The organism is Vreelandella neptunia (genome assembly GCF_022489065.1).
Lineage (GTDB): Bacteria > Pseudomonadota > Gammaproteobacteria > Pseudomonadales > Halomonadaceae > Vreelandella > Vreelandella neptunia_A.
The window spans coordinates 1-46,451 of record NZ_JAKVTW010000025.1; the positions used below are offsets into that span (position 1 = coordinate 1).

Genomic DNA, 46,451 nt, shown 5'->3' on the forward strand with positions numbered 1-46,451 from the left:
ATCTATTTCTCGCCCCGACCATTTCCTATTTATGGGACTGGCTCGATATCGATGATGAAGACAATATTGTCACTTACCAGTCACTTCCTGTACGCGGGGCATCTCTCTATTATCACTCGGTCAGTACCGTGCAAAAAAATCTCGAAGCCGCACGCTTTAATAAACCTGTCCTGATGACGATGAGTCAACATGATAGCGTCCTTGACCCCAACGCGACGCTCACTGCCTTTCAAAACCGCTTTCCCAACTTACAATCGCGCTTCATCTGGTATGGCGATCCACCACAGCACCGTGAAGATCCCCGCGTCACCGTCCTTACCAGCCACCTTCCCGATCGGCGAATCAGCAACTTTTCCCACATGAATGTGCTGTTTGCGCCCGAGAATACCTATTACGGTCAAGCGGGTAGCTACCTCATGCTGGAAAACGGCCAGGACGGTCTCTCCCCTCCCGATGACCAAGGCACTCTGTGGTTCGGCGCATGGGGCCAGAGCGAAGCAGAAAAATACCACGCCCGTCTGACTTGGAACCCCTATTTTCTCGAACTTCTCGCCAATATCCGCGCAGTTACAGACGGCTAACCAGCGAAAACATCTGACTGATTAAGAATAAAAAGGGTAACGACATGCTTGTCACTAAGCCTTCACAGCTAAAGTTCTTTTTACTAGCGCTCTGCGTGGAAGGGAAAACATTATTCACAGACATTTGGCTGCCGGAAGCGCCTGGCAATCTAAGTTATTTACAGTACTTTGCTTTACGCATAACAATTTCTTTAATTGCTTTTTTGGCCTTACTTATAATGACAATTAATAATGAATCAGTTGAAATTATTATTGCCATCTTCAACGTTGAAGCTAGCACTCTAGCCTTTCTCTTTTCAAAAATTAAAACCAAAGGCACTACAGCTTGGCTGATAAGTTCTATTGAGGATGAGGTAATAGAATCCACCAATACCATAGGGTTGGCAGGTGTGGGGACTCTTGTAGTTATACATTTTTTGGCCTGATCCATTCCTTAAATGTCATGTTGAAGGTCGGATGACGAACTGACCATTAACAATTGACGGTGTAAAGTGATCGTTTTACACTGGCCACATGGATACCAAAACAAAGCTTATTTCGTCAGCAGAACACCTTTTCGACCGGCACGGCTTTACCGCCACCGGTATGGACAAGCTAACCCAGGCCGCTGGCATGTCAAGCCGCACGCTTTACAAACATGCTGGCAGCAAAACGGCGCTGATAAGCGATGTGCTCGCAGAACGGCACCGGCGCTTCCAGCGCTCCATCGAAGTAGACACTGTTGCGGCACTGTTTGATGCGCTGGAAGCGTGGGTGCGGGTCGAAGGCTGCCGCGGGTGCCTTTTCCTGCGCGCGCAGGGTGAAACCGGCGGCGATACGCCGGAAATTGCCGACGCTGTGCGGACACATAAGGCGGCTCTCTATGAAAAAATTCAGGAAATCGTCAGCCTAGAGACCGGTGGCCGTCATCCGGAACTAGCCGAACAGGTTCTGGTTCTTTTCGAGGGCGCAACGGCGACGGCTATCTACCGTGGTGTGGACGCCATCGTGTCGGCACGCGCTGCGGCATTAACCCTTATCCATCAGGCTCGCGCATGAGCCCCAGCCTTTATTTGGGCGCCACCGGCTTTGGCCTAATCGCCGTCTGCTACGGCTTTGCTCGCTTCGCCTTTGGGCTATTCCTGCCCCAGATAGACGCTGACCTTTCCCTATCATCTACCCTCAATGGTTTGATATCCGGCGGCGCTTTTCTGGGCTATTGCGTGGCCATCGTGCTATCGGCGTATCTAACCGAACGCATCGGCGCCCGCGCCGTTGCTGTAGCGGCGGCCCTTGTCGCGGCGGTAGGCATGGTGGGCATCGCAGTGGCGCCTTCTCCCCTGTTGCTCGCTATGGCGGTCATGCTGGCAGGGTCAAGTACCGGTCTTGCATCCCCACCCATGGCCGCAGCGGTAGCCGTCATCGTCCGGCCTGATCGACAAGGCGCCACTAACACAATCATCAATGCCGGCACGGGTGCGGGCGTGGTGCTGTCAGGGCCAGTGGCATTATTGATGGGCGGCCAATGGCGGTTGGCCTTTGCCACCTTTGCCGCATGCGCTTTTTTAATGGCGATAGCAGCCGCCCTCTGTGTCCCAAGCAGTACCAAAAGCAGAACCCAAAGCACATCGAAAAGTGCGCACAATTTTCCACCGCTCACGAGTACGCTCAGGCGTCTTATCATTGCTTCTTTTCTAATGGGCGCCTCGAGTACGGCTCTTTGGTCGTTTGGCAGCCAGCTTGTTTCGCTACGTCTTGGCTGGAGCAGCACGGGCGCCGGACTTCTTTGGATCGCAATAGGGGCCGCAGGCATTGCTGGAGTATTTGCGGGATCTTTGATAACAAGGTTTGGGGTTGACCGCATGCATTGGATATTCCTGGGAGCACTAGCGGCAGGCATTGCCTTGGTTGGATTCGAGAGCACCACACCAGTATTGACATTAAGCGGGGGTATTCTCTTTGGTGTTGCCTATATCATGCTCACCGGTGTCTATCTGGTGTGGGGAGTCTCTGCCCTGCCCGACCGGCCAGCAACGGGTCTGATGATTGGCTTTTTAACCATCGCTATCGGCCAGACCGTAGGTGCGCCAATATTCGGGCTGCTGATGGATCAGTTGAGCATTGATTACGCCGTGATCATCTTCGCGTGCCTCGCGTTTACAGCCGGATTGGCGAAAGCGGGAAACGCGCAGCGCGATCCTTGCTATAACCGCCAGGCGCGGTTAGCCGTCAGTAGAAATAGCGAAAGATGACAGAAAATTTAAGCGTCGATTGAAAAACCTAAAGACTGACTGGTGGGCCTAGCACTGCCAGACCCACCCGCATTACTGGCGATATCAAAACACGCCAGTTTCGTTTACCGATTTATGACAGGTATATCGGACAGGGAAAAGTTCCTTACACCACTGTCTAGCCCTGCAGCTGTCGACGCAGGATAAGTAATTCTGTTGTCTTCACCCGCGCCTTTCTCTGCGAGCGCTACACCTGAAATAAGCACTAATCCAATGATTAATGCCACCCTAAACAATTTCATGATTTACTCCTTATGCTTAGCGAGTTGTTTAACTTTTTAGGCTTAAAGTTACCCATGGCACCGAAGCCATGGCTGACGACATCTCGAGTTTTCTATCTGTCATTTAATCACCTCTTCTACAACAGCCCGATTGGCAATATCCCTCATCAACCTCTACATAATGAGATCAAAATGGCAGAGGCGGAATGCAGAATTCTGGCTATTTATTGCCTAATCCGGTCAATAAATTTAGTTTCAAATAGCTATCAATATTGAAGGAAAACGATAGAAGACCTTCTCTCTCAAGTCTCTTTGGGCAATACCCCGACCATCAACTATACTCCGCCCTAACGAACATGATGTCGTTGTCTGGGATGCTTGGCCGCATGGGTCGTGCCAGCCTCAGTAAATCAATCAGCTCGATCAGCATAAGGAGTTTGCCGTGACAGCCACTGTCGAACGCACTGTTCGAAGCGGAATTCATCCGCTTCATGCAGTACTGCTTGCAGGGACTATTCCTCTCTTTCTGGGTGCCGCGTTAAGCGATTACCTCTACTCAACTAGCTACCATATCCAGTGGAGCACATTCGCTTCCTGGCTAATTGCGGGTGGCCTTGTGTTTACCGGCTTTGCGCTATTAGCGGCGATTATTGGCCTGTTTCGTGCCGCTGGGCGCCGTGGCCGCTCTCTGTTCTACCTTTTTCTGCTGCTTGTTACCTGGGTGGTTGGCTTTATCAATGAGCTGGTTCATGCCCGTGATGCTTGGGCGATGATGCCCACTGGCTTTGTTCTTTCGATAGTCGTTACCGTACTGGCTTGCGCGGCCACCTGGATCGGTTTTTCTCTTCGCAGCGCAGGAGGTAAGCCATGAAGGTTTCCTGCATTCGTTACATTTCCCCCCTTGCAGTGCTACTAATCGCAAGTAGCGCCAGCGCTCAGCAGTATGGTGCGACCCCAGCACTGCCAGAACCACAGCGCGGACTGTTGCCAAACATGGCCGTGCCTGAGAAAGCAGAATGGGGCAACCAGCAGCCCATCGTGCCCGAAGGTTATACGATCACGGCTATCGCTAATGACCTAAAAGTTCCCCGTCAGACCTTGGTACTACCGAATGGGGACATTCTTGTGGCCGAGGGTAAAGGCGGCGGTAACGCACCGAAATCGCGTCCCAAGGATTTCATTGCTGGGTTGATTCAGGCACAGGGCACGACCTCGGTCGAAAGCGGTAACCGCTTGACCTTGCTGCGCGATGAAAATGGCGATGGCAACTACGAACAGTCGGTCTTTGCTGAAGATCTCAATGCGCCTTATGGGCTTGCTCTAGTGGATGACAACCTCTATGTCGCTAATCAAGATGCCTTGGTTCGTTTCGATTATGAGGAAGGGCAAACCGAGGCCAATGGGCCGCCAGAGCTAGTAACGCTACTGCCATCTGCCATCAACCACCACTGGACCAAATCACTTACCGCGAGCACGAACGGGCGTTTTCTGTATGTCGGCATTGGCTCCAATAGCAATATCACCGAACGCGGTATGGAGGCAGAAGTTGATCGCGCCGAAATTTGGGAGATCAACGCGCGAACGGGTGCCCATCGAGCCTATGCTACCGGCGTGCGTAATCCCACGGCACTGACTATTCAGCCAGAGACCAATCAGCTTTGGGCAGTGGCGAACGAGCGCGATGAACTCGGCCCAGACCTGGTTCCCGACTACCTCACCTCTATTCAGGAAGGCGGCTTCTATGGCTGGCCGTATAGTTATTGGGGGCAGAATGTAGATACACGCGTTCAACCACAGGATCCCCAAAAAGTGGAATCTGCGATTGCGCCTGATTACAGCCTGGGCTCGCATGTGGCGCCGCTTGGCGTAGCTTTCTCAATCCCCGAAATGGGTGATGAGTTCGCTGAGGGTGTGTTTATCGGCGAACACGGTAGTTGGAACCGCGCCGACCCCGTTGGCTATAAGGTCGTGTTTGTGCCCTTCAGCAACGGAGAACCCGATGGCGATCCCATTGACTTCGTTTCCGGGTTTCTGACGGAAGATGGTCAAACCCGCGGTCGTCCGGTCGGCGTCACCATCGACCCCGAAGGCGCTCTTATCATCGCTGATGATCTGACGAACGCCGTATGGCGTGTCACCTATGACGGTGACGAATAAGACGCTTAAATTAATAGCGTGAAGAAGGCGGCAGCCGCTTAGGCTGCCGCCTTTTCCGTTTGCTATAAAAAGGACCTTATATGATCCAGTCACTTGAAGAGCTTGAGGCCATTAAACAATCGTGCCGCTCGATGGTTACGAAGAGCTCGGGCCTTTCCGCGGGCACCGCCATCATTCCCATCCCAGGCGTGAACATTGGGTCGGATGTCGCCATATTGCTGCGGTTAATTCCCAAGATTAACGAAAAATTTGGCTTATCGCCTGAACAGATCGAGAGTCTGGATGCAGAGACCCGGCTATTTGTAATGAGCTCTATCTCAACGACCGGCAGCAAGATGGCTGGCAAATATATCACCCGTAAATTGATCACGGTGATGTTAAAAAAGATGGCTGGCAGGATCTCGGCCAAAAGTGCGTCGACATATGTGCCCTTCCTGGGTAGCGCTATTGCGGGCGGCATCAGCTTTGCCACCATGAAGTACATGGGCAACAGCCATATCGACGACTGTTACGAGATAGTCCTGGCAACGCTGGAAAACGAGCAACTGGAGCCCTTGGCCTTGATAGCGCCAGCCCCAGAACCGGTGCCGCCCCTAACAGCCGATATTTCCAGCAAAGCTGAATAACGATCTTTCTAATGGGGCTCCGCTGTTAGGCGATGATATGCTCTAGCTGATTGATTAACGATGACATCAGGAGAACTGAATGCCCGCTTATGTCGTACTGACCCGCGAACACACCCACGATGCCCAGGAGATGGAGCGCTACGGCGAGAAGGCGAAAGCCGCTCGTGAAGGCCACGACCCGCAGCCGCTCGCCTTCTACGGTGATTTTGAAGTGCTGGAAGGCAGCGCTATGGAAGGAGCCGTGATTCTGCGCTTCCCCGATATGGCCGCTGCACGCGCCTGGTATGAAAGCCCCGCCTACCAGGAAGCTCGCAAGCACCGCTTCCAGGGTGCCGACTACCGCGTCTTTATCGTTGACGGTGTTCAAGAAGCGTAAAGCGCAAAAACCCCCGCCTTTAAAAGCGGGGGTTTGCGTTAGCTGCCTAGATGGCCCAATACATCGGCTAGTCTCCCCGACCAGTACCGCCTAGAAATGGGCGATAGGGCATCACCAGCGATAGCTTACTTTAGCGCTGATTTCGCGCCCCGGATTATAGTAGTCGGCCGTGCCGGAACCGACCACGTGCTGCTCGTCGAGTAAGTTGCTGACGTTGACGGCCAGATAGGCGTCTTGGGTGAGCTGGTAGCTGAAAGCCGCATCGAAGAGCGTTGCTGCATCGCTTTTGGACGTATTGGCGGTATCAAAGTAGTAAGAACCGACATAGCGGGCGCCAAGGCCAACACTCATATCCTGACTTGGCAAGGTATAGTAGCCCCACAACGACGCCGTATGTTTGGGTGCCGCGGTAAACTCGTTACCTTCTCTGGCGGCGTTACTGTCGCGCACCACCTCCGACTCCATATACGAGTAGCCACCGGCCAAGCTCAGGTTGTCGGTCAGCTCGGCCTTGGCCTCAAGATCAAGGCCTCGTACACGGGACTCACCTACGGTTTCCCGTGCGATAACACCATTGTCCTGTACCACCGAGATCGTCACATCATCCCTGGTCAGGTCATAGATGGCTGCCGAGAACAGTGCATTCGTTCCAAAGGGGGCGTATTTCGCGCCAATTTCGTACTGTTCACCCCGTTCAGGCTTAACGCCAATCGTGGGCGGTGCAACCGACTCCACCATGCTGATATAGGTGGAAATTTCGTCGGTAACGCGATAGGTCAGCGCCCCGCGAACGGAGGTTTCCGAGTAGTCGTCAGACTCGGTGACGCCAGCCATGTTGGTGCTGGAGATATCCAGAGCGTCGTTGCGCACGCCCGCGGTCACGATGAATCGATCATAGAAGGACAAGTTCTGGGTCAGGAAGACCGACTCGGTGGTGAAGTCCTGCTTGTTACTGCTGTAAACATTCAAGCTACTTGGGGCGCCGCTAAAGACGGGGTTCGCCAGATCGATTGGCTGGGCATCACCGTAGATGGAGCTGTCTTCGGTTGAGGCATCGCGGTACTCGACACCCACCAACGTGCTGCTATCAACCTGATCAAAGCGGGCGTCGTATTGCAGGATAGCGTTGCCGATCAGCTCCTGAGCTTCGTTGTCGGTACCAAAGTAATCGCGATCCACCACGCTACCAACTCGCGCCGCAGAGTCAGTGATATAGACGTAACCGAAGTCGTCGGTCAGGTCGCTGTAACGCAGGTTACCGCGCAATGTCAGCCCATTATTGAAATCATGAGTGAGCTGCCCGGTCAGGCTGGTACGCTCGACATCGTGATAATTAAAGCTAGGCTCACCAAAAAACTCGCTGCGATCATACTCCCGGTCAAGCGGATAACCACCGCTGTTAGGGGTGTCGTCACGCTTCAAGTAATCGAAGATAACGCTCGCTGACGTGGCATCCGTTGGCTCCCAGGTCAGACCGCCCATCAAGAAACCGTTATTGTCTTTGGAGTGATCGTATTCGCGGTCGCTGTCTCTAATGGTGCCGGTGAAACGGTAGGCCACTGTCTCGTCAGCGTTCAGCGTGTCACCCACATCAATACCGGCCTCTTTTGCGTCAAATGAGCCGTAGGAGAGATAGCCCTCGCCAAACCGTTCAAAGCGTGGCCGTTTGCTGACAAAGTTAACCGAACCACCCGGATCTGCCGGACCAAACAGGGTGGAGTTGGCGCCACGCAACACCTCGACACGCTCGTAGGCGTAGGGTTCTTCACGAACACCGCGCATTGAGCCTAACGTCAGCCCATCACGGTAGGTCGTTGCCTGGAACCCGCGAATTTTAAAGTAGTCGTTACGGTCATCGGTGCCGTAGTAATCGGTGAGGACACCGGGTGTATATTGCAGCACTTCTTCAGTGGTAGAGGCGTTGCGCTGCTCGATCTCTTTCTCAGTAATGACCGACACGGAGGCGGGGGTATCGAGAATACTGGTGGCAACCTTACCACCCACCCACAGCTCCTGGGCAACGATCGAGTTGGCATCATCATCAGCGTAGGCTTGGGCGTTGACGATAATGGGAGCAAGCCGATAGCCCTCACTATTGTCACTGCCATCGCCGGTTTCCTGTGCGTTCCCAATCATGGGAATGGTGACCAGCGTCGTGCCGCACAGAATGGCAGTCGTGGTCTGCTGCCACCGTAAACGGCTAGTGTTACGCCGGACGGTGCCTTTGCTATCAGTCATGTTGAAGATCCCTTGAAATGATTAAACCGGCCTTGCTCGCCTTATGGTTTTCTTTTTGAAAAGCCGGGAGAGTATCCGAAGCTAGCATCACCGAGTCAATAGTGCTAATGTCAATCATAATCATTTACTTTAAAAATAGCGACCACACTGGCAACACGCCCTACGTTATCTGAGCCACTTGCCAAGCCCACTGACACCGCGAACTTACCTCTTGGTGATCGCGCTATTTCAAAGCGTTATTTCAAATACAAAAGCTTTCGGAGGAAGCGATGGCATCGCTCCATCAATGTCTGGCCGCCTATATGGCGCTTTTTACTGCGTGCAGCCTTGGCGCTGCGCCCGTTGGCGCGCAGCAATATCCCCTTGAAATCGAACATGCGCTGGGTACCACCGTGCTGCCAGAAAAACCCGAGCGGGTAGCGACCGTGGCCTGGGCCAATCACGAAGTGTCACTGGCGCTTGGCGTGGTACCGGTCGGCTTTGCCGCTGCCAACTTTGGGGATGACAACGGCAACGGCCTGCTGCCCTGGGTGGAAGCCCGACTTGACGAGCTGGGTAGCGCGCCCCCGCCCCTATTCGACGAAGGCGATGGAATTGATTTTGAAGCCGTGGCTGCCAGCCAGCCCGATGTGATTCTGGCGGCCTACTCGGGGCTGAGCCCGGCGGACTACACCACCCTGAGCCAGATTGCCCCGGTGGTGGCCTTCCCCCAAGGCCCCTGGGCAACCGACTGGCGCGATATGATCCAACTGAACAGCCAAGGCATGGGCATGGCCGAGGAAGGCCAGGCACTCATCGAGCAGCTTGAGGCAGACATTGCCGATACCGCCGCCAGCCATCCGAACCTTGCGGGCAAATCCGCCATGTTCGTAACCCACCTAGACCCCTCCAACCTGGGGCGCATTTCGTTTTACACCGACAACGACGCGCGGGTGCGGTTTTTTCACGACCTCGGGTTAGTCTCGCCTGAAGTCGTTAAACAGAACTCCACCCCCGGCAAATTCGCTGGCGAAATAAGCGCGGAACTGATCGATGAACTCAACGACGTGGATATTCTCGTCACTTACGGCGGTCAGCCGCTGATCGAACAGCTCAACTCGCACCCGCTTACCTCCCGCCTGCCGGTGGTAGAAAACGGCGCCATTGTCTTGCTCGGCAATACGCCGCTGGGTACAGCTGCCAACCCTACCCCCATGTCGATTTCATGGTTACTGGACGATTATGCAGACCTGCTCTCAGAAGCCGCACGCAAGTCACAACAGTAGCGTCCCGGCGTCTGGCTCAAGCGTTAATCGCGCTGTCGCTCTTCGCATCAAATGCAACGCTGCCCAGCGGTTGTCCGGTGGCGCAGCGCTGCTTATCCTGCTCGGCCTTGCCGCCATGCTCTCTGTCGCGTTTGGTGCCCGAGAGGTGGGCTGGTCAGAAATCGTCGCCGCACTGAGCGGCCAGGTAGAAACCATTGGCGATGCCGCCGTGGCCAGCCGCCTGCCGCGCACGTTGCTTGCCATGCTGGCTGGGGCCGCCCTAGGAGTTTCTGGTGGAGTCATGCAGGGCCTGACCCGCAACCCGCTGGCCGACCCCGGCCTGCTGGGCATCAACGCCGGGGCGGCGCTAGCGGTGGTGATTGGCATTGCCTGGTTCGGTATCGATGAAACGACCAGCTACCTCTGGACAGCCATTGCTGGCGCCGGTATCGCAGCCTGTGCGGTTTATGCCATTGCCAGCCTCGGCCACGGCGGCGCCACGCCGCTCAGGCTGGCCCTGGCAGGGGCGGCCATTACCGCCGCGCTTAGCTCGCTGACGACCGCCGTGGTGTTACCGCGTGGCGATATCGGAGGGCTGGTGCAATCTTGGTTAGTCGGCGGCGTGGGCGGCGCGACCTACGAGCAACTTCTGCCCATACTGCCCTTTCTGATCACAGGATTTGTGATCACCCTGCTCGCCGCGCGCAAGCTCAATATGCTGGCACTGGGCGATGACACCGCTACCGGGCTGGGTGAAAAGGTAGCGGTAGCTCGAGCCATGTCAGCCATCGGTGCGGTGCTGCTGTGCGGGTCGATCACCGCCGTTTGTGGCCCGATCGGTTTTGTAGGACTGGTGGTGCCCCACGCCTGCCGCCTGCTAGCAGGTGGCGATTACCGCTGGCTGCTGCCCTTCTCTGCTCTGGGTGGTGCCGTACTCCTGACGTTTGCAGACGTGGCCGGGCGGCTGGTGGCCCACCCATCGGAGCTGGACGTGGGTATTGTGACCGCCTTTATCGGCGCGCCGGTATTTATCTGGATTGTGCGCAACCGCAAGGTAGGCTCGCTATGAGCCAGCCGCCCCTCAACGCCATCAGCCACATCCGGTACATTCGCCGGACGAACGCCAGGCACCGCACACGCATCATGGCGGTGCTTGCTGCCTGCCTTTTAGCAGGCGTGTTATTAACCCTGATGCTGGGGCAGTCCTTCACGCCGCTAACCTCGGTGCTACGCATACTGGGCGGTGCGGAAGTGCCGGGAGCTGGATTCACCGTGCGCGAGCTGCGCCTGCCCAGGGCCGCCATTTCCGTCCTGGTAGGCGCCTGTTTTGGCCTGGGCGGCATCGCCTTTCAGACCATGCTGCGCAACCCGCTAGCAAGCCCGGACATCATTGGCATCAGCACCGGCGCCAGCACCGGTGCCGTGTTTGCCATCGTAGTGCTTTCGCTGAGCGGCCCGGCGGTGTCGATGGTCGCGATTGCTGCCGGGCTGGGTGTGTCGCTGTTGATCTACACGCTCTCCTGGCGCCAGGGCGTGACCGGCGGTCGGTTGATTCTGATTGGCATTGGCCTGGCCGCGATGCTGCAAAGCGTGACCGCCTACCTTCTGATGCGCGCCCCCAGTTGGACGCTACAAGAAGCCCTGCGCTGGCTCACCGGTAGCGTCAACGGCGCGCAGCTGGATCAAGCGCTGCCGCTATTAGTTGCCCTACTCCTGTTCGGCGGACTATTGCTGAGCCGCCAACGCGATCTAGACACCCTGCGCATGGGTGACGACCTTGCCGCCGGGCTGGGGGTTCGCCTGGCGGTGACGCGGGTAATCGTGATCATCACCGCGGTGGCACTGGTGTCATTTGCCACCGCCGTTTCCGGCCCGGTGGCCTTTGTGGCGTTCCTTTCCGGCCCCATTGCGGCGCGCTTGGTGGGCCACAACGGCTCACTGCTGCTGCCCGCCGCGCTGGTAGGTGCTCTGCTGGTGCTATTAGGCGATTATGCGGGCCAGTTTCTACTGCCCGCCCGCTACCCGGTCGGCATTGTGACCGGCGTACTGGGCGCGCCCTATCTTCTCTATTTGATACTTCGCGACAATAAAACTCGAGGCTCCCTATGAGCGCTTGCTCACTACTCGCCCAAGGTCTGGTGGCAGGCTATGGGGAACGCACCATTCTCAATGAGGTGAATCTCAACGTACTGGCTGGCCACACGACCGCGATCGTGGGCGCCAATGCCTGTGGGAAATCGACGCTTTTGCGCGTGCTTTCCCGGTTATTAACGCCCACCCAGGGCAGCGTATTGCTGGAGGGTAACGCCATCCATCAACTGCCCACCCGCCGCTTGGCGCAGCAACTTGGGTTTCTGCCGCAATCACCCATCGCCCCGGAGGGCATTAGCGTACTCGAACTGGTCAGCCGGGGCCGCCACCCGCACCAGGGGCTTTTCAAACGCTGGAGCACTGCCGATGAGAACGCCGTTGCCGACGCCCTGGCCGCCACCCATATGAGCGAGCTGGCCGAGCGCCACGTCGATGAACTTTCCGGCGGTCAGCGCCAGCGGGTGTGGATCGCCATGGCACTGGCCCAGCAAACCAAGGTGCTGCTGCTGGACGAACCCACCACCTTTCTGGACATCAACCACCAGGTCGACGTGCTCGACCTTCTCACCGACCTCAACCAGCAGCGTGGCACCACCATCGTCATGGTGCTCCACGAACTCAACCTAGCTGCCCGCTATGCTGACCAACTGGTCGCCATGGCCAACGGAAAGGTTTACGCGGTAGGCCCACCAGAGAAGATTCTGACCGAGCAGATGGTGCGCGACGTGTTTGGCCTGGAGAGCCGGGTCATCGAAGACCCCGTTACCGGCAAGCCGATGATGATCCCGCTAGGGCGGCACGGGGTAAGTAAGCAGCATCAAGTTTCGGCTGCAGAGATAGCGGTACAGATGTGAAGTCGCCTGAGGCGTAAACTTTATGAAACGTGGTTATCGCTTTTAAAGCGGCCGTTTAGGCTCATCCCAAGGATTAATGACATCGACGTTGGCCGCCTCAAACGGCGCCATATCGCGGGATGCGACTTTATAGCCCTGTGATACCGCAATCGCTGCAATGTAGCCATCGGGCACAGGAAAGCCTCGTCCGGCGGTTCTTGCCATCACTGCCAACTCGGCATACTGCCGAGCGGCATCCGCGTCAAAGGGTAGTATCCGACCTTTGAAAAGCTGCATAAGGCCATCCAAGGCCTCACTTAGCATGTCCTTGCGCTTGCCGCTGGGTAGCGCCGCAATACCAAATAACAATTCTGCCAATGTGACACTAGACAGGTATAGCGTTTCGGCCGACTGCTCATTGAGCCAAGCTCTAACGGCTTGATCTGGGTCGGGTTTCATTGCCTCTGAAACGACATTAGTATCCAGAACAATCATTCAAAACTCATCGGTTCGGCCGGTGTTTTCTTACGTTCTTGCTCAAGAACCGCAATATCTTCGTTGGTCAATTCAACCTTGCGACCCAGATCCGCCAGAGCATCGCCCATTTTGAGGCGCGTTTCTGGACGTATGACCTCTTCTAAAATGGCACGCACTTCAGCTTCAGCGCTGCGGTGATGCTGCTTGGCTCGTGCTTTAAGGGCGTTGTGTACTTCATCGGGTATGCTTCTAATGGTCATCATGCCCATAGGTGGCTACCTCCTAATGAATAGAATAAATACTGACAATGATTGCATTCAATATAGATAATTGCATTCAAAAAGCAAGCATAATTCAGGTAAAACCAATCTGTTATTTAAAAAATTAAGGCGAGTCCCAACGCGGTAATCCTTAATAACCCTGCTAGGCTAAAACGTATATTCACCGCATTAACTGCTTATTTCAGTTGAAGGAGACCATTGTGAAGGATTCACAGCCCGAGTTACTGCATTTGGACAGCGATGAAATGACCGGCTACCCCAACTCGCCACTGCCGGTGCTGATTTACCGTCAGGTTCTCGACACCAGCAATGCAGAAGAACGAGCTGATTCATTCGAAGCAATGTTCAAACGCCACGGCTGGCCGCCGGCGTGGCGCTACCACCTGTATGACTTTGATCACTTCCACTCTACCGCCCACGAGGCACTAGGCATCTTCCGCGGTCAAGCTCGGGCACGGCTGGGCGGCCCTCACGGCCAAGAAACAGTGCTTAAAGCAGGTGATGTGCTGGTACTACCCGCGGGGGTTGGGCATGCCAGCGTAGAAGCAGATGATGATTTCTGCATGGTCGGCGCCTATCCACCAGGCCAAGAGCCGGAAATAGAGCGCGGCGACCCCGCACAGCTGGCAGCAGCACAATCGCGAGTCGCGACCGTGGCATTACCTGAAAACGCCCCGGTAGGCGGGCCACTAGCAGCGCTGTGGGAGTAAGGTTCTTAGCAGGCGGAGGGATCTGCCTACTGGAAGAGGTAGTGATTCGGCGCTGGGCTTAGCCCAACAATCTCTTGCTGCAGCGTCATCTCCAAGCGCCAGCACAACACTAATCAGCTCACTTTATGAGCCGAATATGGTTTATATTCGGCTCATAAGCCAGTTAGCCTTCACCCTTATCTTCCATGCAGTTTATGCATGACTCCAGGAACGAGCGTAATCGCTAATCACACGAGCAACCGCTTCGCCTTCTGTTGAAACCAAGCCTTGATTGGTCAGGGTTCGACTGAGCAAACTCACCGCCTGCTCAAACTCTATGCCACGCTCGGTTAGGCGTCGCTGGTTGAGGGTATAGCCTTGCACCAAATGGTCTTTTAATACTTGAGTTGCCCACTTACGAAATTGCACACCACGCTGAGATTTCACTCGATAGCCGACTGAAATAATCACATCTAAATTGTAATACTCAACCTGATAGATCTTACCGTCAGCGGCAGTTGTTGCATTTTTTGCAACAACTGGCTCCCTTTCAAGCTCACCTTCAAGAAAGATGTTGCGAATGTGGCGAGATATCACAGACTTATCCCGACCGTATAGATTAGTCATCTGATCTAAACTCAGCCAAACGGTCTCTTGTTCCAGCGTTACCTCTAGATGTGATTGCCCATCTTCGCTAGTGAATATCTGTATTTGCTGATCATTCATGAGTGTTGCCTCCCAGGTTTACATACAGCGCCTTGCATCTCCAAAACAAGCATCTTCAAAACAAGCACCTCCCAAGCAAGCAGTGCTCAATCCAGCAGTACTCATCTTTCCATACTAAAAGAGAGGCTCAAGCGCGCCCGCAATCAGAGGTTAAGTAAACCTTATCATAAAAACTGTTTATTCATACAGCAAAGTATTGACATGGTTCTGCCAAGTGAATCAGCCAAGCAAAAGTGGGCGCTTTAAAGCACAAAAATCATCACCACCAGCACCACTATCAGCAGTAGCATGTACACCCTGGCATGAATACGATCATGGAGGGCAACGACAGAGAATTGGCCATGGCATAAGCGAGACAGCTTAGAGGCGACAAGTGCACAAAAGCCCTGCTAGGCTGAAACGCGTCGACATCAGTAATGCATCAGAGAGCGAATACATTCAAAGCCATATTTAAGCGCCAAGGCTGGCCGCCAGCGGGGGTGGGCAAGCCTGCATAAAAGCAGACAATGACTTCTGCATGAATGAGGCAAGGCTTACACACGATCTATTCAGCTCCAGGTTATTAGAAAGCCATCGTCATTGAGCAAAACAAGGAAGAGATAGCTATGGCCCAAGAACCGGAACAAACACGCAAAGCACTCTATAAACAAGCCCAGCAACAAGAGATAGCGGGACGCTCTTCAATGAGTAAAGCTGAGCTCGTGGCCGCACTTGAGCGCAATGCTTCAAAGAGTGCGCACCCAGTCGTGGGAACGCGTGTTGACACCTTTCGCCAGTTGGCCGATTCAGTGGCGACGGGAAAGTTTGTAGTGCGGCCGCGAATATTGACCGGTTTTGAAAGGCGCCAGCACGTACGTCAAACCCTGCGTGAGGATCACGAGACACGTATCGCATCGCAAGCCGAAGACGCTAACATCAAGTTCGATAAGCTATCAGGTTCACTGTATTCATTCTTTCGCGGTACTGCGTTGCTGTTCTATCGCGACATGGCTGGTGACGATGCCTGGATGCCCACTGTGTTGGCGCTGGGAGACGTGCACCCCGAGAATTTTGGCGTCATGCCCAACGCCAACAACGTACCGATCTTTTCGGTCAATGATTTCGACGAAGCCTATTACGCCCCCTTCACCTGGGATATCAAGCGTGGGGCGGTCGGCTTTATGATTGCGGCGGCCAATGAAGGCGAGCTCAAGCGCAAGCATCAGATCAACATCGTACGCCACTTCGTGCAGGGCTATATCGAAAGTATGCAGCGTCTGGCGCGTGAAGGCACCGAGCAGGATGAAGAGATGCGTTATGACAGCGCACCCAAGCTCATTCGCAAGCTGTTCAAAAAAGCCCATGAAGAACGCGCCAAATGGCTGATGGATGACTATCTCGACAAGACCAAGAGCGGCTTTCGCTCGACCGAGGAACTGGTGCCGATTACATCGGAGCGCGATAAATTCCAAAAAATCACCAATCGCCTGGTCAAGAAGAACGCTATTGAGGTACCAGAGCGCGCCAACGGTATGCGAGTGAAAGATGTGGCGATACGACGTGGCCAAGGCACCGCTTCGCTGGGTCTTGACCGCTATTACGTGCTGATCGAAGGCCCCGAGGGCGATGGCACGGACGACCTGATCATCGAATACAAGCAGGCACGCCGTTCGGCTTTGTCTGGCCTGGTACCGCCCTCAGCCTACGAGATGGATACTCGCGCCGAGCGAATTAGCCATGCCCAGGCTGTGCACTTAGTACGCGGCGACGTGTTCTACGGCCATGTCGAGTTTGACGGCCTGAGTTATATGTCCCGCGAGCGTGCCCCGTTTCGAGACGATATCGATCTAGACGACCTTTCCAAGAGCGACTGGAAGGATTACGCCCGCATCTGCGGTAGCGTTCTTGCAGGGGTTCACGCGCTCTCTGACGAATCCGGCAAGATCGATTACGACATCGAACCGGCGATCATGAACGCCATCGGGCCACCGGAACTGTTTGCCGAAGACATCGTGGAATTTGCCACGGAAGCAGCCGACCGCGTGTGCCGCGACCATGCGTTATTCCGTGAAGACCATGCCCGGGGAGCGTTCAAACAGCTGGATATCGTGCATCGTTGACATGACCAAACAATCCGACGTACACCGAACGGGCAGCCACTAGTTTTACCCCAGGCCACCGCTGACAAGGTATTTAAGCCATTGCGCTAGCCAGTACCTACAGGGGCTCATTTTCTGCCCATTACCAGTCACTCGTTGAGTGTGCTCAAAGCACAGCAAAAAGTGGAGAATTCCGTGAGATCAATGATACGAACCTCTGAGAAAGTCATGACCAGCAGATCATCAGGCTAAATCATACGAATACCAATATTTTCGCACCCATTCGAAAGGACGGGAAAAACCGTTACACTCTTACCCTTACTCACATAAATCCAACATTTAATGATTAATAGGCTAAAATAGGCTTTTTAACACAAAATATTGGAATTAAATCCTATTGAACATAGTTAGAAATAATTCCATAATTTTGTGCGTTATGCTTCCTAAACGGTGATTACCCCTATTATGCTGGATTTAAGCCTCAGCAAACCCGGCGAGATCGTCAAACGGCTCTGCGAGCGCCTGCGGAAGGAACGGCTGGCACAGCGGATGACCCAATCGGAGGTGGCTGGCCGCGCCGGTATCGGGACCAATACCGTTTCTAACCTGGAAGCCGGTCGTAATGTCGGCTTCGAGAATCTGGTTCGCGTGGCCATGGTGCTCGGCCGCGCCAAGGAGCTCGATGCGCTGTTTTTGCCCAGACTGGAGAGCATCGACGATATTCGCCGCTATGAAGAGAGTACCCAACGCAAGCGAATCAGGAAGCCCCGCGATGCTTGAGCAGGTTAACGTGTTTTTTGAGGGCTGGGGCGAACGCTGGCTATGGGGCTCGCTGGTATCCACGACCGCTCTCTCCGGCCGCCCTCGCATTCTGTTCGAATACAGCGATGAAGCTAAACAACGCGGCCTGGAGCTTTCGGCTTACACCCTGCCGCTAGACGGCCCCAAGCTGCGCCAGGATTTTCCGCTCCACCAGCTAGGCCTGCCGGGGCCGGTATATGACGCCTTACCCGATGGCTGGGGCATGCTGTTAATGGACCGGCTATTCAGGCGTCGAGGCCTTAACACGGCACGTATCGGACCACTGGAACGGCTGGCCTATATTGGCGGCAACGCCATGGGCGCAATGTCCTTTGAGCCTGTCGCGCCCGAGGGGCTGGCCTCGCAAGAGCATCTCTCGCTCGATCAACTGGCTGCCGATATACAGGACGTATTCCAGGGGCACGATGGAGAGTTTCTGCAGCGGTTGCTGCAGGTGGGCGGCTCGCCGCAAGGGGCCAGGCCCAAGGCTCTCATCTATCGCGATGCGCGCACCGGCAGCTTCACGACAGCCACTGCGCTAGGGCTTGAGGCGTGGCTGGTCAAGTTCCCAGCCAAAGACGAACACCCAGAGGTGTGCGCGATCGAAGCGGTTTACGCCGAATGCCTGCGGCGGTGCGGTATTCCCACCCCCGACACAGAGTATTTTACCCTTCCCAATGGGCAAGCGGCCTTTGCCAGCCAGCGCTTTGATCGCCAGAACGGCTTGCGCGTGCCCATGCAGAGCCTTGCCGTCTTCACCGGAGCCGACTATCAATCACCTGGGGCGTTGGACTACGTCAACTTCCTGCGGGCCACTCAGCTGTGTACTAACGATGTACGTGAAATGGCCTTCGCTTTCGAGCGTGCCGTCTTCAACATTGCTTTCAACAACAGGGATGATCACCCCAAGAACTTCGCCTATCTGATGTCATCGACGGGCCAGTGGCAACTGGCACCGGCGTATGACGTGACATTCTGCGAAGGCCCGGGCGGCTATCACCAGATGGATGTGATGGGCGAAGCCCTCGCAATTGACCGCGCCGCACTGTTACAGCTTGCCGAGGAAGCCGAAGTCTCGGCGCAGGATGCCCTTCCTATCATCGACACCATCAGCGAGGTGGCCAGCCAGTTTTCCGCTATCGCCAATAGTCTATTACCGCAGTCCATCCGTGGTGAGACGCTGCGCATGATTCAATATCGTATCGATGAGAACCTGGCGCTATTGCGCTAGCTTCATACGATCGTCAAAAGCAACCGTTAAGCAATGCCCCTCCCATTGATTGCCTGAAAAATACCTATTCGGCTCACACAACCTGCCGAATTTATGCACTTTCATATTTTCTCACTGGACACGCTATGCATAACCTCTGGATTCCCGTCGTCGCCATTTTAGCCGTTGCAGGCCTGATATTCGGCAGCCAAGCCTACTCCGAGGCCCAGCGTGATGCCCACATCGCCGCGATCATATCGGAACGCCTCGATAGTCAGGCACCAGCCGATATCTCCCACTTGAAGCGAGTCAACAAAGGCTATGGGGGGTGCGGCGACTATGCCCTTTCACGCGCCGAGTCCGGTCGCTTCTACTACAATAGCGCCACCAAGCGCCTAGCGTTGGGCACCGATGCCCCGCTGTACCACGACAACTGCGAGGGCGTCTCTGACTAACCTCTTGGAAACTATAGTTCTCAACAGGCAGCCCTAGCCCACCACCACGGAGTAACGAGTGCTGCGCCCGCCGCCGGGAAGCTTGTAAAGACAGCCTTTTTCCAGCAGCTCGGCCAAATCCCGCGTGGCGGTGGCTTTACTCACTTTGGCCAACGATTGGTACTTACGCGCATTGATGCCCTGCTCAAATTCCTCTCCTGCGGTATCCAATAAGTGGTTCAGCACCCTGATTTGCCGTTCATTCAGCACGGTGGTGGCATGGCGTTGCCAGAAGGTGGTTTTCATTAGCACGCAGTCGATTCTTAACAGCGCCTGCTCAAGCGCCTCTTTCAGTGTGTCCAGAAACCACAACAACCACGGCGTAATATCGAGGCGGCCTTTCTGAGCGCTTTCGAGGTGATCGTAGTAAGCGTGGCGGCGCGCCATAATGGCCGCGCTCAAGGAATAGAACCGGACGGATTGCCGCTCTGCTTGAGCCAGCGCGCGGTCTGTCACCGCGCGAGTGACACGCCCATTGCCATCATCAAAGGGGTGTAAGGTAATCAACCATAGATGGGTTATACCAGCGCGAACCAGCGCATCAAGCCCCTGCGGCGGATGGTTGAACCAAGTAATAAATGCATCCAGCTCAGCCTCCAACTGCCCACGGGGCGGGGCTTCAAAATGCACAACGGGCCGATCAAGCCGCCCCGACACCACTTGCATGGGGTGATCGCCACACAGCTCGCCTACACGTACATTGCCAAGCACGCCGGGGCCTTTCACAAAAAGCATGGATTGCCAGAGGCACAGCTGTTCGCGAGAAAGCGGCTCGTCCAACTGGTGCGTGGATTGCAGCAACAGCTCAACCAGCGCTTCAGATTCGGGTGTTGTTCTGGCGGAGATACCGGCCTGCTCTAAACCCAACTGGCGAGCAACGGAAGACCTCACTGAGCCAACGTCCAGGCGCTCGCCTTCGATTTCGCTGGTGCGAATAGCATTCTGGATCAGTGCATCCATTTCCCCATCCAGATCGGCCTGGCCGTAGGCAGCTTCGGTTTTACCCAACACTCGGCCCTGCAGTAACCGCACGGCATCCAAAGTAGGCCGAAGAACGGATTCTTCCCACTCAAAATGCGGCCAGTTGTGCTGTTCCCAGATATACATGCGCCGATTGCCCCGCTTATTCAGATCATATTATGAGCCGATTATGGTTTATATTTGGCTCATAGGCTAGTGAGGGGATTCTTAGAATAAAAGGAGTGGGGTCAGTAGCGTAAACATCTAAATTGAGCGCACCGGCGGTTTTTGATTCCGCCTTAGTCAATATTGAAAACCGGGGTAAGCTACAGGCGTCTCTTGAACGCATAGATAGGAAAGTATTATCTCGACCGCATGGCCACGCCGCTCGATAAGCCACCCTGGGTCAGCCAGATCCTGCTCAAAGATGATCGATAGCGTGTCGAGTTGATTGATGTGAATGATGGATAGCGAAAGAATCGAAATGTATAGCTGGGTGGGATCAACAGCAGTGCGGAACAATCCAGCTTCCTCCCCTCGCTTTAGGGTATCCCGAATCATGCCTACTAGCGGTGTCGTTTGCTGAACGACCTTGCTCGATTTGCGCAGCATGCGCCCACCCAGCAGGTTTTCATTGCGTACCAAGCTGGTGAACTCGGGATGCTCAGCCATATGATCGAAGGTGAACTCTACTAGCGCGCGCATACCTGCAACGGGCTCGAGATAGCTTAGATTGAGTGCCTGCTCCTTGACGCGTAACTCCTCATAAACACGTTCAAGAACAGCCAGGTAAAGACCCTCCTTGTCATCGAAGTAGTGATACACCATGCGAACATTACAGTCAGCCGTACGCACGATACGCTCCATACGAGCGCCATCGTAGCCGCGCTCGGAAAACTCTTGAGTCGCCGCTTGAAGCAGGCGCTCGCGCGTTTCATGAGCATTGCGGCGGATTTTAACCCGGGTACGGGCACTCTGTTTCACGTCGAGCGTATCGCTTTTTGTCATGTACACATCCTTGTTTCTATAGGTGCTAGAGCCCTAACGCGATGCCATCGCTGCGAGGATCATGAGCCGCGTAAAAGCCTTTGGTCGGGTCGATAACGACCGCGCCAGGGTGGCCAGCCAGGGCACTTTGTGCGGGTAGCGGACTCATCTGATGACCACGCCGGGTCAATTCAGCAAAAACGGCCTCTCCCGCATCCTGCTCCAGCTTTAAGGTGTCACGGCCATCAGAAAAGGTTCGTCCCAGTAGAAAACGCGGCGCTTTCAGCGCACTGAGCGGATCCATGCCATAGTCTAACAAGCGCGTTATCACGGCAGCGAGGGTTTGCGGCTGTCCATCAGCGCCTTGCGTACCGTAAAGTAAACGCGGCTTGCCACCGACACGATACATCCCCGGGTTAAGGGTATGGAAAGGGCGCTTTCCGGGGGCAAGTACATTTGGATGAGCAGGATCAAGACTGAACGCGGCACCACGGTTATGCCACAAAATCCCCGTATCACCGACACTGACACCACTTCCCCAATCGTAATAAATCGTCTGCAGCATGGAGACGGCATTCCCGAAACGATCAGCGGCCGCCAGATACACCGTATCACCATGCTGGTAAGCGAAGGGCCAATCCAATGCTTTCCCCGCCTCCACTTTTGCCGCTTCAGCATCAAGATGGGCAGGCGATAGCAACCTTTCACAAGGTACCGAGGCGAAGTCAGGATCAGCCAGGTAGCTATTACGATCCAGAAAAGCGCGTTTCACCGCTTCCACCAGCAGATGGTAATAATCGGCGCTGCCCTCTTCGATCATGGAGAGGTCAAAACGCTCCAAGATACCCATTATCTCCAGTGTCGTCATGCCTTGGGTTGGGGGGCGATGGGCCAACAATTCGCCACCACGGTAAGGCACAGACAGCGGCTTTTCTATTCGTGCTCGGGTAGCTGCCAGATCAGCGCCTGTGAGTGGAGAACCAGCCGCTGCCAGCCCAGCGGCGATTTTCGCCCCCAACTGCCCTTCATAAAAATCACGGTAGCCGTGGGTCGCGATGGACTGCAGTGAAGCGGCCAGCTGTGGCTGGTACAGCATTTCTCCCTCATGGGGAATCTTACCGCCTGACATAAAGTGCTCTCGCACGCCGGGCATCATCGTCAGGTCATCGCAACGAAAATCCAGCCAAAAGCGCTGCGATGGCGTCACCGGGAAGCCTTCTTTCGCTAACTGTATCGCTGGCTCTAACAGCGCTGCCCAGCCCATCTGGCCACCACAGTTCTGGCGAGAAATCTCATGCGCCTGCCCCCAGGTATCGACCGTGGCAGCCGTCGTTAACATGGAACCAGGCCCTCTCGCAGGCAATTGGCCAGACAGTTCCAACTTAGCCTGTGGCGCCTGGCCAATGCCTGACAGGGTTTGCACACCACCGTTTGCATCCGCGATGATCATGAAGGCATCGCCGCCAAGACCGGTGAAGTGCGGGCAAGTCACTGCCAGACAAGCCCCCATGGTGATGGCAGCTTCAACCGCATTTCCACCTTTACTAAGTACCTCAAGACCCGCTTCTGTTGCCAGAGTATGTGGGCTGGTTACAACCCCCTCATGGGAATGCGCCAGCGCTGATGAAGTTATACTAGAAGCCATTGCTACCATCCTTATTCTGGCTGTTTAGCCGCCATACACCATATTGGGTAGCCACATACTGATCGCGGGAATATAGGTCAGCAGTATCAAGGCAAACAGCGCAATGCCAATAAAGGGCAAAGCACCACGAACTGCCTGGACGTAATCGACGCCGCTGATAGTGCCCGCCACAAATAGGTTGAGGCCAAATGGTGGCGTAAACATGCCAATCGCCCCATTCACGGTCAGCACTGCCCCCAAATGGACAGGATCAATACCAACGCGGATGCCCACCGTGTAAAACAGGGGGGCGAGAATCACCATAATGGAAGAGGCATCGAGGAACATGCCGGCAATCAGTACCGTCACATTGATCAGCAGGAAGATATGGTACGGGTTGTCGGATAACGACAGGATAGCGTTGGCCAACATCGCGGCTAACCCATTACTGGTAAGAAACCACGCCAGCACCGAGGCAGCAGCGAGAATAATCATTACCTGGGCCGTTGTGGTCGCCGCTTCAATCATGCTTTGAAATAACTCTGCAAAGCTCTTCTCACGATAAATCAGGGCTGAGACCAACAGCGCATATATCACGGATACAGCGGCAGCTTCAGTGGGCGTAAAGATACCCAGGTAAATCCCACCCAAAACGACGAGAGGAACCCCTAGCCCCCACGAAGCATCTTTGAATCCCAGCAGCACTTCACTCCAGCTAGGCGGTTTCATGGGGGTGACACCGTCCTTTTTGGCGCGGTACCAACAGTAAGGCAACAAACAGGCAGCGTATAATAAACCGGCTCCCACGCCCGCCATGAACAGCGCACCCACTGACACCCCAGTGACAGCCGCGTAGACGATCATCACAACCGAAGGGGGAATGATGATGCCCAATGAACCGGCAGACACCAGCACGCCAATCGAAAATTGACCGGAATATCCCTCCTTGCGCATGGCCGGATAGAGTAATGAGCCCACCGACACAACGGTGGCCGGGCTCGATCCGGAAATAGCACCAAAAAACATACTCGCTGATACTGCAGTCATCCCCATACCACCGGTAAAACGCCCCACCAACAAGTTGGCCAAGCGGATGATACGCTGCGATAACCCACCCGCACTCATCAAACTACCAGTGAGAATAAAGAAGGGAATGGCCATCAATGGAAACTTATCCAATCCGGCAAACAAGCGCTCAGCCACGATGGTCAACGGAATATGGCTAAAGCTCCCCATTGCCACCGCGACAGAACCTGCCAACGCAATAAAGATGGGCGTTCCCACTAACATCAACACAGCCAATAGAACCAGGAATGTTATAACCATGTTGTTATCCAATTTGATCAAGGTGGGCAGAGGCTTGCTCTCGACCAAGCAACGTCCGGAAGAAATGCTGGGTAAAGCGAATGCCCATCAAGAGAGCGCCCACAGGAATAGCCAACTGAACGATCCACATAGGCGCTTGAAGAGCAGAACTCACCTGCCCGAACCGATGGGTTTGCTCAGTTAACTGGATACCGTAAAACACCAGGAAGAGGCAGAAAGCGATGGAAACCGCATGAACTAGCAACTCTATCCATTTCGCCATAAGGGGAGGACTAAACCTGAGTAGGATGTCGATCCCAATATGAATCCCTTGCCTTGCAGCAACGCTCGCGCCAAGCAGCACCATCCATACAATTTGGTAACGGACCAACTCCTCAGCCCATGAAAAACCATCGTTGAACACGTAGCGTGCAATGACGTTGGCGAAAAGAATGAAAGAGGCGGACAAAATCAGCAGGCCAATCAAAACCTCCTCGGCACGCGATATTAGGCGATCAAGTTTGCGCATAGCGAACTCCACCAGCGATGAAAACAATGGGGAAGAAAGGGCTATCGGAATCACCGATCAGCCCTTTAATGGGTTACGCGCTACTATTCGGCATCAGCAATAGCTTGCTGGAATTCCGCCATTAGATCTGCGCCAATTTCATTGGCAAACGCATCGTGCACCGATGCGGTCGACTCTCTGAAAGCCGTCAGTTGGGCATCATCCAGAGTACTAACGTTGGTGCCACTGGCTTCGATAGTGGCAATGTAACCTTCTTCACGGCGGGCGGTTTCTTCACGCTGGAATGCGGTGGTTTCACGTGCAGCGTCCGACAATAGCGCCTGGTTTTCAGGGCTTAAGCTATCGAACCAACGCTGGCTAAACAGAAATGCATAGGCTAGATAAGCGTGGTTGCTGATAATCACATCCGACTGCACTTCATAAAATTTCATTTGTGTAATCGATACCAGCGGATTTTCCTGGCAGTCGACAATGCGTTGTTGCAGCGCGTTGTAAGTTTCGCCGAAGGCAATCGGCACCGGATTAGCGCCCATCGCTTTAAACTGTTCCATGATAATAGGGCTTTGCATCACGCGTACCTTTTGGCCTGCGAAATCTTCAGGGCCATTAACGGGTTGGTCACAGGTAAATTGCTTGAAACCACTTTCCCAAAAAGTAACGCCCTTCAAACCCACCTGTTCCACAGTCGCCAATAGATCATCACCGGCCTGCCCATCAAGAACGGTGTGGGCGATATCGGGAGAAGGGAACAAGAAAGGCAGATCGACGATCTGCATGGCAGGAACGAAGCCCGATAGCTTGGCGGTCGGAATAATCGCTGCTTCCACAGCCCCCATCTGCAACTGCTGGGTGACTTCGACATCATCACCCAGGGTGTTGTTGGGGAAAATTTCTACTGAAATCTCACCGCCACTACGCTCAGCCACCATGTCCCTGAAGCGCTCAGCGGCTAGGTGCTGTGCACTATCTTCAGGTAAATCATGATGGAACTTGATATTAATGTTGGCACTTGCCATGCCGGTGTGTGCCAATGCGCTCAACGCAACGCTACAAGCCAGCGCCTTCAACGTAATGTTCTTGAATTGCTTTTTCATGGTGTGATCCTTGCCATTGCGCCCATTCAGAAAACACTCTTCATGGAGCGAGTTAAGTAACTATTTACTTACTTAAAGAAAAAGCAATTATCATGCCACCTTGAAACATGAGAGATTCCGCGGGTTGTTGAACGTATCTATGCATAAATTCGCACCAACTTTGTGCTTAAGGGCTCAATATGGTGCGAATTTATTCGGGGCCTGATGCCACCCATCAAACCAGCGTCGAACACCTAAGCGACTATGATGTACCGTTCGTTCAGCACGGTGTGGCATGGCAAAGACACCGTTGTGAGCGCCTAGCCTGAATCGCTTTGAAGTCATCGTTCTCTTAGTCAATTCTCATGAATGAGCATTTAAAGGCCCACAAAAACCCTCATGGGCCTTAAATTACTCAAATGAACGGGACGGCGATGAAGCAGGTGCACAGTTGCTCGGCTAAAAAGACGGCCAGTTGCGCTGTTCCCAGATATACATGAACCGATTGCCCCATCTATTCGGATCATTTTATGAGCCGATTAAGGTTTATATTCGGCTCATGGATATTCCGAGGGCTCGTTAGGAGTCTTGCCTTGGTGCGAATACATCTTCCTTGGTGACATGCGGGAGAATACGCACAAGCAATGCGACCTGTGCTTCATAGGTTTCACGCGCCATCGTTGGTCTCCGCCCTTACAAACGCTTCAGGTACCATAATCCGATAGCGCGGATGTATCTTGCCCCCTTTTACCAGCGCGCGATCGCCACTTCCAAGATTGAATTCTGTTGGATCGAGGCGCTTGCGCCAGGGGTGGTCGTGGCGATCTGCAAAGACAAAGAACAGACGCTTTACCTTGATCTTCTTACAACTCTGCAGTAGCGCTGACACTAGTTTTGGGCGCAGCGTTGTCAGGCTCTCAAATAGCATATCGAGGTTGTGAAAACTTTCATGATCGGGCAGCTCGTTCATAGCTTCCATAATCGCCCTTTCGGGTGCCGACATTTTAAGCGTCCAGTCCCATGGCAGCGTGCCTTCGCCGTTGATGTTGTTCTTGGCCAATCCAAGCGATGGGTCAGCGAATAGCGAGGTGCTACGGGTTTCGACTGTTGCGTTGAGTGGCAGTTTGCTAAGCCAATTGGGGGTGGCCTCGCCATATACCCAGACAGGCGCATTGCTGCCCAGACGCAGATAGTGATCGTAGCCTTGTTGGGCAAGTGCCGTTGTACCGCCGACATGGATGTCATAGCGCATAATATGCTGCATGGAGAGCAAGCAGGTTTTCCAATCGATGGAGGCCGACGTTGTTGCGTTCGGCGCGGGGCGTCGGAAGACGCCGCGGTTAACGCGCTCCAGCCAGCCGTTATCGACGTATTTGCGAGCAAGGAAACGGCTGACACCGTGGCGTTCAAGCCATGCGGTGTCGACCATGGTCCCTGAAGGGATGGCTTCAAGCACTCCTCTTTAGTATTTCTTCTTTATGTGTACTCATGGTTCACAAATTATCTATTTTTTAAAGAGCCACAGAAAGGCGATTTACCAGCTTACTATCCGCGCCTGCTTGTAAACGAGATACAAACGAGACGGCAGCAAGACAAAACCAAAAGTGCCACCTACTTTGAATTCAGGAGGTATGAATTTTCTGGAGATTGGCAATGGCTCAACTAACAGGTGGCTGTCTCTGCGGTAAGATCAGAATCGTGGCTAATGGCGAGCCGCTTCGGGTAGGTATTTGCCACTGTATGGATTGTCGCAAGCATCATGGGGCGCTTTTCTATGCGGCTGCTGATTATCCCAAGCAAGCTGTCATTATCGAAGGCAAACCGCACAGTTATGAGGGGCGTTACTTCTGTTCGACATGCGGTTCGTCGGTTTTTTCGGTAAGCGAGGAAGAAATCGAAATACACCTTGGTGCCCTTGATGCTCCGAATCAACTGAAACCGACGTATGAGCTTTGGAACATTCGCCGCGAACACTGGCTGCCGCCTTTCCCTGCCATGGAGCGATATGACCGGGACCGGGAAGCTTGAGCAGATTACGAGCTGTTTTCTCAATACCCAGCTTTTCGCCTTCCTGACGTTCTTGCTGAGCCCAGTTTTCCAAATTTTCTGCCAACATGTCTTTATCCTCCACCAAACTGTTGAGCTGATGGACCGTCGAGCGACACCACGATCACCCGACAAAACGACTACTGGCCTAGGCGTGCCACGCTTGAACCGGGCGCTTGGCCGTGTTTCAACCTTCCCGGTGTCTGCCCAGTCGACCGCTTGAAAGCGCGACTAAAGGCGGCCTGAGAGCCGTAGCCCAGGCGCCAGGCGATCTGATCAATGGATAGCTGCCGCTCGGCAATCCATCGCGTGGCCAAGCGCATACGCAGTTGGGTGACATAGCCGAGCGGCGAGATACCCAGTGAGCTGCGGAAGCGTTCGGCGAACACCGAGCGCGAGCTGCCCGCCTCTGCTGCCATGGTGGCCACTGTCCAGTCACGTCCGGGCTCGCGGTGGACGGCGGCGATGACTTTGCCCAGACGCGGATCGCGCAGCGCCTCGACCCAGCCACCGATATCACCGCAGCCACACTCAACCCAGCCTCGCACGATGCTGGCGGCTACCACATCCGCCAACCGGGAGAGAATGCCAGCAGAACCGGCCCGTTTGAGACTCGCTTCGCGCGCCATCGCTTCCAGCATCGGCAACACCTCCGGATAGCGCGACAGCAGCGTCCCCACATGCATGACGTCAGGCATCATCGAGACCAGCGGTTGCATACCACCGAGATCGAACTGCATGCAGCCGCTGAATAGACGCACTGATGGAGCGCCATCAGCAATGTCCGGGCACTCGTTGACGCAACTGAAGTTATCACACACCGGCAGTGAGTCGATCTGTTCGATGTCGCGACTCATCACACCGGGCGAAGAAAGCAGGCAGTGCTCGCCGCCGCGAGGCAGAAGTATGGCATCGCCGGTCTCCAGAATCTGCTCCTCACCGCCGAGCCGCAGGATGACGGCCCCCCGGGCAATAAAGTGAAATTGCGCACAGTTGGCGTCAGCATCGAAACGAATGCCAAAGGGCGGCGCTACCTGAACATGCCGATAGCTCAACCCGGACAAGCGCATGCCAAGCATCAATTCGTTGATCCATTCGCTGGAGCTGATCTCAGAGCCGACAGTGGCGAAACTTTCGGACGTTTTATCAAACATACCGTACTCATAGTGATAGAGGGTCTTGAGGTAATACTTTAACCTACGCGTCATCCCAAGTCTTAATCGGAAGTATCGAAATGACGGCATACGAATCTCAACACTCGACACACGAGTCGCAGACCCCATCGCGCTGGATCGCCGTGTTTTCGCTAACAATGGGCGTGTTCAGCCTAGTGATGGCTGAATTTCTGCCGGCCAGCCTGCTGACGCCGATGGCAGATTCGCTGATGATCAGCGCAGGGCAGGCCGGACAGGCTGTCACGGTCACCGCGGTGGTGGCGCTGCTTGCCGGCTTACTGGTGACCTCCGTCACACAGCGACTCGACCGTCGCCACGTGCTGCTGGCGTTCTCCGTGCTGATGATCGCCGCTAACCTGATCGTCGCATTCGCGCCGCATCTAGCCTGGTTGCTGGTCGGGCGGGTACTACTCGGGGTAGCGCTGGGCGGGTTCTGGGCGCTATCTGTCGCCACAGTCATGCGGCTGGTGTCGGAACATGACGTGCCGCGCGCGCTGTCGTTGCTGTTCGCTGGCGTGCCCATTGCCACCATCAGCGCCGCAGCGTTGGGCAGCTATCTCGGCGACATGATCGGCTGGCGCAATGTTTTTCTGCTGACGACGGCACTCTCGGTGCTGACGCTGGTGCTGCAGTACTTCACTCTGCCGCGGATGGCACCCGGACGCCCGACGCCGCTCGGCACGCTGGTGAGCGTCATCAAGCGGCCGGGCATGGCGGCCGGCATCGTCGCCCTTCTGCTTGTGTTCTGCGGCCATTTCGCCTTCTTTACCTATGTACGGCCGTTTCTCGAAGGCATATCCCGGATGGGTATCAACGAGCTCTCCTCGACCCTGCTGGCGTTCGGAGTCGCTAACTTCGTAGGCACGCTGGCCGCGGGTTACCTGCTGGAGCGTAGCCTGCGCCTGACGCTGCTGCTGATGCCGCTGATCATGGGGGTGCTGGGCTGGTTGCTGGCCACACTGGGCGGTTTCTCGATGGGCACCGATATCGTCATGGTGGCGCTGTGGGGCTTAGCCTTCGGCGCCGTGCCAGTCGCCTGGTCGACCTGGATCACCCGTGTCGTGCCGGACGAAGCCGAAAGCGGCGGTGGTCTCATCGTCGCTTCGATACAACTGGCAATCGCCCTGGGGGCCGCCATCGGTGGCGTGATGTTCGATATCAGCGGCGTGCTGGGCGTGTTTGCAACCGCCGGCACGCTGTTGCTGGCCGCTGCCGCCCTGGTGCTCGTCGGCGTGAGAACGCGGCCTACTGTCTCTACCGATGGCGATGCCGTCGCGGAGGCCTGTCAGTAAAGAAGGGAAACTCTCGCCAGCCGTGAAAAACAGCCACGGTCGATGGCCACCTCGAGCGCCATCAAGCAGGAGAGGGCAGTCACTTGGACTGCCCTTTCGTTTTATGTGTGAAGCGGGCATACGGAAATGAAAGCAAGGATCAGCGCTTACCTTCAATACAATACGCAGTTCAGCCACTTCATCTAGCGCCTAGCCTGCCGTTTCAGCAGTCTGCTCATCACCCAACACCTCACGCAGCCAACCCAATAACGCTTCGCTGCCTGCGCGTTGAGGTGCGCCTTGGCGTGTGTATAGAGCGATGGCATCGTGCTGGGGCAAGCTCTCGGCCACCGGGCGGATCAGTTCGCCACTTTCAATTAAGCGTTGCGTCGTGCGCTGCCATCCCAAGGCGATACCGTGCCCCGCGACAGCCGCTTGCAGTAGCAGCGGATAACTATCGAAAACAGCACTCTCCGCTGCTGAGAGTTCAAAGTGCCCCATGGCACGCAACCAGTCATCCCACTCCAACCAATCCGCCGGGTCAGCATGGTGGTGCAGTAGCCGCTGGTTCAGCAACGCGTTGAGACTCAACGGCGTAGTGACCCCTTTCAGGTACGCTGGGCTGCAGACCGGAAATATCTCGTCCTCGGCGGTAAACACCAATCGATGGCTCCCGCTAGGTCGTCCGTTGGTTTGCAGTGCAATGTCGAAGTTGCCACTAAATTCGGTAATCGGCTTTGTCGACGTCGCCAGCTGAATCTCAATGTCAGGATAGCGACGATTGAAGTCAGCCAGCTTTGGCATCAGCCAATAGAACGCTTCACATAACTGGCAGAACAACAAGACGCGCTTATCATTTGGGTCGCCGCGCAGCGCCTGAGCCCCCGTAGCAATACTTTCCAGCGCCTGGGAGACCGTACGGCCAAACTCACGCCCTTCACGGGTAAGAAACACACGGCGATGACGGCGCTCGAAAAGCATCACGCCAAGGTCTTCCTCCAGCGCACGGATCTGCCGGCTGATCGCCGCCTGGGTCAGGTGGAGCTCATCCGCCGCACGCGAAAAGCTTTCGAGCCTGGCGGCTGCCTCAAAGGGGCGCAGCGAAGCCAGCGGTGGAAGAGACTTGATGAAGTTATCCATAATCTGAGCTCATGCATGGTGACGCAGAAGTCGTTTGAAGCACTGCTAAAGGCAGCGGCATTCTAGAGCGGAATTCATACTCGGAATGCTGCAATGAAGGCCACCGCTGAACCACAAGATAATATCCTACAGGGCATAAGCCTTATCGTGGGGGCTGTCTTTCTCCTGGCGTTGACCGACGCTCTGGTTAAGTATCTAAGTGCCAGTATGTCGCTATGGCAACTCTATGTCATCGCCTCAACACTATCGCTGCCGATACTGTTTGGATTGATCATTGGCCATCCAGGCCCTCGCCCCAGGGTAAAATCACGCCGCTGGGTGGCGATAAGAAGCCTGCTTCTGTTGCTGATGTGGATCGCCTACTACGCAGCACTGCCGCTGATTCCGCTCTCAGTGGCAGCGGTCGCCATTTACACCACACCGCTGTTTATTGCCGTGCTGGCTGCTTTTGGTGCAGGCGAGCATCTTTCACGCCAGGCCTGGCTGGGCATCCTCTGCGGTTTCCTGGGCGTGGTGGTAGTGTTGCGCCCTGGCGGCGACACCTTCACACCTGCCACACTTCTACCCGTGCTTGCCGCCCTCTTTTATGCGCTAGCCATGCTGGTCACTCGCCACCACTGCCAACGGGAGCACCCCTTACTTCTCACCCTGGGATTAAATCTAGCCTTCCTGGCAGCAGGCACTCTCTTCAGTGTGCTGGTAGCAATCAACAGCACAGAAACACTCGCTGAACGCGCGCCATTCCTGTTCGCCGGTTGGCAACCGCTAGACGCCAAAGCGTTATTGATCGTGGGCGCCTACGCCCTACTGCTGATCATTGTGAATACCGGGGTGGCAAGGGCTTATCAAATTGCCCCTTCGGCGTTGATCGGCACCTTTGATTACGCCTACCTCATCTTTGCCAGCCTTTGGGGCTACCTGCTATTCAGCGAAGTGCCCGATGCCATGACTTGGCTGGGTATGGGCATGATCTTAATGGCAGGAGTGATGGTGTTACGGCAACGGCGGGGCTAATCGATATTTCGCAGTACAAAGAAAAGGAAACGCGAGCATCCCTTCTGGCTCGCCGCCCCCTTCCATCATGCTATCGAGCGGGCTACCTAATCTGGCGATGGGCCTCTTTCCAGGAAGGTTGAAAGCGCAATGTAGCTGCGAACAGACCTGACCCCTTCAAGGCTCTGAATCTCCATCAGGAAGTCTTCGAGAGATTCGGTGTTAGCCGCGCGTACTTTAATAAGCACACAGCCATCTCCTGCCACGGTGTGCAGCTCTTCTACTTCGGGTCTGTCGGCAAAAGTCAGTAGTTTGCGCGTGGCGCTGTAGCTGCTGGTATCCACTAACAGAAAAGTCAGCAGCGTTCGGCCAAGCTTGCAGCCGTCGAGAATGGCGACGGTGCCCTTGATGACCCCATCACGCTTAAGTCTTTTTACGCGGTCATGCACAGCGGGGGCGGAGAGGTGCACGATTTTGCTGAGTTCAGCGTAGCTACGCGACGCATCTTCAGCGAGTGCGCCTAATATTTTTCGGTCAATTGAATCAAGTTCAGCCGGATGATGCTTTATCTGCCGAATAGCATCTGTTTCTTTATCTGACGGCACCATTATCGTTTTACCTCCGAATATTATTTTCAATAAAATAAATATAACCGAACCACATTCGATTGAAAATATCATATACGGAGACACTATTATGCCATTAGCACTTTTCGCGTTAGCGATTGGCGCATTCGGTATCGGAATGACGGAATTCGTCGTCGCTGGCATCCTTCCCCAGATCGCCAGGGATTTCGGCGTCGATATACCCACGTCAGGTTTAATGGCCACCACCTACGCATTAGGCGTGTTCGTAGGTGCGCCCATCCTGACGATTCTAGGTGCCAAGGTGCCACGTAAAACGATGCTTATTAGCCTCGCTCTCATCTTCACGCTAGGTAACGTGATTACGGCAGTGGCGCCGACGCTCCCCATCGCGCTGGCGGGCCGTATTTTAACGGCGTTCAACCACGGCACTTTCTTCGGTATTGGCTCCATTATCGCCGCCTCGCTGGTCGCGAAAGAGCGTCAAGCAAGTGCCATCGCCTTCATGTTTTCTGGGCTAACGATGGCCAACCTGTTCGGCGTACCTGCTGGCACCTGGCTCGCGCAAGCCTACAACTGGCGGCTAGTGTTCTGGTTAATCGCCGGGATCGGTCTTATCACCGTCATCAGCGTCGCGCTGCTAGTGCCCCAGATCAAAGCGGGCAAGGCCATCGCCTTGAAGAGCGAACTACGTGCTTTCGCAGACCCACAGGTGCTGCTCGCCATGGGCATTACCGTCTTCGGCCCTGCCGCCTTCTTTACCCCTATTACCTACATCGCCCCGATGATGGTCGAAGAGGCAGGGTTTTCCGACACTGGTGTGGCAAAACTGATGGTTCTGTTCGGGCTGGGTCTGGCGGTTGGTAACTGGATAGGCGGACGCTTTGCTGACCGTTCACTTTTCGGAACGCTGTTTGTGACCCTTGCCGCGCAGGCGGCGGTACTTTTCGTCTTCTGGCTGGGCGTTGGGAACAGCGTTGTGGCCTCGGCCTCTGTCTTCCTCATGGCCGCCTTTGGCTTTGCCACCGTCTCCCCGATCCAGAAACTGGTGATGGACCGCGCCAGCCAAGCAGGAGCGCCCACCATGGCAGCGTCGGTGAACATCGGTATGTTCAACCTAGGTAATGCTATCGGCGCATGGGTGGGTGGCGCGACGATTGCCGCCGGTTACGGCTTGGCCTCTCCTAATTGGGCGGGCGCCATCCTTTCGCTGATCGCTTTAGGCTTGGCCGTTATTGCCTGGGCGAGCGCCGGTAAGCAATATTCAGCGGCGCTGGCAGAGTAAGGTCACGGGAACTACCTTCACCCTATCTCACAAAAATGCCCGCCTTGATGGCGGGCATTTAGATGCCTGATACCTACTTCGCGGCGCGCACCTACTCGGCATGCACCTTCTTAATGGGAATGAGGTGCAGCGCCCCCACCACTACCGAGCCCACCAAAAAGCCAATCACAGCAGAACACAGCGTATTGAAGCTCCAGCCCAGCGTGCCGCCCAAGGCACCGGTTGCCTCGCTAATGCCTAGCTCAATATGGTGAACCCACTCATAGGGCGCGTTGAACCAACCCGTGCCATCGGCACCCAGATTGACCATCAGGATATGCCCACCCACCCAGAGCATGGCGACGGTACCCACGACCGAGATAGTCGCTAGCACCTTGGGCATGGCCGTCACCAGCCCACGGCCCAGGGTCTGCATGCCCGTACTATCCCGCTGGGCGAGCTTCAGGCCGATATCATCCATCCTGATCAACAGCGCGACCACGCCATACACCAGAATAGTGATGACAAACGCGACCACCACCAGGCTCGCCAGCTGTGACCAGAACCCTTGATGGGAGACCGTGGCCAGCGCGATCACCATAATTTCAGCCGATAGAATCAGGTCGGTTCGAACAGCGCCACTCACGATCTTTTTCTCGGCTTCCGGCCCCTTCTCTACCGCAGGCTTGTCGTCTTCATGCTTGCCGGAAAGCTTGTGCCAGACTTTCTCCGCGCCTTCAAAAGCCAGGTAGGTACCGCCCACCATAAGGATGATCGGCAATAGCGCGGGCAAAAAGTGGTTCAGCAGCAGCGCCACCGGCAGGATAAAAATCAGCTTGTTGCGGATCGACCCCAGCGCGATCTGCTTCACAAGCGACAGTTCACGTTCCGCTGCCACACCCTGCAAATATTGCGGCGTCACCGCCGTATCATCCACCACCACCCCGGCCGCCTTCGCCGTCGCGCGCCCAGCGGCGGCACTCACATCGTCCAGTGACGCTGCGGACAACTTCGCCAATGCGGCAATGTCATCCAGTAATCCGATTAAGCCGCCTATGGCCATGGGTGATTCCTCCGTGAATAACAGTTGCAGATAGTAAAGCACATAGCGGCTGGGGCGAGTCGCCTCTTTTGCCCAAAAGCAGCTCTAACAATGCCTCGCCAATGTTATTACCCTCAAAGCATGGGAGTCATTACGCTATCCAGTATCGGTAGAAGGTTTAATTTACTCTCATTTTGATCACTCACAGTGACTAAAATGCATTCTTTACAAACCTCCGCCGTCCATAAAATGCGCCCGAATGGTCTTATGCTATTTGTGTCTGATACGCTAATGGGGGCAAAGGCATATTTCTGAAGAGCGAACAGATGGGTTCAAAAAAGTCAGACTACTAAGCCGCAACAACTTTCCTTTCTCGTTGTTGCGGCTGCCTGCTTAAACCACTTCCTTAAATGTAGGCCGCCGCCAAATAATCTTATTTGAACGGAGACTTTATCGTGCCTATTAAAAATCCTCGGCTGTGGACTTACAGCCTGCCGATAGCACTGATGCTACTGGGTCCCTTCAATATTCTAGCGTCACTCGGTATGGATATTTACCTTTCGATAGTGCCCACGATGCCGGAAATTCTCGGAACGACACCCAAAGTGGTGCAGCTAACACTTACCCTTTACATGATTATGCTTGGCGTAAGTCAGTTTATCTTCGGCCACTTTCAGACCGTTTTGGTCGGCACCCGATACTGATTGGCGGGGTATTAGTATTCGCTGTAACTTCCTTGGCACTCGCGATGACCACGTCAGCTTGGCTTTTCTTTTTGCTAAGGTTGCTACAGCTCCTAAGGTAGCCAGTATGTTTCAAACAACTTCCAGCATTTACTGAAGCGACATGCTTATCCATGCTTATCTAAGCAACGTGAGTTACAGATGAAATTGCTAGGACAATACATCATCGGACAGTTTCTTCCATACCTACAGACGAATTTGGTTCAAAAATGAAGTTTTTTTTAAAACGCGAACTGAAGCGTAGTAAGCCACTTTTGGGCACATCGTATGTCTTAAAATAGTTTTCGGCTGCACCCTCGTGTGGCTATATGATTCCAGTGGAATAAGTATAGGCGCCACCAGAGCTTGCTTAAACGCATGAACGGAAGACTATTCTATTGCTCGTTGAGGGCATCTTCACTGGCCAGATCAGCTATGTAAAACTTGCAATACTATCTAAATAATTATTTAATTTCATATAATAATACTCATATTTTATGATCTCTATAGGGCCGCTCACCATCGAATTTCTCTCTGAAAAAGAAAATAAAAATATAACAATTCCTTATACTCAAGCACAACATGATTTCTCGGAATCAATCTTTGAATGTTACCAAAATTAAACCTGTAAAGGCTTGGTATTGCTGTATTTTTTTACTATCAAAAATTTGCTCTTAGTCGCGCAGATTTACGATCTCGCAATCGAGATAGAGTGTTTACAATCATGCCACCCTGGTGACAGTGAGTGCAAACGGCAGCTAAAATAAGATATACCAAACTGTAGCAGGAGCTTCGTAGCTGTTGCACTAGACAAAGCCAGACTGATGCAAACATGACAATGACTTTCAGGGAGAGCAAGATGGCTACAATTACTCGCATAGAAGAATACTGCGATGACCTGCGCGCCATACTCCATGATCTACACGCGCATCCCGAAATTGGATTTGAAGAGCAACGGACTTCCTCTATCGTTGCTCAACTGCTTAAGCAGTATGGTGTTGATGAAATCCACACCGGGATGGCCACCACCGGGGTGGTTGGCTTAATTCATGGGCGACTTGGCCAGGGTAAGCGAATAGGGCTGCGTGCCGACATGGATGCATTACCCATGGAGGAAGAAAGCGGGTTGCCATACAGCTCCGTGAATCCAGGACGCTTCCACGGTTGTGGCCACGACGGGCATACTACCATGTTGCTGGGCACCGCCCGCTACCTTGCCGAAACCCGCAACTTTGCTGGCACTGTTGTACTAATTTTTCAACCAGCGGAAGAGGGACTGGGAGGCGCTCGCAGAATGATTGCCGAAGGGCTTTTTGAGCGTTTTCCTTGCGATGAAATCTATGGGCTTCACAATTCTTCTCAGCATGGCCCCGGAGAAGTGGCGCTTTGTGCAGGTCCTGCGATGGCGGGTGCCGACTTTTTTGATATTACCGTGACCGGGCGAGGAAGCCACGGAGCGATGCCACACTATTCCCGGGACCCTGTGGTAGTGAGTGGAGCATTGATCCAAGCGCTGCAGAGTGTGGTTAGCCGTAATATCAATCCCTACGACCCAGTAGTACTCTCGATCACCCAGGTGCACTCTGGTTCGGCCTATAACGTTATCCCCCAGACAGCCACCCTTGCAGGCACCGTAAGGACCTTTTCTGACAGTGTTCGTGAGCAAACCCGTGAGCGTATGCGCACGCTGGTCGCTGGTATTGCGGCAAGCTATGAAGTTGATATCGATATAGAGATTCGCGATGTATTCAGTGTGCTGGAGAACGCCCCCATGCAGACGGAGCTACTCGCCGATGCTGCCCGGGAAATCGTCGGTGAGGCCAATGTAAGCACTGATAACAAGCCACTGATGGGCAGCGAGGATTTCGCGGATATGCTCAAGGTAGTGCCAGGGGCCTACTGCTGGGTGGGCCATAGCGGCAACATACCAGTGCATAATCCAGCGTTCATACTTGGCGACGATATTTTACCGATTGGTGCCAGTCTATTCTCAAGATTAATTGAACGTCGCCTCTGCTGCGAGCGCTGAAAAATAAAATATATAGTTATATTTTATCGAATAGCCCCATAATTTAGTTGAGTAACGCCACACTTTAAAGTCAGTTTATAGGTGTAAAGAAGTTTGAGATGAATAAGTTTTCAAGCAAAAAAAACATCATTGTTTTCTTGGGCGAAGGCAGGGTATTCCTACCCATCAAAGAGCTATTCCCAAAGCATGGCTTATTCTCAATTAGTTATTACTCTAGCACAGTAAACTTGGTGCAAAGGTCGCTAAAAGCAAAATGGCGACTTCTACCTCAAAACAAACACTAATGTCTTTAAAAAAACAATATTAGCAAAAAATCAATATGTAAATAAAAGCTTCTATTACAAAGATTAAACGAGCCGTCAATAAACTTGAATATAGACAAAGCCGCTTGAATGCTCTCTGACTAGCATTTTCTTATAGTGATATTAAAAATAATTAATTTAATAATTTTCTAGAATACTGAACTGATTGGCTAAACGAAGGGAGAAATGGTCTTATTTAGAGATTCAAATATCTTTATTTCGCTTTATCATAGTTTTCATGGTCAATCATGTTTGATAGCGTTTTGATTATATAATACATTTAACTTATTTGACTAAATGGTAATAACGATTATTCCTGCCACCACAAGAAAAGTGCATATAATTTTTTGAAAACCCAGACGCTCCCTTAAGATGATAGCGCCTAGAATCATACTTATCACGACACTAGATTCACGCAAAGCAGAAACCAATGAAACTTCACTTCTTGCCAAAGCCCAAATAATCAGACCATGTGCTAATGACATGACGAAGCCACTTGACATGCAAATTTTCCAATTTTCCACTGTAAATGAAAGCATTCGTGCGGCCCCCACCAGAAGACCCACTACAAACATTAATGCGCCTTCAAGAATGAATACCCAAAGGATATACGTGACAGCCTGCTCTCCCAACTTGGCACCCTCTGAATCAAGTAGAGTGAAGCATGCAACAAACAACGCCGTAAGCAGCGCATATCCTACTGCACGATAGTTTGTGGGAATTCCACGCAAGAAGGTAAGTCCGATGATACCGGCACATATCGTTAGCACAGCACAGACCTGTTGAGCTGAAATATTCGAATTTAAAAAAACAAGTGATAGTGGTAAAACAAATAAGGGTATTGCTCCTCGTGCAATAGGGTAAACCTGACTCATATCACCATAGCGATATCCAGCAGACAAAAAAATACGATAGCCAACATGAAGTGGCACTGAGAAAGCCAAGAACCACCATGCTCGCGGTTCCAGCGGGGGTACGAATGGCAGTGCTACTAAACATATTAAGCCAGAAGTCGCAGCCATGAGGGTCAACGATCTAAATTGATCACTACCTTTCTTTACGAGTAAATTCCAGCTCGAGTGTAAGAATGCCGCGCAAAGCACCACAATGAAGGTTAATGTATCCATATCATAAAATCAGCCGTTCTGCGCGATGCTTCATACATACTTCCCTATACTCTTTAATTATCGATTGTTCCAAACGACCTGTGGCTGATCGCCACTCCAAGTGCCATTGAACGCCCAAGGCAAATTGATCGTGATAGTTATACGAGATCGCTTCGACCACCCCATCATTCGATCGGGCTTCAACATTGACTCCTACCCCTAAAGTTGATATAGCCTGGCCATGAAGTGAATTGACCTCAATGCTCCGGCTGTCTCCATCAATAGGCTCCATCAACTTCGAAATGAATCCATACGGTTCTATATGAATAAAGTGACTCGGTTCATACCTCTTGCTCCACACTTTACCTTTGTCAGACCTATGATCAATTACCCCCTTTTCCTTATGAACTTCCTGATAAAGGTCTCCGCCAAGCGCAACATTTAGTTCTTGCATACCACGGCAAAGGCCTAGGATAGGAACACGTTGCTCTACTAAAAGACGGATTAATGGTAAAACCGTCAAATCTCGAGCATGATCTGTAAGGCCTTTTATTTCAACGGGCCTAAAGACATCACCTTGAAGCCGATGACCAACATTCGATGGGGATCCGGGTAAAAGGAGACCATCAATAGAGTTGGCAATGGCATGATGAAATTTATCGCTAGGCGCCTCTAAAGCCGGTATTAGGAGTGGAACTCCCGACATCTCAAACTGTACAAAATCAACGTACTTACTAAATACCGTTTGGTGGATAAGAGGCGGGTAGTCGCCAAAAGCTATGGGCCTTGCGCAACTAGCTATCCCAATAACCGGAGCATTGGAAGTCATTTAAACCACTCTCGTATTGATAATCCATTGATGCTGTACGCTTTCTTACGGTAGATAACTTCCATATCAGAATATTCGCCAGCCTCTTCTTTAACATGCGCATCAAGCAAACGTAATGCAGCCTCTCCCGATGGATACTCCTCCTGTGATTCGATGAGGGGCACCCCAGCGCGGAAAAGATCATCACAGAAATCAAATGTATGGAGAATGAACTCTTTCAGTTCGTTTTCCGTTAAGAAACTACCAGTTAAAAGCAAAGACTCGAACCGACTTAGTATTGTTTTTTCCACTTTGAGCTTACGAGCGTATGGAATAATCCATTTGCGGTGATAATTTGTGTTCCCACATAGGTGGCAATACGCATGAAACTGCGTGACCATGTTCTCCCGAGCTAAATCTGCACATCTAATTAGTTCGTTATTTTCCCATGCACCAAGGATATCCAATAACACTGAAAAATCTGAAGCCTTCCAACGATACATCAGGTACAAAAAGCGTGCGATACCTATACGTTCACGTAACTCATCGAGATACTCAGTGTTTTGTATGTCAGCACAATTAAACATTCTATGAAGAAAAGCCATTTCCCGGACAGGTAATGTCTTTGTCAGCAAAATTAGAGACCGTGTAGCGTATGAAAATATTTCTTCAACCGTTGACACTAACTGCTCAACTTCCGCGAATGTCCGATACTCAATATCAATTTTTATTTGAGTTCCTGGGATGACCGTATGTATTAGAAATACATCTTGAGCTGGGAGCTCGCCATCAACAAGCGTTCGATCTCGACTAAGTATCCGATAATGGTTCTGAGGGCGGATCATAGATGCAGTCAACGTTTCTCGAACCAACACGTGGACATCGACGTCTGAATGCCTATTGCCTAGACCTTCAATGAGAGAGCCGCCAACAAAGGCAGCATCGCCTTCAGTCAGGTAAGCATTATCAAGAATGAATTGCACAGGAAGCTTTACACTTCCATCCAACAGATGAAGACTGTCCAATTCTGTTAAGCGCATCATTCTGCTCCTTCCCAAAGTACTTTTACTTCGTCTACGGCTTTAGCATCAAGAATTGGTTTCACACCAGGTCGGTCATGCTCAATTAGCTCTGCAGCAACCGTCAGAAAATCCCAGTCGTCGCATTTGTGTTGACGTAGCCCAAAAGACTGCGAAAGCTCATGCAACGACCAAGTTTTAATAGAGCGTTTTTCCCAAAGCTTGGCAAAATAGGGCCTAGACAAAACAAGCCTCTCAATAACTTCTTCGGGGCTGACACTATGGCATAAACAGTTTTTTTCGATACGCAGCGCTTCCGCTTGCGCTGAATCAGATCTCTCGTGACTAATTAATCTGTCTACGATAGTCTCCTGTTGGATATCGTCATACAATATACCTAGCTCTCTAATAATATCGGCGGGTTCATCTGGTGTGTGGACGAAGCCAAGCATTCGATTATGCATTCCGATTTCGCTTCGTAATTGATCCGGTCGACGCCGACTCTCATGAGCTGATCCCTTCTGCGCCCACATCCGCACCGAAGCAGGAATAGTGGAGGACATTGTATCCTTCAGGAGCAGCAAGAGTGATGGAGCCAAGGAGTTGCCGAAAGTAGTCAAGGCAACTCGGTCATAAGTTGCAGCATTCCACTGAAAACGCCAGATGTGATGACCTGCATTTCTACCAATGGGAGCAGGCATAGCGTGTACAACCGACATGCCCAACCTATTTAGGTAGTTGATAATCTTTACTGTGAGCCGTCGTGCTAAACCTTCTGGCTTAATTATTAGAAAGGTGTATCGATAGAAGTCCTCTCCACGGATACCGCTATTCATCAAGCTTTGCCATATGTTATCGGCGACAAATTCCCCACTATACAGCTCAGCTTTCCGACTCTGTTTGGTAAGCAATACCCACGGGGGAGTCGTACTTAGATATCGCGCTTCTTCTCGCACGTTTATTGATGAACGGTTCATGTGCCCCCCTGCAGGTTAGCCCCGAGTGTATTTTGCAACCGCTCATCCAACGGATCGTAATAAAAGAGCATCGTGTGAGGTGCCATCTCGGAATAGTGAGAGAGAATTCGCCGATGTCTGCTCAACCTGTGGCTTTCAGCGCGCCTAATTGCCTTTAGTGTTTCGAGCGTCTCATCAATATCATCGTTTATTAGGTAATAGTCATGATCTCCAACATATCCCAAGTCTTGAAGTGCCATCTTTACCTTGATCTCACGGTCAATACCTCTCTCTGTTCCTCGATTGCTCAGTCGCTCCAGCAAATGCCGTAAGGACGGCGGAATTATGAAGATACCAATAGTTCGATCTGGAAATTTCCTCTTGAAATTGATATACAATTGAGGAGTGTAATCAAGGACGACATCACAGCCCTTTTCGATCGCGTCGTATAGTGGTTGAATAGGTGTTCCATAATACTTATTTGGCGACGGATTAACCCATTGTGCGAATGCACCCTCCTCCACTAACTCGCGAAACCGTTTAAATGTAACAAACTCATACAAACCAGTTTCGTCAATCTGTGCAGTTGGCCGAGGTTTTCGAGTTGTAATGTTCGGAATGTATTCAATTTCTGGCGATTGTCGACGCCATTTCTGTATTAAAGTTGTTTTACCTGTTCCTCCGGGGCCAGATAGTGCAATGAAAAGGCTTGGCTTAGGAGATCTAAGATTTGTATCCAGCATATCATTATTTAAGCGTAACTGATCCATCATCACTACCTCCTATTTTTATAATAAAATTCTTTGTCTTAACCGCAATTGCTGAAGCAATAAGCCCATAGTGTTCGAATATTTGCTGTGGACTTCCTATTACTGAAAATTCGTTTGGGATGTTAATAGGCAACACCGGAGTCGACTTAATGTTACACAGCACTTCAGCTACCGCACTAAACAAACCTCCTGTTCGTTGATGGTCCTCAACAACCACAACAATTTTCGTCCTATTAGCTGACTGGACTATAGCGGCCTCGTCCAGCGGGGAGATAGATGCCATATTTAGAATGTGAGCCTCAACTCCACTCTCGGCCAAAATTTCTGCAGCTTGGATAACTTCATGGAGTAAGGGGCCGTAACTTATCAATGTCACATCCTCCCCATCACGCAACGTAGAGGCCTTCCCTGGTTCAAAACCTCCTGTCTGCGGCAAGTGAGGCACAGTAATTCTATTTATTCTTAAAAACGTAGGACCATGAAGATCATGAGCAAACTCTAATGCCCGCTCAGTTTCTAGACTGTCGCCAGGGGCATAAATCGACAGCCCTGGCAAAGTTCTCATTAGCGCTAGATCTTCAGTAGAGTGATGAGTAGGGCCTAATGCACCATAGGCGATGCCTGCACTGAAGGCACAAAGTTTTACGTTCGCTTGTGAGTAAGCGATATCAATTTTAATTTGCTCGAACGCTCTAGCGGTCAAAAAGCATGAAGCAGCGCAAACGAATGGTATATAGCCACCGTTGGCTAAACCCGCAGCTACTCCAACCATGTTTTGCTCTGCAATACCTAGATCGAAAACCCTCTCGGGGAATGTATTTAGAAAGGCCAGAGAATCGCTTGAGGAGAGGCAATCATTCAACACGAGCACTATGCGGTCATCTTTATGAGCAAGCTCTACCAGCTTTGAAGAGAAAGCATGCCGGCAATCGAAAAGTTCCGTCATTGCTTATCCCCTAATTCTGCCAACGCCAACTCGTACTCATGCATATTCGGTACCTTATGATGCCATGCTGGATTATTCTCCATGAAAGAGACACCTTTGCCTTTAGTAGTGTCTGCCACAAGGCAAGTGGGCCTGCCTTCGATATGAGGAAAATGCGTAAGCGCTTGAGTTATAGCGCGGATATCATGCCCATCTACAGGTCGCACCTCCCATCCAAAGGCGAGCCACTTTTCCTCCAGGGCTCCTAGTGTATTAACTTCTTCGATAAATCTCCCTTGTTGCAGATTGTTCCGGTCGACAATGACGGCAAGGTTATCTAGCTGCTGCGCTGAAGCATACATGGCTGCTTCCCAGTTGCTCCCTTCCTGTAGTTCTCCATCGCCAACAAGGACAAATACTCGCCGATTCGAGCGAGTAAGCTTTGCCGCTAAAGCGCAACCCACTGCGAATGGCATACCATGACCAAGAGCTCCTGTTGATGTTTCAATCCCACTAAGCCTTTTATTTGAAGGGTGGCCTGCGAGGGCACTATCGTAACTATTGAACGTATCAAGATCATAAGATGAATCGCCAAAACACTCTCGAAGCGTCGCGTATAGAGCCAAAGCGGCATGCCCTTTGCTTAGAATGAAACGATCACGATCTGGATGCGTTAGATCACCGCCTGGAAAATTGAGTATGTTTGAGTACAAGGTCACTAATATATCTAGACACGAGAAATCTGGCCCAAGATGCCCCATACCAGAGTTGAATGTCACTCTTAAGCATTCAAGTCGAAGTTTTCTCGATACATCATTGAGTTCATCATAATTCGACTTCATATCTCGGCCTCACCCATGACAGGACTTGTACGCCCTGGAAAACCATTTAAGACTAACAATCTTCCACAACAAAAATAGTTTAGAAAAATCATTCGTACATATGAAAACCTTCATGAATACTAATATCTTTTTGATTTAATTATAAAATCTTAATTAGTTTTTTATTCACATCCAAAAGCTACTCTCTCTGCATTTAATTTCATTACTGAATCTAGCCATAAAAAGCTTGCATTGAGTACCTGGCCTTTGGAACAGGTACTATTCCGGCTTCCTTATGAAAGACCTATCCCCCCAGGCCGCAAAACTCCTCATGTGCAATGATTATGGAACAATTTTACTGTAGAGTGATTTCTACGCACATAGAAAGCTAACTTACTCTTAAATTTGGCTTTATTGCTTGAAAACTTTACTTAAAATAATCGAATGACAAGATCCACCTTTTATTGGTTATTGAGGGAGCAATTTAGTTAAAAAATTAAATGTAATCGCATGTCAACTGTACAATCAGACAGGTGCGGTGTCGTGCAACTAGTCTTACTATTTGAAGAAAATATTCAGAGGAGTAGGTAATGCTTTTTTCTGTTAACAACAAAAAAAATTATTACGGGATCACTGTTCTAATTTCTAACTATGACGAACTCTCAGACTGCATACTTAACAATATTTATCGTTCAAGGAAGGAAATTTTCATTGACAGAAAAAAATGGGCCGTTGCAAGCTATCTAGGAGGAGATTTAGAAAGCGATGAATATGATGATTCCGAAGCGTATTATATTTATACTTTACATCAGAACAGTATTACAGGTTGTGTGAGGCTTCGGCCATCCACATCTCCAACTCTTTTAACCGGCCCTTTAAAAAATTTAAAAAAAGAAAATATTGAAGAAGTAAAATCCGAAAAAACATGGGAGGCATCGCGTTTTTTTATTACTCCAAACAGTACTCTGCGGGAAACCAAGGGAAGTGCTGATACAAGAACATATATTTTGTTTATTAGCATGATCGAATTCGGCATAGCTATTGGAATTTTGAAATATGAAGTTGTCGTTGATTCGATGATGATGCGCATTCTTAGAATGTGTGGCTGGCCTCTTTACATTCTTAATTCAGATTCAGGCTCTCTTGGTGAGAAAATTTATTATGGAACTCTTTCATGCAGCTCCCAATCTCTTAACAATATTATTTTGACTAAAAAAAACAAAGAGCTATAAATAAAACTGTTTTTTCTGTCAAATCAGATTCATACGCAACGCCTTTATTATTGCCTGCGTAATATTAATTGCATTCATTTTTTTAATAATATTTTGAGCATGGAACTTAACAGTTCTTTCAGTTATATCTAATATTAAAGCGATCTCTCCGTATGTCTTTCCAATTGCAATCCAGTGCAGGCACTCTGCTTCACGCTCCGTAAAGGGTTGGCAAAGACCCTGCTTAGCAATGCCTGGGCGCTGCTGGTGAGCTATATGACTAATCATAGATATTAAGTATGAATAATTTTGTACAATCGTTGGAAATTCTGAGTTGTCTTTACTAGTAGCTAAATGCATTGAACCGAAAGCACAACCTGGCTCATGCAAAGGAAC

46 protein-coding genes and 1 pseudogene are annotated in these 46,451 nt (G+C 52.3%); 24 read left to right on the top strand and 23 right to left on the bottom strand.

Annotated elements, in window-relative coordinates; translation table 11 throughout:
• The 8 genes and pseudogenes from MLE19_RS20955 to MLE19_RS20990 form a co-directional block, all read left to right on the top strand.
• Window positions 1-581, top strand: a pseudogene (locus tag MLE19_RS20955) (hypothetical protein); the annotation flags it as partial.
• Between the two features lie 44 nt (window positions 582-625).
• Window positions 626-1,006: a hypothetical protein gene (locus MLE19_RS20960; protein WP_240720230.1), complete on the top strand. Its 381-nt coding sequence runs from the start codon at window positions 626-628 to the stop codon at window positions 1,004-1,006.
• A gap of 88 nt (window positions 1,007-1,094) precedes the next feature.
• Window positions 1,095-1,619 (top strand): TetR/AcrR family transcriptional regulator, encoded by a 525-nt coding sequence (locus tag MLE19_RS20965; RefSeq protein WP_240720232.1) that lies wholly within the window; start codon window positions 1,095-1,097, stop codon window positions 1,617-1,619.
• Window positions 1,616-2,812 (top strand): MFS transporter, encoded by a 1,197-nt coding sequence (locus tag MLE19_RS20970; RefSeq protein ID WP_240720234.1) that lies wholly within the window; start codon window positions 1,616-1,618, stop codon window positions 2,810-2,812. The genes MLE19_RS20965 and MLE19_RS20970 overlap by 4 nt, the downstream gene beginning before the upstream one ends.
• 702 nt (window positions 2,813-3,514) lie before the next feature.
• Window positions 3,515-3,943 (top strand): DUF2231 domain-containing protein, encoded by a 429-nt coding sequence (locus tag MLE19_RS20975; protein ID WP_240720236.1) that lies wholly within the window; start codon window positions 3,515-3,517, stop codon window positions 3,941-3,943.
• Window positions 3,940-5,229, top strand: a complete 1,290-nt coding sequence (locus MLE19_RS20980) for a PQQ-dependent sugar dehydrogenase (RefSeq protein WP_240720238.1) — start codon at window positions 3,940-3,942, stop codon at window positions 5,227-5,229. Before MLE19_RS20975 ends, MLE19_RS20980 begins: the two co-directional genes overlap by 4 nt.
• An 80-nt stretch (window positions 5,230-5,309) precedes the next feature.
• Window positions 5,310-5,855, top strand: coding sequence for a hypothetical protein (locus tag MLE19_RS20985; protein WP_240720240.1), 546 nt, complete (start codon window positions 5,310-5,312; stop codon window positions 5,853-5,855).
• Window positions 5,856-5,934: 79 nt separating this feature from the next.
• Window positions 5,935-6,231, top strand: a complete 297-nt coding sequence (locus MLE19_RS20990; RefSeq protein ID WP_008957813.1) for a DUF1330 domain-containing protein — start codon at window positions 5,935-5,937, stop codon at window positions 6,229-6,231.
• A gap of 111 nt (window positions 6,232-6,342) precedes the next feature.
• Here MLE19_RS20990 and MLE19_RS20995 read toward each other — a convergent pair whose 3' ends face one another.
• On the bottom strand, window positions 6,343-8,469 hold the full coding sequence (locus MLE19_RS20995) for a TonB-dependent siderophore receptor (RefSeq protein ID WP_240720242.1): 2,127 nt from the start codon (window positions 8,467-8,469) through the stop codon (window positions 6,343-6,345).
• 269 nt (window positions 8,470-8,738) lie between these two features.
• Between MLE19_RS20995 and MLE19_RS21000 the strand changes: the two genes are divergently transcribed.
• From MLE19_RS21000 to MLE19_RS21015, 4 genes are read left to right on the top strand one after another with little or no spacing between them, the layout of a single operon-like run.
• Window positions 8,739-9,734, top strand: coding sequence for an iron-siderophore ABC transporter substrate-binding protein (locus tag MLE19_RS21000; protein WP_240720243.1), 996 nt, complete (start codon window positions 8,739-8,741; stop codon window positions 9,732-9,734).
• Complete coding sequence (locus tag MLE19_RS21005) at window positions 9,691-10,782, top strand: FecCD family ABC transporter permease (RefSeq protein ID WP_240720244.1); 1,092 nt, start codon at window positions 9,691-9,693, stop codon at window positions 10,780-10,782. The genes MLE19_RS21000 and MLE19_RS21005 overlap by 44 nt, the downstream gene beginning before the upstream one ends.
• Entirely contained in the window at window positions 10,779-11,822 is a 1,044-nt protein-coding gene (locus MLE19_RS21010; protein WP_240720246.1) for a FecCD family ABC transporter permease, read from the top strand. Before MLE19_RS21005 ends, MLE19_RS21010 begins: the two co-directional genes overlap by 4 nt.
• Window positions 11,819-12,658: an ABC transporter ATP-binding protein gene (locus tag MLE19_RS21015; RefSeq protein WP_240720248.1), complete on the top strand. Its 840-nt coding sequence runs from the start codon at window positions 11,819-11,821 to the stop codon at window positions 12,656-12,658. Before MLE19_RS21010 ends, MLE19_RS21015 begins: the two co-directional genes overlap by 4 nt.
• A 42-nt stretch (window positions 12,659-12,700) precedes the next feature.
• On the opposite strand, the gene MLE19_RS21020 is transcribed toward MLE19_RS21015, so the two are convergent.
• Window positions 12,701-13,132 carry a type II toxin-antitoxin system VapC family toxin gene (locus MLE19_RS21020; RefSeq protein WP_240720250.1) on the bottom strand — a complete coding sequence of 144 codons (432 nt, stop codon included), beginning with the start codon at window positions 13,130-13,132 and terminating at the stop codon, window positions 12,701-12,703.
• Window positions 13,129-13,383, bottom strand: a complete 255-nt coding sequence (locus MLE19_RS21025; RefSeq protein ID WP_240720252.1) for a FitA-like ribbon-helix-helix domain-containing protein — start codon at window positions 13,381-13,383, stop codon at window positions 13,129-13,131. Before MLE19_RS21025 ends, MLE19_RS21020 begins: the two co-directional genes overlap by 4 nt.
• Window positions 13,384-13,595: 212 nt before the next feature.
• Here MLE19_RS21025 and MLE19_RS21030 point away from each other — a divergent pair, with 212 nt between their 5' ends.
• On the top strand, window positions 13,596-14,105 hold the full coding sequence (locus tag MLE19_RS21030) for a cupin domain-containing protein (RefSeq protein ID WP_240720254.1): 510 nt from the start codon (window positions 13,596-13,598) through the stop codon (window positions 14,103-14,105).
• Window positions 14,106-14,297: 192 nt separating this feature from the next.
• On the opposite strand, the gene MLE19_RS21035 is transcribed toward MLE19_RS21030, so the two are convergent.
• The gene (locus MLE19_RS21035; RefSeq protein WP_240720256.1) at window positions 14,298-14,810 is read right to left on the bottom strand and encodes a virulence RhuM family protein; all 513 of its coding nucleotides are present in this window, start codon (window positions 14,808-14,810) and stop codon (window positions 14,298-14,300) included.
• 605 nt (window positions 14,811-15,415) lie between these two features.
• On the opposite strand from MLE19_RS21035, the gene MLE19_RS21040 reads away from it, so the two are divergent.
• The 4 genes from MLE19_RS21040 (at window position 15,416) to MLE19_RS21055 (ending at window position 19,354) form a co-directional block, all read left to right on the top strand.
• Window positions 15,416-16,909 (top strand): DUF2252 domain-containing protein, encoded by a 1,494-nt coding sequence (locus tag MLE19_RS21040; protein ID WP_240720258.1) that lies wholly within the window; start codon window positions 15,416-15,418, stop codon window positions 16,907-16,909.
• A 444-nt stretch (window positions 16,910-17,353) separates the two neighbouring features.
• The gene (locus MLE19_RS21045) at window positions 17,354-17,668 is read left to right on the top strand and encodes a helix-turn-helix domain-containing protein (RefSeq protein ID WP_240720259.1); all 315 of its coding nucleotides are present in this window, start codon (window positions 17,354-17,356) and stop codon (window positions 17,666-17,668) included.
• Window positions 17,661-18,920 (top strand): type II toxin-antitoxin system HipA family toxin, encoded by a 1,260-nt coding sequence (locus MLE19_RS21050; RefSeq protein ID WP_240720260.1) that lies wholly within the window; start codon window positions 17,661-17,663, stop codon window positions 18,918-18,920. Before MLE19_RS21045 ends, MLE19_RS21050 begins: the two co-directional genes overlap by 8 nt.
• Window positions 18,921-19,045: 125 nt before the next feature.
• Window positions 19,046-19,354: a hypothetical protein gene (locus tag MLE19_RS21055; protein ID WP_240720262.1), complete on the top strand. Its 309-nt coding sequence runs from the start codon at window positions 19,046-19,048 to the stop codon at window positions 19,352-19,354.
• 33 nt (window positions 19,355-19,387) lie between these two features.
• On the opposite strand, the gene MLE19_RS21060 is transcribed toward MLE19_RS21055, so the two are convergent.
• The 7 genes from MLE19_RS21060 to MLE19_RS21090 all read right to left on the bottom strand — a co-directional run bounded on the left by MLE19_RS21060 (window position 19,388) and on the right by MLE19_RS21090 (window position 27,327).
• Window positions 19,388-20,500: a Fic family protein gene (locus MLE19_RS21060; RefSeq protein WP_240720264.1), complete on the bottom strand. Its 1,113-nt coding sequence runs from the start codon at window positions 20,498-20,500 to the stop codon at window positions 19,388-19,390.
• Window positions 20,501-20,656: 156 nt separating this feature from the next.
• Window positions 20,657-21,361 (bottom strand): TetR/AcrR family transcriptional regulator, encoded by a 705-nt coding sequence (locus MLE19_RS21065; RefSeq protein WP_240720266.1) that lies wholly within the window; start codon window positions 21,359-21,361, stop codon window positions 20,657-20,659.
• Between the two features lie 25 nt (window positions 21,362-21,386).
• Window positions 21,387-22,985: a gamma-glutamyltransferase gene (gene ggt, locus MLE19_RS21070; RefSeq protein ID WP_240720268.1), complete on the bottom strand. Its 1,599-nt coding sequence runs from the start codon at window positions 22,983-22,985 to the stop codon at window positions 21,387-21,389.
• Window positions 22,986-23,009: 24 nt separating this feature from the next.
• Window positions 23,010-24,290, bottom strand: a complete 1,281-nt coding sequence (locus tag MLE19_RS21075; protein ID WP_240720269.1) for a TRAP transporter large permease — start codon at window positions 24,288-24,290, stop codon at window positions 23,010-23,012.
• A gap of 4 nt (window positions 24,291-24,294) precedes the next feature.
• Window positions 24,295-24,798, bottom strand: a complete 504-nt coding sequence (locus MLE19_RS21080) for a TRAP transporter small permease (protein ID WP_240720270.1) — start codon at window positions 24,796-24,798, stop codon at window positions 24,295-24,297.
• Between the two features lie 83 nt (window positions 24,799-24,881).
• On the bottom strand, window positions 24,882-25,892 hold the full coding sequence (locus MLE19_RS21085; RefSeq protein ID WP_240720272.1) for a TRAP transporter substrate-binding protein: 1,011 nt from the start codon (window positions 25,890-25,892) through the stop codon (window positions 24,882-24,884).
• A 646-nt stretch (window positions 25,893-26,538) separates the two neighbouring features.
• Window positions 26,539-27,327, bottom strand: a complete 789-nt coding sequence (locus MLE19_RS21090; RefSeq protein ID WP_240720274.1) for a type IV toxin-antitoxin system AbiEi family antitoxin domain-containing protein — start codon at window positions 27,325-27,327, stop codon at window positions 26,539-26,541.
• A 197-nt stretch (window positions 27,328-27,524) separates the two neighbouring features.
• On the opposite strand from MLE19_RS21090, the gene MLE19_RS21095 reads away from it, so the two are divergent.
• Window positions 27,525-27,899 (top strand): GFA family protein, encoded by a 375-nt coding sequence (locus MLE19_RS21095; RefSeq protein ID WP_240720276.1) that lies wholly within the window; start codon window positions 27,525-27,527, stop codon window positions 27,897-27,899.
• Window positions 27,900-28,057: 158 nt separating this feature from the next.
• On the opposite strand, the gene MLE19_RS21100 is transcribed toward MLE19_RS21095, so the two are convergent.
• Window positions 28,058-29,071, bottom strand: a complete 1,014-nt coding sequence (locus tag MLE19_RS21100) for an AraC family transcriptional regulator (RefSeq protein ID WP_240720278.1) — start codon at window positions 29,069-29,071, stop codon at window positions 28,058-28,060.
• An 80-nt stretch (window positions 29,072-29,151) separates the two neighbouring features.
• Here MLE19_RS21100 and MLE19_RS21105 point away from each other — a divergent pair, with 80 nt between their 5' ends.
• Complete coding sequence (locus MLE19_RS21105) at window positions 29,152-30,384, top strand: MFS transporter (RefSeq protein WP_240720280.1); 1,233 nt, start codon at window positions 29,152-29,154, stop codon at window positions 30,382-30,384.
• A 189-nt stretch (window positions 30,385-30,573) separates the two neighbouring features.
• On the opposite strand, the gene MLE19_RS21110 is transcribed toward MLE19_RS21105, so the two are convergent.
• On the bottom strand, window positions 30,574-31,503 hold the full coding sequence (locus MLE19_RS21110) for a LysR substrate-binding domain-containing protein (RefSeq protein ID WP_240720282.1): 930 nt from the start codon (window positions 31,501-31,503) through the stop codon (window positions 30,574-30,576).
• A 93-nt stretch (window positions 31,504-31,596) separates the two neighbouring features.
• On the opposite strand from MLE19_RS21110, the gene MLE19_RS21115 reads away from it, so the two are divergent.
• Window positions 31,597-32,517: a DMT family transporter gene (locus MLE19_RS21115; RefSeq protein ID WP_240720283.1), complete on the top strand. Its 921-nt coding sequence runs from the start codon at window positions 31,597-31,599 to the stop codon at window positions 32,515-32,517.
• Window positions 32,518-32,603: 86 nt separating this feature from the next.
• Here MLE19_RS21115 and MLE19_RS21120 read toward each other — a convergent pair whose 3' ends face one another.
• Window positions 32,604-33,104 (bottom strand): Lrp/AsnC family transcriptional regulator, encoded by a 501-nt coding sequence (locus tag MLE19_RS21120; protein WP_035563724.1) that lies wholly within the window; start codon window positions 33,102-33,104, stop codon window positions 32,604-32,606.
• 88 nt (window positions 33,105-33,192) lie between these two features.
• On the opposite strand from MLE19_RS21120, the gene MLE19_RS21125 reads away from it, so the two are divergent.
• Window positions 33,193-34,365 (top strand): MFS transporter, encoded by a 1,173-nt coding sequence (locus MLE19_RS21125; protein ID WP_240720285.1) that lies wholly within the window; start codon window positions 33,193-33,195, stop codon window positions 34,363-34,365.
• Between the two features lie 91 nt (window positions 34,366-34,456).
• On the opposite strand, the gene MLE19_RS21130 is transcribed toward MLE19_RS21125, so the two are convergent.
• Window positions 34,457-35,407 carry a DUF808 domain-containing protein gene (locus MLE19_RS21130; protein ID WP_240720287.1) on the bottom strand — a complete coding sequence of 317 codons (951 nt, stop codon included), beginning with the start codon at window positions 35,405-35,407 and terminating at the stop codon, window positions 34,457-34,459.
• A 434-nt stretch (window positions 35,408-35,841) separates the two neighbouring features.
• Between MLE19_RS21130 and MLE19_RS21135 the strand changes: the two genes are divergently transcribed.
• On the top strand, window positions 35,842-36,090 hold the full coding sequence (locus MLE19_RS21135; protein WP_425356825.1) for a hypothetical protein: 249 nt from the start codon (window positions 35,842-35,844) through the stop codon (window positions 36,088-36,090).
• 877 nt (window positions 36,091-36,967) lie between these two features.
• A complete protein-coding gene (locus MLE19_RS21140) occupies window positions 36,968-38,137 on the top strand; it encodes a M20 aminoacylase family protein (protein WP_240720289.1) in 1,170 nt (389 codons plus the stop codon).
• Window positions 38,138-38,732: 595 nt separating this feature from the next.
• Here the strand turns inward: MLE19_RS21140 and MLE19_RS21145 are convergent.
• Genes MLE19_RS21145 through MLE19_RS21175 form a run of 7 tightly spaced genes read right to left on the bottom strand, consistent with a single transcriptional unit; the run spans window position 38,733 to window position 44,865 of the window.
• On the bottom strand, window positions 38,733-39,566 hold the full coding sequence (locus MLE19_RS21145) for an EamA family transporter (protein ID WP_240720291.1): 834 nt from the start codon (window positions 39,564-39,566) through the stop codon (window positions 38,733-38,735).
• A 1-nt stretch (window position 39,567) separates the two neighbouring features.
• Window positions 39,568-40,374, bottom strand: a complete 807-nt coding sequence (locus MLE19_RS21150) for a gamma-glutamyl-gamma-aminobutyrate hydrolase family protein (RefSeq protein WP_240720292.1) — start codon at window positions 40,372-40,374, stop codon at window positions 39,568-39,570.
• A complete protein-coding gene (locus MLE19_RS21155; RefSeq protein ID WP_240720294.1) occupies window positions 40,371-41,393 on the bottom strand; it encodes a hypothetical protein in 1,023 nt (340 codons plus the stop codon). The genes MLE19_RS21150 and MLE19_RS21155 overlap by 4 nt, the downstream gene beginning before the upstream one ends.
• Window positions 41,393-42,349: a nucleoside-diphosphate kinase gene (locus MLE19_RS21160; RefSeq protein WP_240720295.1), complete on the bottom strand. Its 957-nt coding sequence runs from the start codon at window positions 42,347-42,349 to the stop codon at window positions 41,393-41,395. Before MLE19_RS21160 ends, MLE19_RS21155 begins: the two co-directional genes overlap by 1 nt.
• Window positions 42,346-43,101 carry a guanylate kinase gene (locus tag MLE19_RS21165; RefSeq protein ID WP_240720297.1) on the bottom strand — a complete coding sequence of 252 codons (756 nt, stop codon included), beginning with the start codon at window positions 43,099-43,101 and terminating at the stop codon, window positions 42,346-42,348. Before MLE19_RS21165 ends, MLE19_RS21160 begins: the two co-directional genes overlap by 4 nt.
• A complete protein-coding gene (locus MLE19_RS21170) occupies window positions 43,076-44,044 on the bottom strand; it encodes a transketolase family protein (protein ID WP_240720299.1) in 969 nt (322 codons plus the stop codon). Before MLE19_RS21170 ends, MLE19_RS21165 begins: the two co-directional genes overlap by 26 nt.
• On the bottom strand, window positions 44,041-44,865 hold the full coding sequence (locus MLE19_RS21175; RefSeq protein ID WP_240720300.1) for a transketolase: 825 nt from the start codon (window positions 44,863-44,865) through the stop codon (window positions 44,041-44,043). Before MLE19_RS21175 ends, MLE19_RS21170 begins: the two co-directional genes overlap by 4 nt.
• A 569-nt stretch (window positions 44,866-45,434) precedes the next feature.
• On the opposite strand from MLE19_RS21175, the gene MLE19_RS21180 reads away from it, so the two are divergent.
• The gene (locus MLE19_RS21180; RefSeq protein WP_240720302.1) at window positions 45,435-46,076 is read left to right on the top strand and encodes an acyl-homoserine-lactone synthase; all 642 of its coding nucleotides are present in this window, start codon (window positions 45,435-45,437) and stop codon (window positions 46,074-46,076) included.
• An 18-nt stretch (window positions 46,077-46,094) separates the two neighbouring features.
• On the opposite strand, the gene MLE19_RS21185 is transcribed toward MLE19_RS21180, so the two are convergent.
• On the bottom strand, window positions 46,095-46,451 hold a 357-nt coding region (locus MLE19_RS21185; protein ID WP_240720304.1), incomplete at its 5' end, for a helix-turn-helix domain-containing protein.

Bases quoted from the DNA above. Each gene is read 5' to 3' on its own strand.
- MLE19_RS21140 (WP_240720289.1), top strand. From the start codon at position 36,968: ATGGCTACAATTACTCGCATAGAAGAATACTGCGATGACCTGCGCGCC.
- MLE19_RS21000 (WP_240720243.1), top strand. From the start codon at position 8,739: ATGGCATCGCTCCATCAATGTCTGGCCGCCTATATGGCGCTTTTTACT.
- MLE19_RS21180 (WP_240720302.1), top strand. From the start codon at position 45,435: ATGCTTTTTTCTGTTAACAACAAAAAAAATTATTACGGGATCACTGTT.
- MLE19_RS21080 (WP_240720270.1), bottom strand. From the start codon at position 24,798: ATGCGCAAACTTGATCGCCTAATATCGCGTGCCGAGGAGGTTTTGATT.
- MLE19_RS21155 (WP_240720294.1), bottom strand. From the start codon at position 41,393: ATGCGCTTAACAGAATTGGACAGTCTTCATCTGTTGGATGGAAGTGTA.
- MLE19_RS20965 (WP_240720232.1), top strand. From the start codon at position 1,095: ATGGATACCAAAACAAAGCTTATTTCGTCAGCAGAACACCTTTTCGAC.
- MLE19_RS21065 (WP_240720266.1), bottom strand. From the start codon at position 21,361: ATGACAAAAAGCGATACGCTCGACGTGAAACAGAGTGCCCGTACCCGG.
- MLE19_RS21055 (WP_240720262.1), top strand. From the start codon at position 19,046: ATGCATAACCTCTGGATTCCCGTCGTCGCCATTTTAGCCGTTGCAGGC.
- MLE19_RS21170 (WP_240720299.1), bottom strand. From the start codon at position 44,044: ATGACGGAACTTTTCGATTGCCGGCATGCTTTCTCTTCAAAGCTGGTA.
- MLE19_RS21040 (WP_240720258.1), top strand. From the start codon at position 15,416: ATGGCCCAAGAACCGGAACAAACACGCAAAGCACTCTATAAACAAGCC.
- MLE19_RS21100 (WP_240720278.1), bottom strand. From the start codon at position 29,071: ATGTTTGATAAAACGTCCGAAAGTTTCGCCACTGTCGGCTCTGAGATC.
- MLE19_RS21175 (WP_240720300.1), bottom strand. From the start codon at position 44,865: ATGAAGTCGAATTATGATGAACTCAATGATGTATCGAGAAAACTTCGA.
- MLE19_RS21035 (WP_240720256.1), bottom strand. From the start codon at position 14,810: ATGAATGATCAGCAAATACAGATATTCACTAGCGAAGATGGGCAATCA.
- MLE19_RS20970 (WP_240720234.1), top strand. From the start codon at position 1,616: ATGAGCCCCAGCCTTTATTTGGGCGCCACCGGCTTTGGCCTAATCGCC.
- MLE19_RS21025 (WP_240720252.1), bottom strand. From the start codon at position 13,383: ATGGGCATGATGACCATTAGAAGCATACCCGATGAAGTACACAACGCC.
- MLE19_RS20985 (WP_240720240.1), top strand. From the start codon at position 5,310: ATGATCCAGTCACTTGAAGAGCTTGAGGCCATTAAACAATCGTGCCGC.
- MLE19_RS21050 (WP_240720260.1), top strand. From the start codon at position 17,661: ATGCTTGAGCAGGTTAACGTGTTTTTTGAGGGCTGGGGCGAACGCTGG.
- MLE19_RS21125 (WP_240720285.1), top strand. From the start codon at position 33,193: ATGCCATTAGCACTTTTCGCGTTAGCGATTGGCGCATTCGGTATCGGA.
- MLE19_RS21075 (WP_240720269.1), bottom strand. From the start codon at position 24,290: ATGGTTATAACATTCCTGGTTCTATTGGCTGTGTTGATGTTAGTGGGA.
- MLE19_RS21120 (WP_035563724.1), bottom strand. From the start codon at position 33,104: ATGGTGCCGTCAGATAAAGAAACAGATGCTATTCGGCAGATAAAGCAT.
- MLE19_RS21145 (WP_240720291.1), bottom strand. From the start codon at position 39,566: ATGGATACATTAACCTTCATTGTGGTGCTTTGCGCGGCATTCTTACAC.
- MLE19_RS21130 (WP_240720287.1), bottom strand. From the start codon at position 35,407: ATGGCCATAGGCGGCTTAATCGGATTACTGGATGACATTGCCGCATTG.
- MLE19_RS20980 (WP_240720238.1), top strand. From the start codon at position 3,940: ATGAAGGTTTCCTGCATTCGTTACATTTCCCCCCTTGCAGTGCTACTA.
- MLE19_RS21110 (WP_240720282.1), bottom strand. From the start codon at position 31,503: ATGGATAACTTCATCAAGTCTCTTCCACCGCTGGCTTCGCTGCGCCCC.
- MLE19_RS21115 (WP_240720283.1), top strand. From the start codon at position 31,597: ATGAAGGCCACCGCTGAACCACAAGATAATATCCTACAGGGCATAAGC.
- MLE19_RS21165 (WP_240720297.1), bottom strand. From the start codon at position 43,101: ATGATGGATCAGTTACGCTTAAATAATGATATGCTGGATACAAATCTT.
- MLE19_RS21060 (WP_240720264.1), bottom strand. From the start codon at position 20,500: ATGTATATCTGGGAACAGCACAACTGGCCGCATTTTGAGTGGGAAGAA.
- MLE19_RS21005 (WP_240720244.1), top strand. From the start codon at position 9,691: ATGCAGACCTGCTCTCAGAAGCCGCACGCAAGTCACAACAGTAGCGTC.
- MLE19_RS21160 (WP_240720295.1), bottom strand. From the start codon at position 42,349: ATGAACCGTTCATCAATAAACGTGCGAGAAGAAGCGCGATATCTAAGT.
- MLE19_RS20995 (WP_240720242.1), bottom strand. From the start codon at position 8,469: ATGACTGATAGCAAAGGCACCGTCCGGCGTAACACTAGCCGTTTACGG.
- ggt (WP_240720268.1), bottom strand. From the start codon at position 22,985: ATGGCTTCTAGTATAACTTCATCAGCGCTGGCGCATTCCCATGAGGGG.
- MLE19_RS21095 (WP_240720276.1), top strand. From the start codon at position 27,525: ATGGCTCAACTAACAGGTGGCTGTCTCTGCGGTAAGATCAGAATCGTG.
- MLE19_RS21105 (WP_240720280.1), top strand. From the start codon at position 29,152: ATGACGGCATACGAATCTCAACACTCGACACACGAGTCGCAGACCCCA.
- MLE19_RS21010 (WP_240720246.1), top strand. From the start codon at position 10,779: ATGAGCCAGCCGCCCCTCAACGCCATCAGCCACATCCGGTACATTCGC.
- MLE19_RS21085 (WP_240720272.1), bottom strand. From the start codon at position 25,892: ATGAAAAAGCAATTCAAGAACATTACGTTGAAGGCGCTGGCTTGTAGC.
- MLE19_RS21020 (WP_240720250.1), bottom strand. From the start codon at position 13,132: ATGATTGTTCTGGATACTAATGTCGTTTCAGAGGCAATGAAACCCGAC.
- MLE19_RS21150 (WP_240720292.1), bottom strand. From the start codon at position 40,374: ATGACTTCCAATGCTCCGGTTATTGGGATAGCTAGTTGCGCAAGGCCC.
- MLE19_RS20990 (WP_008957813.1), top strand. From the start codon at position 5,935: ATGCCCGCTTATGTCGTACTGACCCGCGAACACACCCACGATGCCCAG.
- MLE19_RS21015 (WP_240720248.1), top strand. From the start codon at position 11,819: ATGAGCGCTTGCTCACTACTCGCCCAAGGTCTGGTGGCAGGCTATGGG.
- MLE19_RS21045 (WP_240720259.1), top strand. From the start codon at position 17,354: ATGCTGGATTTAAGCCTCAGCAAACCCGGCGAGATCGTCAAACGGCTC.
- MLE19_RS20960 (WP_240720230.1), top strand. From the start codon at position 626: ATGCTTGTCACTAAGCCTTCACAGCTAAAGTTCTTTTTACTAGCGCTC.